This window comes from Nocardia sp. CA-136227, assembly GCF_050955695.1.
In the GTDB taxonomy this organism is placed as follows: Bacteria; Actinomycetota; Actinomycetes; order Mycobacteriales; family Mycobacteriaceae; genus Nocardia.
Map to the genome: position 1 here is coordinate 5,696,605 of NZ_CP192081.1, position 57,671 is coordinate 5,754,275.

Below are 57,671 nucleotides of genomic sequence, written 5' to 3' on the forward strand. Positions count from 1 at the left end.
GAAAGCGATACCCGGTGACGAGCGGACCCGCGACCTGGGCGTGGACTGGGGCATGGCGACTTTGTTCGCGACCAGTGCTGGCACCTTGCACGGGCGCGACTTCCTGGACCGGTTGCGCGCCTACGACGCCCGTCTGCAACCGCTGGTCGCGGCGTTGAACCGCCAGCACATCCGGTTGCGGGATTCGCGTCGTTACCGGGCTTTGGTCCAAGACATTCGCGGGTTCGTCACCAACGAGGTCAACCGGTGCTTGAACCGAATCCTGAACCCAGACAAGGGCGGCGCACCCGATGTCGCCCGAGTCATCGTGGAGAAGCTGGACTTCCGCGGTCTGGCCCAGGCCGGCAAACTGTCCAAACGCCTGCGCCGACTGCTCGCGTTCTCGGGCCGGGCCGCGGTCGACACCAAACTCGCTTCCCTGCGTGAGGATCTCGGCATCGAGATCCTCGAAGTCCCTGCCGCGTACTCCAGTCAGGAATGCGGCAGCTGCGGATACACCGCCAGAAGCAACCGTCGAACCCAAGCACGCTTCCGGTGCCGGTTCTGCGGGAGAACCGTCCACGCCGACATTGGCGGAGCCCGAACACTGCTGAGACGTTCTCACCTAGTGGGCTCCGACTCGTCTCGGAATCGTGGACAAGTCCTGAATGCCCTCGACGAACGATTTCAGTCCCGTTGGGGCTGGACGTTCGCCGAGATCGCTCAGCGACAGCGTCACGGGGCGGCACGAGTCACGCCCACTGCCGATCCTCCGGACACCACCGGAGGACGACAAAAAGACAACGGATTACCATTCGTGTCTGACCCTATGGGAGGAGCTTCTCGGGATGCTGCGGTTGATCATCGGTGTGGCGGCTGGGTATGTGTTGGGCGCCAAGGCCGGGCGGGTTCGGTATGAGCAGATCAGTAAGACGACCCGCGCGATCAGTGAGAGCCCTGTCACGCGGAAGGTCGTGTTGATGGGGCGGCAGAAGCTCGCGGACAAGCTGAACACCCAGCCGAAGCTGGAGCCGATGGTGCCGCTGGACGAGCGGACCACGATCCTGGTGCCGCAGGACCAGCTGCGGCGCTGAGGGATTGGGGCTTTGCCCCTTGCCCCCTGGTGGGGGCTGCGCCCCCACACCCCTGCCCGGAGGCGGCGAGCTTCGCCGCCTGCCGGGTGCGTGGGGTCAGACGCCTGCGAAGTCGCCTGAGTTGCCCATGGCCTGGGTGAGGAGGCTCTTGCGGTATTGCTCCAGGGCCACCAGGTCGCCGAACAGGGCCATGTAGGCGTCGGGCTGTTCGGTGGAGGAGATGCGCTGGAGTTTGGACTTCAGTTCGGCGATCTGACGGCCGACCCAGGATTCCTGGGTGCGGGCCAAGACGCCGGCGACGAAGCGGGGGATGTCGTCGGCGGACTTCACCGGGAGGGGTTCTGCGGCCAGTTCGGAGACCATGGCGCGCAGGGTGAGGTCGTCGGTGTTGTCGGCGACGGCGGTGACCCATTCGGCGCCGGTGAGGCCCGCGGCGGTGCCGCCGGCTTCGGCGATGGCGGCGCGGACGGCGAGGAAGGCGGGGTGGGTGAAGGCTTCGGGCTCGAGGGAGTCGAAGACCGCGCCCGCGAAGGCGGGGTATTGCAGGGCGGCGGCGAGGGTTTGGCGTTGGGGCAGCAGGGCCGGGTCCGTGGGGTTGGGCCGGGCGGCGGGGCCGGGCGAAACCTCGTGGTGGGGTTGGCGTTCGGGGATGCCGGGCTTGGCGCCGGTGCGGGCGCCCTTGCGGGCCTCCTCGCCGACGCGGCGGACCACCTGCTGGATGTCGTCCCAGCCGACCCAACCGGCCAGTTTGGTGGCGTAGGCCTTGCGGAGGGCGAAGTCCTTGATCTGGGAGACCACGGGGACGGCGCGGCGCAGGGACTCGACCTGGCCTTCGGGGGTGTCGAGGTTGTGTTCGGCGAGCAGGCCGCGGATGACGAACTCGTACAACGGGACTCGGCGGGCGACCAGGTCGCGGACCGCGCCGTCGCCGTTGCGCTGGCGCAGTTCGCACGGGTCGAGGCCGTCGGGGGCCACGGCGATGTAGGTCTGGCCCGCGAGCTTCTGGTCGCCGGAGAAGGCCTTGAGGGCGGCGGCCTGGCCGGCGGCGTCGCCGTCGAAGGTGTAGATGATCTCGCCGCGCCAGAAGTTGTCGTCCATGAGCAGGCGGCGCAGGATCGCGAGGTGGTCGTCGCCGAAGGCGGTGCCGCAGGAGGCGACCGCGGTCTTGACGCCGGCCAGGTGCATGGCCATGACGTCGGTGTAGCCCTCCACGACCACGGCCTGATGGCCCTTGGCGATCTCCCGCTTGGCGTGGTCGAGACCGAACAGCACCTGGGACTTCTTGTACAGCAACGTCTCCGAGGTGTTGATGTACTTGGCGGTCATGGTGTCGTCGTCGTAGAGGCGGCGCGCGCCGAAGCCGATCACCTCGCCGCCGAGATTGCGGATCGGCCACAGCAGACGGCGGTTGAAGCGGTCCATGGGGCCGCGCTGGCCCTGCTTGGACAGGCCCGCGGCCTCCAGCTCCTTGAACTCGAAACCCTTGCGCAGCAGGTGTTTCGTGAGGGTGTCCCAGCCGCCGGGGGCGTAGCCGCAGCCGAACTGGTGGGCGGCGTTGTGGTCGAAATTACGGTCGGTGAGGTACTTGCGGGCCGCCTCGGCCCCGGGCTCGCCGAGCTGTGAGATGTAGAACTCGTGGGCGGCCGCGTTGGCGGCGACCAGGCGGGCGCGGGTGCCGCGGTCGACGCGGACCGAGGTTCCGCCGCCCTCGTAGTTGATCTTGTAGTTGAGCCGGTCGGCCATCTGCTCGACGGCCTCGACGAAACCGATGTGCTCGATCTTCTGCAGGAACGCGAAGACGTCGCCGCCCTCACCGCAGCCGAAGCAGTGGAACACGCCGTGATTGGGCCGCACGTGGAACGACGGCGACTTCTCGTCGTGGAACGGGCACAGGCCCTTCATGGAGTCGGCGCCGGCCCGGCGGAGGGCGACGTACTCCCCCACGACATCCTCGATCCGGACACGTTCACGAATCGCCGCGATATCGCGGTCCGGAAGTCGGCCAGCCACGCCAGCGAGTCTAGCCCCGGGCAGCCGACACGCTCGACCGGGACGCACGGCTGGACGCCGGACCGAATGGCCTTTCCGGCACGTGCCAGGATCGATCCGTGCTCAGCCTCTATCACGACGCCCGGACGCCGGTGCACGTCGTGCCCGCGGGGGTGAAGCTGGCCGGGCTCGCGGTCGCGGGGACGGCGCTGTTCTTCGTGTCGTCAATCACCGTGCTGACCGGCGCGCTCACCGTGGTGCTGGGCCTGTACGCGCTCGCGCGGATCCCGTGGCGGACGACCGCGCGGCAGGTCCTCGCGCTGCTGCCGTTCCTGGCGTTGATCGTGATCGCGCAGGTGATCTTCACCGACGCCCGCACGGCGGTCCTGGTCGGGGAACGCCTGCTCACCCTGGTCCTGCTGGCCAATCTGGTGACCTTGACCACCCGCACCTCGGCCATGGTCGACACCATCGAGCGCGCGCTCACCCCGCTGCGCCCGCTCGGCGTCCGCCCCGAACGGGTCGGCCTGCTGGTCGCCATGACCATCCGATTCATCCCGGTCATCCGTGAGCAGGCCGAACTCGTGCGCGCCGCGCAGCGGGCTCGTGGCATCGAGCGCAGCACGGTCTTCCTGGTCCCGCTACTGATCCGCACACTGCGCATGGCCGACGGGGTCGGCGAGGCCCTGGACGCTCGCGGCCTGGACTGACCGGTCGGTCCGGCAGCCATTTAGGATGCCTCGGGTGCGTAGTAGGGATTTGGCGCAGATCGCGCTGTTCGCGGCAATCATGGTGGTCCTGGGATTCTTTCCGCTGATCCAGTTGCCGGGAGCCTTCGCACCGTTCACCTCGCAAACTCTGGGCGTCATCCTGGCGGGCTCGATTCTGGGCGCCAAGCGCGGCGCGCTGGCCATGCTGCTCTTCGACGTCATGGTCTTCGCGGGGCTGCCGGTGCTGGCGGGCGGGCGCGGCGGCCTGTCGGTGATCATGGGCCCGACGGGTGGCTTCGTGATCGCCTATCCGATCGGCGCGCTGGTGATCGGCCTGCTCACCGAACGGGTGTGGAAGCACTACATCCTGCCGCTGGCCCTGCTGATCAACTTCCTCGGCGGCGCGATCGTGCTGTACGCCATCGGGATTCCGTGGATGGCCGCGGCCGCGCACATCTCGCTGGGCAAGGCCATCACGACCTCGGTGGCGTTCCTGCCGGGCGACGTGGTCAAGACGGTGATCGGGTCGCTGGCCGCGGTGGCGGTGCGCAAGGCGTATCCGATGATTCCGGCGCGGGCATGATCGAACTCGACGGCGTCTCACACCGATTCGGCGAGCGCGAGGTCCTGCGCGACCTGGATCTGCGCTTGAGCGAACGCCGGATCGCCGTGGTCGGCGCGAACGGTTCGGGCAAGTCCACCTTCGCGCGGCTGCTCAACGGCCTGCAGGTGCCGACCTCGGGCACGGTCCGGGTGGACGGCCTCGATACCCGCAAACAGGGCCGGGCCGTGCGCAAACGGGTCGGATTCGTCTTCCAGGATCCGGACGTCCAGATCGTCATGCCGACGGTCGCCGAGGACCTCGCCTTCGGCCTCAAACACCACGGCGTCGCCAAATCCGACATCCCGCAACGGGTCACCGAGACCCTCGCGACCTACGGCCTCGCCGAGTTCCGCGACCACCCCGCGCATCTGCTCAGCGGCGGCCAGAAGCAGCTGCTCGCCATCGCCGCGGTGCTGTCGGTGCGACCCGAGTACGTGGTGTTCGACGAACCGACCACCCTGCTCGACCTGCGCAACACCCGCCGCATCACCCGGATGCTGCGCGAACTCCCGCAGCGACTGGTCGTGGTCTCCCACGACCTGGACCTGCTCGCCGATTTCGACCGCGTGCTGGTGTTCGACGAGGGCCGCGTCGTGGCCGACGGCCCGCCGGCGGAGACCATCCCGCGCTACGTGGCCATGCACTTGGACTGAGCCCGCGCCGAATGCCGCGGGACCATGGCTCGCCCCCACACGAGCGGACCGAGGCCGTCGCCGCTCGAAGTCCTCAGTCCTCGCGCCCGAACAGATGCCGCCGCACGTGCGCGTTCAACCGCTGCCCGGGCCGCGCGTTGAACGCCATGTGCACGCTCACCCGCGGAATCTCGCCCTGCACCGGCGTCACCCGGTGCCGGGACCGCCGCCCGGCGTGCAGCACCAGCGTGCCCGGCACGGTCGGCAGCATCTTCACCATGTGCCGGTGCCGCATCGGCAGCCCGCCCCCGCGCTCGATGAAAGCCCCGGGCAGCGGGATGTATTCGAGCGCCCCGCCCCGCTCCGGCGCGACGATGTGCAGCATGACCGTGTAATCGGACATGTCGTAGTGCCAGTCCTGCGCGTCCCCGTTCTCGTGGATCTGCACCGTCATCGCGCCCAGTTCGTCGGCGGACCGGTAGGCCTGCTCCCCCACCAGGTGGGAGACGAACTCCCGCAAGGGTTCCCAGTGGTAGAGCGCCTTCAACGGCGAGGAGTCCGGGATCCGGTCGCAGGCCACGGTGTATTCGAAGCGCATGGCGTCGCCGAGTCCGTCGGAGAGCACGTCGGCGGCCATCTCGGTGACCGCGGCGGGCCGCAGGAATTCGGGCAGCACGGTGACTCCGCTGACCAGGAAGTCCGCCTGCGACCGCTCGATGACCTCGCGCAGCCGCGTCACGGACCGCCGGTCGAGCGGATATCGCTCGAGGTCGACCAGGTCGTCCACCTCGCGTGTCATCGCGCGCCCCCTGCCGCCGGATTCACCGGACTCAGGGTATCGCGGCGGCGATGCGTTCCAGGCGGCTCTCGGTGTAGGAGGCGATCTGGTCGACGATCACCCGCACCCGGGCGGTGTCGTCGGCGGCTTCCTCCCACCACGGCAGCAGCAGCCGGTCCAGCCCGTGCGGGGCGGCGGCGAGCAGCCGGTCGGCGACGAGCAGGATGCGTTCGCGCTGCCCGGCCTGCCGCACCCGGTGAATCGGATCGGAGAGCACGTACCGCAACGCCATGGTCTTGAGGACCGCGACCTCGGCGGCCACGATGCGCGGCACCTCCAGATCGGCGGCGTAGCGCGACAATTGGCGGCCGCCCCACGCGGCGCGGGTGGCCTCGACGGCGGCGGTGGCGAAGCGGCCCACCAGATCGCTGGTCAGCCGTTTGAGCGCGACCGAGGCGGCCAGGGAGCCGTCGTATTCGGCGGCGGCGGTGACCACGGGCAGTTCGGAGAGCCGCTGCGCCGCGGCCACCATGTCGTCCACGCTGTGCGAGCTGTGCCGTTGCGCGCCGAGTTCGGCGAGCGCCACCTGTTCGGCCGGATCGGCCAGGGCGCGCAGGTCGATGCGCCCGGCGATGACACCGTCCTCGACGTCGTGCACCGAGTAGGCGACGTCGTCGGACCAGTCCATGATCTGCGATTCCAGGCATTGGCGGCGTTCGGGCGCGTCCTTGCGGACCCAGTCCAGCCGGTCCATGTCCACCCCGTAGGCCCCGAACTTGGAGCCGGGACCCGTTCTGCCCCACGGATATTTGATGACGGCGTCCAGGGCGGCCCGGGTCGGGTTGAGCCCGAAACTGACGCCCTGATCGTCGAACACCTTGGGTTCGAGCCGGGTGAGGATGCGCAGGTTCTGCGCATTGCCCTCGAAACCGCCGTGCGCGTCGGCGAATTGGTCGAGGGCCACTTCACCGTTGTGCCCGTAGGGCGGGTGCCCGATGTCGTGGGCGAGCCCGGCCAGGTCCACCAGGTCGGGATCGCAGCCCAGGCTGTCGGCGATGCTGCGGCCGATCTGGGCGACCTCCAGCGAATGGGTGAGCCGGGTGCGCGGGGTGTCGCCGTCGCGCGGGCCCATGACCTGGGTCTTGTCGGCGAGCCGCCGCAGCGCGGCCGAGTGCAATACCCGGGCCCGGTCGCGCGCGAATTCGCTGCGCCGGGCCGGGCATGGCGACCAGCTCAGTCCGGCCGTGTGCTCGGTCTCGGGAACCATGCGTTCCCGGTCGGCGTCGGTGTAGACCCGGTCATAGTCGATGCGTGCGTTCATTGCTCACTGATCCGCCGTGTATTTGAAGTCCGCCGAGAAATGGGTCAGCTGATACCAGAGCAATGCGAAGGTCTCCCGGAAGATCCCGTGCGCCTGCGATTCCCGCGTGTACACCGCGGGCCCGGTTCTGGTGGGCGCGGTCCAGGCCGACAGCCCGGCGTCGCGCGCCATGGTGCGGGTGCGCAGCGAATGCCAGGGGTCGCTGACCAGCACCACCGACGATTTGCCACGCGCCAGCAGCGCTTTCGACACCGCTTCCACGCTCTGCAGGGTGTCGGAACCGGTTTCGACGGCCAGGATCCGGTCCTCCGGCACGCCCTGGTCCTTCAGGTAGTTCTTGCCCGAGGCCGCCTCGGTGTAGTTGTCGCCGACCCGCTTGCCGCCCACCGTCACGATCATGGGGGCGACCTGCTTGCGGAACAGCTTGTGCGCCTGGTCCAGTCGCGCCTCGAACACCGACGACGGGGTGCCGTCGTACTGGGCCGCGCCCAGCACCACGATGGCGTCGGCGTGGGCGTAGTCGTCGATGCGGGCCACCTGCCACACGTGCAGGGCGGTGCCGCCCACCACGACCAGGCCCATCAGCACCCCGCCGACCAGCAGCCGGCGCACCCAGCGCAGCGTGCCGCCACCGCGTTCGGAGGCGGTGGATGCGGCCATGTCCGGTGCCGGCCAGTCGGGTTCGGCTCGGTGGTTGCGGAGTCTCACCAACCGCGTTGCCGCCATTCGGGCAGCTGCGGGCGCTCGGCGCCGAGGGTGGTGTCGTCGCCGTGGCCCGGATACACCGCGGCGGCGTCCGGATAGCGGTCGAACAGTTTGGTCTCGACGTCGCCGAGCAGCGAGGTGAACTGCTCCGGCGACTGGGTCCGGCCCACGCCGCCCGGGAACAGCGAGTCACCGGTGAACAGGTGGACGCCGCCTGCGCCGTCGGTCAGCGCCAGCGCGACCGAGCCGGGGGTGTGCCCGCGCAGGTGGATGGCCTCCAGGACGAGGTCGCCGACGTGGACCTTGTCGCCGTCGGCCAGCAGCCGGGCCGGGGGCACCGGCAGCGGCGCGGCGTCCAGCTCGTGCGCGGCGGTCGGAACGTCGGTGGCCGACACCACATCCGGGAGCGCGAACCAGTGGTCCCGGTGCTGGTGGGTGGTGACGATGAGCTCCACCCGGCCCGGCGCCTCCTGGCCGATGAGCTCGAGGATCCGCTCGGCCTCGTTGGCGGCGTCGATCAGCAGGGTCGCGCCGGTGGCGGCGCACTGCACGAGATAGGTGTTGTTGTCCATGCCACCGACCGACATCTTCACGATGCGCGCGCCCGGAACCTCACGCCGCTGCGGATTGGAGCCGGGCGAGACGTGGCCCGTGTAGGGCGAATCGATGGTGATCACGTCACCGATCGTAGTCATGGCTTCCGACACAGTGTGCAGAAGAAACCGACCCTCCGCGTTCCACAGTTAGATTCGACGCATGCGGCCATCGAAGCAGCTGTCCCTCCTCGTGACCGGTCTGCTCGCGGCCCTGGCCCTGCTCGGCGGGCACGCCGCGCCGGCCGCGGCCGAGACGCCCCTGCGACTGCCCGGCTATGTCACCGACAAGGCCGGGGCGCTGGACCGCGGGCAGACCGCGGAGCTGCAGCAGGCACTCGACGCGCTGTACTCGCGCGACCACGAGCGGCTGTGGGTCGTCTACGTGCGCGACTTCAGCGGGATGGACTCGCACGCCTGGGGTGAGCAGACCGCGAAACTGTCCGGGTTCGGGGATCGCGACGTGCTGCTGTCGGTGGCCGTCGACGATCGGGCGTACGCGTTCACCGGGACCGTGCCGCAGTCGGTCAGCGACAAGGAACTCGACCGGCTGCTCACCGACCGGGTGGAGCCGAAGCTGCGCGACGGGAACTGGGCCGGGGCCGGGCTGGCCACGGCGACCGGGCTCTCGGACGCCATGAGCGGCTCCGGCGGCATCGGGCTGTTCCCGATCCTGATCATCGCGCTTCTGGTGGCGCTGGCGGTGCTGGGCATCTGGTGGTGGTCGAAGCGGCGCAAGACGCGGCGGGAACGCTCGGTCATGGAGTCGGCGCGCAAGACCGATCCGACCGACACCCGGGCGCTGGAGTCCCTGCCGCTGGTCGTCCTGGACGCCCTGTCCAAGGAGACGCTGGTCGACACCGACAACGCCATTCGCACCAGCACCGAGGAATTGCGGCTGGCCACCGACGAATTCGGAGCCACCGCCACCGCACCCTTCACCGCCGCCCTGGAGGGCGCGAAACGGGCGCTGGCCAAGGCGTTCTCGATCCGCCAGCAGCTCGACGACGACATCCCCGAGACCCCGGATCAGCAGCAGCGCATGCTGATCGACCTGGTCAGCAGCTGCGGCAGCGCGAATCGGGACCTCGATGCCAAGGTCGGCGAATTCGACGCCATGCGCAATCTGCTCATCAATGCCGGGGAGCGGCTGGACGCGCTGACCCGCGACCTGATCGAGCTGACCGCGCGGGTGCCCGGTTCGCGGACCACGCTCGCGGCGCTGGTGGCCGCGCATCCCGCGTCGGTGCTCGCGCCCATCCACGACAACGTGAGCATGGCGAGCGAACGAATCGGATTCGCGGAGAAGACGATCGCCGACGGGCGGGCCGCGGCCGCCAAACCGGTCGGGCAGCAGGGCGCGGCGGTATCCGATATTCGCGCCGCCGAATCGGCCGTGGACGCGGCTCGCACGCTGCTGGACGCGGTCGATTCGGCCGCCACCGATATCGAGCAGGCGCGGGCCGGACTGTCGGCCATGATCGAGGAACTGCGCGGCGATCTGGCCACCGCCGACGGACTGTCGGAACACGGCGGCACCGATCTGCCCGCCGCGACGGCCGCCGCGCGCACCGCTCTCGATCAGGCCACCGCCGACGGGGCCACCAATCCGCTGGGGGTCTTCCGGCAGGCCGTCGCCGCCGACGCCGCGTTGGATCAGGCGATCGCCGCGGCCGGTGATCGCAAGCGGGCGGCCGATGACCTGCGTCGCCGTCTCGATCAGACGCTGACCGCGGCCCGCAGCCAGGTCAATGCCGCCGCCGACTACATCAGCACCCGGCGCGGCGGGGTCGACGCCGAACCGCGCACCCGGCTCGCGGAGGCCCAACGCAGTCTGGATCAGGCCGATCAGCTCGCCGCCTCGAATCCCGAGCAGGCTCTCCAATCCGCCCAGCGCGCCGTCGAACTCGGAGCTCGCGCGCTGCACACCGCGCAGGCCGCAGTGCAGGAATGGCAGGCTCAGCAGCAGCAACGCGTGTCTTCCGGGGGCTCCCAGACCGGGGCCATCCTGGGTGGAATCCTCATCGACGGCATGCTGCGCGGGATGGGCAATGAATACCGCCGCGGCGGTGGCGGATTCGGCGGCGGTTTCGGAGGCGGGGGCGGTGGCCGCGGCTACGGCCCAGGCTCCTTCGGTGGTTCCGACGGCTCCCGGCGGATCAGCCGGGGCGGCCGGTTCTGAGGGTTCGGCTCACCGGAGGCGAGCCGAACCCGGCGCACTCACCAGCCGGAGCCGGTCCCGCCGGAACCCGTGTTGGCCACGATGGTGCCGATGACCATCTGCGCGAGCCCCGCGATCAGGCTGAGAATTCCCATGGTGTCCTCCGACTTCCGCTTTCCTCACCGACTGTCCGGTGTAGCGGTGAACCTAACCCAGCAAACTTGAGAAAGTGGCTCATTTCAGAACATTTCCCGCTGAGTGCCACCCGTGGTCATGATTCAGCTACTGCCCCGGGACGCTAGAGCCAGCCGAGGCGCTCGGCCGCCCGGACGGCTTCGGCGCGCGTGCGGGTGCCCGTTTTGCCGATGGCGGAGGACAAATGGTTGCGGACCGTGCCCTCGGACAGGTGCAGGAGTTTGGCGATGGCGCCCGCGGTCGCTCCGTCGGCGGCCGCGGCGAGGACCTCGCGTTCCCGGGCGGTGAGGGGTGAGGTTCCGGCCGTGAGGGTTTCGGTGGCCAGAGCCGGGTCGACGACGCGCAGGCCCATGTGGACGCGGCGGACGGCGTCGGCCAGTTCCCGGGCGGGGGTGTCCTTGACGACGAAGCCGGAGGCGCCGGCGTCGATGGCGCGGCGCAGGTAGCCGGGGCGGCCGAACGTGGTGACCATCAGGATGCGCACGGCCGGGTGGGCGGCGTGCAGCTGGGCGGCGGCCGAGATGCCGTCCAGGCCGGGCATTTCCACGTCCAGCAGGGCCACGTCGGGGGTGGTGCGCTCGACGGCGGCGAGCACCTCGTCGCCGCGACCGACCTCGGCGACGACGTCGAGGTCGGGTTCCAGGCTCAGCAGTGCCGCGAGGGCGCCGCGGACCAGAGCCTGGTCGTCGGCGAGCAGTAGTTTGATCATTCCGGCTCCTTGATCGTCTCCGGGAAGCTTGCCAGCACCCGGAAGCCACCGTCCGGGCGCGCGCCCAGGGTGAGTTCGCCGCCGGTGGCCCGCACCCGCTCACGCAGTCCGGACAGGCCGGATCCGGTGCGGGCCGAGTCGCGCGGGCCCACACCGTCATCGGCGATCTCGATGCTGTTCGGGGTCACCCGCACCCAGCAGTGGGCCGCGCCGCTGTGCCGCACCACATTGGTGACGGCCTCGCGCAGTACCCAGCCGAACACGACGCTGTGCCGCGACGGCAGTTCGCCGGGATCCGGGAGCACGGCCTCGATCTCGGCGGCGTTCAGCGCGGTGCGGGCATTGGTCAGCTCGCCGGCGAGCGAAACCGCCCGCAGCCCACCGACGGTGGAGCGCACCCCGGCCAGCGCTTCCCGCGCCAGCTGTTCCACATCGGCCATCTCCGTCTTCGCGCGCTCGGGGGCGACATCGATGAGCCGTTGCGCCAGTTCGGTTTTCACGGTGATGACGGTGAGCGAGTGGCCGAGGATGTCGTGCACGTCGCGCCCGACCCGCAGCCGCTCCTCCGCCACCGCCAGTTCGGCGAGCTGCTGCCGGGCGATGTGCAGTTCGTGATTGCGTTGCAGGATCACCCGGATTCCGCCGACCGCGAAGGCCGCCAACACGATCGACTGCATCAGCGAGTACGCAGGCGGCTGCCCGGTGAGCAGTTGCGGCAGCAGCGCGAACCCCACGATCAACGCCAGTTCGAGCGGGACCGCCCGCCGCACCGGCAGCGTGAACGCGATGTAGGAGGCCATGTAGACGCCCAGCCCGAGCATCTGCGAATGCAGCGTGACCGCCGCGGCCGCGATCAGCGCCACCTGCACGGCCAGCGATCCGGCCACCACCAGCCAGGGCGGGCGCGGCGGCCAGCCCTGGTCGGACGGGCCGCGCACCAGCAGCCAATAGGACGCGACATAGGCGATGCCGAAGGCGACGATCACCGCGATCGTGTACGCGCGGGCCACCGGATCCTCGAGCTGCCAGCCCTGCCGCAGCGGGTCGAACAGGTACACCGCCCACACGGCCGCGAGCAGCGTCCCGAACCGTCGCCGCCGCCGGATACCCGCCTCTTCCGCGTCCACACCGCGGGACGCTACCCGAGCCCATGCCGATCGTCGCCGGTCAGCGCGCGGCCGTCCGGCGGATCGGGACGGCACCGCAGCGCTCAGCGACAGCATCGGGGCAGCCGGCAGCACCGACCCGGGGCAACGCGGCACCAGCCACTCGCGGTGAGGTTCATACGAATACCGTCACCCGCCGCGACCTGCCACGCATCCTCGGTTCGTCACTGTCCGCCCATGACGGATGTCATGGGCGAGGCCACGATCAGGCCGTGACGGTGACGCTGTGCAGACCGCCCGGGCCGATCGGGAACGGCGGGCGCTCCTCGGCGTCCTGGACCTCGCCGGAGCGGCTGATGGCGCGGGCCTGAATGGTGTGGGCGCCCGGCGGCACGTCGACGATGGTGCGCCAGCGCCGCCAGGCCGCGGGGGCCAGTTCGGAGCCGAGTTCCACCGGCAGCCAATCGGTTTCGCCGATCCGGATCTCCACCCCGGCCACCCCGTGCGGCGGGGCCCAGGCGACCCCCGCGATGGTGAACTTGCCGCCGCCCGGGCCGCCGCCGGAGGCGACATCGATGCGGGCCTGCGGCCGCACCCACAGTGGTTCGGCGGGCCAGCCGCGCTTCCACCAGTAGTCGACGTGGCTGTCGTCGGTGAGTTCGAGTTCGCCGACCCACTTCGCGCCCGAGTACTGGCCGTAGATGCCGGGCACGAAAACCCGTGCGGGGAAGCCGTGTTCGGGCGGCAGCGGTTCCCCGTTCATGCCGATGACCAGGTAGCCGGGCCATTCGCCGGTGCGCAGCGGTTCCAGCGGCAGCGAGATGGTGTAGCCGTCGACGGCGCGGGTGACCAGGCGGGTCGCACCGGATTCGGGGACGGCGTGGTCGAGCAGGGCGGTCAGCGGGACGCCGAGCCAGCGGGCATTGGCGCAGCGGCCGGAGCCGACGGTGTTGTGCACGCACACCATGACGGCGTCGAATTCGACGGCCTGCTCGGCCAGATCGGCCAGCGACAGCCGCAGCTGGTGGGCGACCCGGCCGCCGATGGACAGCCGCCAGTCGGCGGGATCGATGCGCGGGGCCCGCGAATTCACGTCCGCCACATAGAATTTGCTCGCCGGCGTGATGAGCGGGGTCAGGCCCGGTTCGCTGCCGATGCCGTCATCGGGGACCGGGACGTGCGCGCCCATCGGGCCGACCCGGCGGGCCCGTTCCCGGTGCCGCTGATCCTCGCGCCGCACCAGTGTCTCGGCGGCGGCGATCATGCCGGTTCCCGCTGCGGCCCACAGCAGTCCGTGTCCGGTGGGCTTGCGCAGCCCGGCTCGCAGTACGGCCGCGGCGGCCACCGCGCCGAGCGCGCCGGGCACCGAGCGGTCGGTGTTGCGCAGGGCCGCGGCTGCGGTGGCGGCCCCGAACACGGCGGCCGCGGGGGTGCGCAGTCGTGGCGGGAGCAGTGCGGTGCCGACGGCCGCGCCCACGCCCCAGAGCGCGACACCGAGCCGGGTCATCTCCTTGTCGTGGTCCCCGGCCTGCGCCACCATGGTCTCGACCACCTGCACGGGCGCGTAATCCGCGGCCAGCCGACCGATTCCGTCGAGCATGGAGCCGCCGCGCGCCGCGGCGAGCAGTTCGCCCGCGCCGAGCGCGCCCACCCCCACCGCGACCGCGTGCAGCAGCCCCTTCTTGCGCGCAGTCCCCTTCTCCGACACTTGTCCGAACCTTCCGTAGCCGACCGGGTTTCCGGGCCCATTGTTCCCCAGCCGACCCGCTCGCGGCCAGGATCAGCGGGCCAGATACGCCGCGACCAGGGGGCCGATCACGTCCCATGCGTCCGGGGTGGTGAGCCGGTTGTGCCCGAACTCGACGGGGCGGTCGTCGATCCGGCCCGCGATGTAGGGCCGCCAGGTACTGACATTCGGGATGGGCTCCGGGTTGCCCGTGGCGGCGATGAACAACAGGTCGCCGTCGAAGACCTCGTGCTCGTGCGCGGCGATCTGACGCAGCAGATGACACATGTCCCCGTAGACGTTCTCCAGTTCGGTTGCGGAGAAACTGATTCCGGCCGACTCCAGCAGTTCGGCCGCGCGGTCGGCCGTGAGGTCGTCGAGTCCGGGCGGGACGTCGATGCCACCGAATTCGGCCAGCAGCAGCGACAGCGGCGGAATGGCGGTGTCGTCCGGCACAGCGACGTCGGCGCGGGAGTCGAGCATGATCAGCGACGGCACCTCCGCGCCCCGGCGGCGTAGTTCGACGGCCGTGGCGTGCGCCAGCGGGCCGCCCGCCGAGTAGCCGAGCAGCTGGTAGGGACCCTCGGGCTGCACGCGGAGGATCTCCTCGGCATAGCGCACTGCCAGGTCGCGCACGGTCCGGTCGGCCGTCCCGCCGTCGGTCACGCCCGGGGACTGGATGCCGTAGATGGGGTTCACCCCGTCGATGTGTCGGACCAATCCGCCGTAGCACCAGGCCAATCCGATGGCCGGATGCACACAGAACAGGGCGGGACCCTCGCCCTGCGGGCGCATGGGCAGCAGGACCCGCATCGACTGTTCCACGCCCGGTTGCGCGGCGGCTTCGCCGAGTCGTCGCGCCAGCGCGGCGGGGGTGGGATCGAGGAACATCCATTGCAGCGCCATCGGGATGCCGGTCGCTTCCCGCACCTGGGTGACGACGCGGACCGCGCCCATCGAGGTGCCGCCGATATCGAAGAAGTTGTCGTCCACGCCGACTCGCGGGGACTCGAGCACGGCTTCGAAGGCGGCGACGAGGATGCGTTCCTCCTCGGTGCGCGCGGCGCGGTACCCGCGGTGGACCGGAGTCGGCGCCGGGTGGCTCGGCTCCGCGTGGGGAGTCGCCGTCAGCGCCGGCAGTCCGGCCCCGGCGACCTCGATGGTGCCGACCGCTGCCAGGGGATCGGCCGTCATGGCGTCGAGGATCGCGAGGAAGCCGTCCGCCATGGCCGCGGCGGTGGAGCGGTCGAACAAGTCGGTGGCGAAGGTGAGGGAGGCGGTCATGCCCGCGGGCTCCCCCTCGGTCCCGAACTGTTCGGCCAGCATCCATTCGAGATCGAACTTGGAACCGGGCGCGGGCGCGTCGAGCGGGCGGACCGCCAGGCCCGGCAGTTCGGTGCGCTCGGTCTGCACGTTCTGGAAGGCCAGCAGCACCTGGAACAGGGGGTGGCGGTCGGTGGAGCGGACCGGGGCCAGCGCCTCCACCAGTCGTTCGAACGGCAGGTCCAGATTGCCGTAGACGGCCAGGTCGGCGCGGCGGACCGCGTCGAGGGTGGCAGCGAATCCGGCGGCGGGATCGACCTGCGATCGCAGCACCACCGTATTGACGAACATGCCCACGAGGTCGTCGAATTCGCCGTCGCCGCGACCGGCGACCACCGAGCCGAGGGCGATGTCCGGGTGACCGGACATCCGCGCCAGCAGCACCGCGAGGGCGGCGTGCACCACCATGAACGGGGTCGCGCCGTGGGCGCGGGACAGCTGCTGCACGCGGTCTTGAACGGTTGCGGGAACGGTGAATTCGATGCGATCGCCGGTACCGGACGGCAGGGTCGGGCGGGGGCGGTCGGTGGGCAGGGCGTGGACCTCGGGCAGGCCGGCCAGGGTGGTGCGCCAGAACTCCAGCTGCCGACTCGCGAGACTGTCGGGATCGCTCTCCGCGCCCAGCAGTTCGTGCTGCCACAGGGCGTAGTCGGCGTACTGCAGCGGCAGCGGCGTCCATGCGGGCGCGACGCCCGCGGTGCGAGCGGCGAACGCGTACACGACATCTCGGGCCAAGGGAGCCATCGACCAGCCGTCGGCCGCGATGTGGTGGACCGCCAGCGCCAGCACGGTGCGTTCCGGCCCGACATGGAGAACACACACGCGCAGCGGGGTTTCGCGGGTGATGTCGAAGCCCCGCGACAGCTGGGCGATCAGCGCGGCGTGGATGCCGTCCGCGGTGACATCGAGTTCGGTGATCGGCGTGGAACCCGGTGTCGGCGGCAGAATCCGCTGGTCCGGCAGGCCGTCGGGCCCGGCCGGGTAGATCGTGCGCAGCGTCTCGTGCCGGGCCACGACATCGTCGATCGCGGCGCGCAGGGCCGAGACATCGAGCGCGCCGTCGATCTCGAAGGCGCCGGGAATGTTGTAGAGCGGTGAGCCCGGGTCGTATCGATTGAGGAACCACATGCGCTGTTGTGCCGCCGAGAGCGGGATCCGCGCCGGGCGCGGGCGCGGTCCGGGACGCGGGCGGTCGGACGCGGCGCCCGCCGCCACGAAGGCGGCCAGCTCGGCCACGGTCGGGGCGTCGAAGAGCGCCCGCACCGGCACGGCGGCGTCCAGGGCGGCGCCGACCCGGGCCACGACCCGGGTGGCGATCAGCGAATTGCCGCCGAGCGCGAAGAAATCGTCGTCGCGCCATACCCGATCGATGCCGAGCACCTCGGCGAACGCCGCCGCCACCGCGGTCTCCACCGGCCCTTCGGGCGCCTGGTGAGCGCGGGCCTCCTGCTGCGGGGCGGGCAGGGCGTCCAGGTCCAGTTTGCCGTTGGCGGTGCGCGGCAGCTCCGGTAGCACCATGACCGCGGAGGGCACCATGTAGGACGGGAGTCGTTGCGCGGCGGCCTTCTTCAGCACGGCCGGCACCGGCTCGGCACCGGGTGCGGCGACCACGTAGGCGGCCAGCAGGCCGCCGTGGCCGTCGTCGCGCACCACCGCGACCGCCCGCGCGACCGACGGGTCGGCGGTCATGGCCGCCTCGACGTCGCCGAGTTCGATGCGCAGGCCACGCAGTTTGACCTGGGTGTCGGTGCGGCCCAGGTACTCCAGCTTCCCGGCGCGGCGGCGCACCAGGTCGCCGGTGCGGTACATACGCTCCCCCGGCACGCCGTGGGGGTCGGCGACGAAGCGGGCGGCGGTCAGGTCGTAGCGGCCGAAATAGCCCCGGGCCAGCGGGATTCCGGCCAGATACAGCTCGCCGACCACGCCGTCGGGGACCGGGCGCAGCCGCTCGTCCAGGACGAGGGCCCGCACACCGGGCGCGGGGATACCGATGGTGATCGGTTCGCCGGAGCGCACCGACCCGCCGACGGCCCACACGGTCGCCTCGGTCGGGCCGTAGTCGTTGAAGTGGTTGCGGCCCTCGGCGGCCCACGCCGTCACCAGCTCGGGCGGGCAGGGCTCGCCGCCGGTGACGATCAGGCGCAGGTCGTCCAGGCCGGTGGGGTCCACGGTGGCCAGGGCCGACGGGGTGAGGGCGATGTGCGAGACGCGTTCCCGGGACAGCAGTTCCCCGAGTTCGAGTCCGGCGAAGACCGTCGGCGGTGCCACGACCAGGGTGGCGGCCGCGCCGACGGCCATGAGCAGCTCCACCACCGAGGCGTCGAAACTGGGTGAGGCGACGTGCAGGACGCGGGAGTCGGGGGTGATCTCGTCCCGCTCCCGCTGGGCGACAGCCAGATTCGCGAGACCCGCGTGGGACACCACCACGCCCTTGGGTGCGCCCGTCGACCCCGAGGTGAAGATCACGTACGCGGGATTGGCCGTGTTCCGGGGGATTTCGGCGAGTTCGGGCGGGTTGTCGTCGGCGTCGGGCTCGTCCAGGCACCACCAGTGCACGGTGTCGGGCAGGCGGTGACGCTGGTCGGTGACGGTAAGGCCGAGCCGCACGCCGGACACGTCGATGATGCGAGCGATGCGGTCGGGCGGGTAGGCGGGGTCCACGGGGACGAAGGCCGCGCCGGTGCGCGCGACGGCCCAGACCGCCACCACCGATTCGATGGAGCGCGGAATACCCACGGCCACCAGCGTTTCTGGGCGGGCGCCTGCGGCCGCGAGCCGTCGGGCCACCTGGTCGGCGCGGACATCGAGTTCGCGGTAGGTCAGGCTCCGGTCGCCGCAGACCACGGCGATGCCGTCCGGGTTGGCGGCGACGGCGTCGGCCATGATGTCGGCCAGGGTGCGCGGGGGTGTCACCGGGGCGCGACCGCTGCCGAGCCGGTCCTGCTCCGCGGGGGTGAGCAGGTCCAGATCGCCGACCGGGCGCGGGGATTCGACCGTGATATCACCCAGCAGGTGAACCAACCGGTCGGTGAAGTCGGTCATGGTGGCGGCGTCGAACAGGTCCGTGGCGTAGCAGCAGCGCAGGTCCAGGCCGTCGGCATCGCCGATTACGGTGAGGCTCAGGTCGAATCGGCTGTTGGTCTGCGGCAATTCGAGCGGGGCCACGGTCAGTTCGGGCAGGCGCAGTTCCGGCATGGGCAGGTTCTGGAACACCAGCATGACCTGGACCAACGGATGGCGGGCCTCCGAGCGGGCCGGGGACAGCACCTCGACGAGCCGCTCGAACGGCACGTCGGCGTGCTCGAAAGCCGCCAGATCGGTGTCGCGCACGCGATCCAGCAGCGCCCCGAAATCCTCGGCGGACCGCACGTCGGTGCGCAGGACCAGGGTGTTCACGAACATGCCGACCAGGTCGTCGAGTTCGCGCACGCCGCGGCCCGCGACCGGGGTGCCGACCACGACATCACCGGTCCCGCCGAGCCGGGCCAGCAGCACGGCCAGGGCCGCGTGCACCACCATGAACGGCGTCGCCCGATGCTCGCGGGCGTAGCGGTCGATCGCGTCGCTCACGGTGCGGTCCACGCGCGCGGTGCATTCGGCCGCCTGATGCGAGGCGCGAGCCGGGCGCGGGCGGTCGGTGGGCAGCTCCAGATGATCCGGCACCCCGGCCAGCGTGTCCGACCAGTAGGCGACCTGCCGGGCGGCGAGCGAGCGGGCATCCTCCTCGTCGCCCAGCCGATCCCGCTGCCACAGGGTGTAATCCGCGTACTGCACGGGCAGCGGCTCCCAGGTGGGAACCTCCCCGGCCGCGCGGGTCGCGTAGGCGGCGGCCACATCCCGGGTCAGCGGGGCCATCGAGAATCCGTCCGTCGCGATGTGGTGGGCGACGAGGACTACGACGTGGTCGTTCACTTCACCTGCGGACGTATCGATCCGGAAGACGCGAACGCGCAGGGGGACAGCGGCCGTGACGTCGAAGCCGTCGCCGATGGTTTCCGCGACCACCGTGGGCAGTGAGTCCGGGGTCACCGGAATCGGCTCGAGGTCGAGGGGGACCTCGTCGGTGTCGACGACGCGCTGCATGCCGATGCCGTCGATGTCGGGGTAGACGGTCCGCAGGGTTTCGTGGCGGTCCAGCACGTCGTGGAGGGCGGCGCGCAGGGCGGCATGGTCGAGGTGGCCCGTCAGCCGCAGGGCCACCGGCACGTTGTAGGCCGGGGACGCCGGGTCGAAGCGGTTCACGAACCACATGCGCTGCTGCGCCGGGGAGAGCGGGACCAGGGCGGGGCGCTCGGTCCGGGTCGGAGCCGGTGCGGCGGTGTCGGATTCGGTGGCGGTCAGGCGGTCGGCCAGTTCGGCGACGATCGGGGCCTCGAACAGCAGGCGGACGGGGACCGTGCGGTCGAGGTGCGCGGCCAGGCGGGCGGCGACGCGGGTCGCGATGAGGGAATCCCCGCCGAGGGCGAAGAAGTCGTCGCGAGCGCCGACACGATCCAGGCCCAGCACCTCGGCGTAGGTTTCGGCGACAGTGAGCGCCAGGCCGGTGGGCTCGATGTAGTCCGCCTGTGCCAGTGCGGGTTCCGGGAGGGCGCGCAGGTCCAGCTTGCCGGTCTGGGTGCGGGGTAGCTCCGGAAGGATCTGCATGCTCGAGGGGATCAGGTAGCGCGGCAGCCGATCCGAGGCCCAGGCCAGCAGGTCCGGCACCGGGATCGGAGCGTCGACGGTGACATACGAGCACAGCGACATCGCCCCGGCCGGGTTCCGGCGTGCCACCGTCACCGCGGCGTCGACGCGCGGATGGGTGAGCAGGACGGCGTCGACCTCTTCCGGCTCCACGCGGATGCCGCGGATCTTGACCTGGTAGTCGGTACGGCCGAGGTATTCGAAACCCGCCGCGGTGCAGCGCATCAGGTCGCCGGTGCGGTACATGCGTCGACCGGCGTTGAAGGGATCGGCGACGAACCGGCTCGCGGACAGCGCCGCACGGCTCGCGTAGCCACGGGCCAGACCCGGTCCGCTCACGTACAGCTCACCGATCGCGCCGAGCGGCACCGGTCGCAGCCAGCTGTCGAGGACCTGCATGGTCGTACCGGGGACCGGTGCGCCGATGAGCGTCCTGGTGTCGGGTGTCATCGGGTCGCCGAAGCTCGCGGCGATGGTGGTTTCGGCCGGGCCGTAGGAGTTCACCAGCGCGCAGTCGGCGCCGAAGCGGGTCACCAGGGCGGGCGGGCAGACCTCGCCGCCCATGATGACGGTGCCGACACCCATCAGGTCGGCGTGGTGGTCGAGGGTGCCGAGCATGCTCGGCGTGCTGACCAGATGGGTGGCAACTCCCGCCCTGATCGCCGCGGCCAGCTCGGCCCCGGCGCTCGCTTCCTGCGGGGCGACGAGCAGCGTCGCCCCGGCGGTGAACGTGGACATCCACACCAGCATCGCGGCGTCGAAAGCCGGATTCAGGCAATGCAGGACGCGCGCGTCACGATCGATCCCGCCGCGTCGCCGGGTCTCGGCCACCATGTCCGCGAGACCGGCGTGCGACACCACGACGCCCTTCGGCGTGCCGGTGGAACCGGAGGTGAACACGACATAGGCCGCGTGCTCCGGGAGCAATCGCGCGGTGCGATCCGCGTCGGTGACGGCCTCGGCGGACAGCGCGGCACACTCGGCGGCGAACTGTTCGTCATCGAGCCGCAGCCACGAGACCTCGCCGGGCAGATCGGTCTGCTCGACGCCGGTGACGCCCAGCACCGCACCGCATTCCGCGGCGACGACACGCGTCCGGGCGGCGGGCTGGGTGATGTCGACCGGGACGAAAGCCGCGCCGGTCTTGGCGATGGCCCACACGGCGACCATGGACTCGATCGACCGCGGCAGGGCGACCAGTACGGTCCGCTCCGGTCCCGCTCCCCCGGCGATCAGCCTGCGCGCCAACCGATTCGCCGCGGCATCCAGTTGTCCGTAGGTGAGTTCGCGAACATTCCGGCCGAGCCGAGCATCCGCGGACCGGTCCGCACCCACTGCGACGGAATCGGATGCGGTGATATCCGTTCCGGCATAGGCGGACGCGGTGTCGTCCACCACGGCGGCCGGTGAGGAGGCATCAAGGATCGCGATCGCGTCCGGGGACGCGCCGGAACCCAAGAGGTCCGGTAGCGGGCGAGGCGCGCCCGCGGGCAGGCCGTGGCGGATCGCGGCATCGGCGTCCGGGCACGCGCCGGTGAGCGTCGCGACGCGGTGGGTCGACGGTCCGGTCAGCGCGACGAGGAGGCGCGACAGGGACTCGGCGAGCGAATCGGCCTGGGCGGCGTCGAAATAGCGGGGTGAGCGGGTGAGTTCGAGACGGAGGCCGTCGTTGGCGTAGGCGGCCAGCGAGAGCGGGTAGTGGGTGCCGTCCTGGGCGCGCAGGTTGGTGACGGCGAGGTCGGCGTGGCGGGTGGCGGCGGCCAGGGTGGCCGCGTCCACCGGGTAGGACTCGAAGACCGTTGCCGTGTCGAAGAGCTGGCCGCGACCGGTGGCGGCGTGGATCTCGTCCAGGCCCAGGTGCTGGTGTTCGGCCAGGGCGGCCTGCTCGTGCTGGACGCGGGTGAGCAGGTCGGCGATGGATTCGGCCGGGTTCAGGGTGATGCGGACCGGGACGGTGTTCACCAGCATGCCGACCATGCGGTCGGAGCCGGGGAGCTCGGGGGGACGGCCGGACACCGTGGCGCCGAAGACGATGTCCGCGGCTCCCGTCCGCTCGGCCAGCAGCAGCGCCCAAGCGGCCTGGACCAGCGTGTTGACGGTGACCTGGCAGGCGGCGGCGGTGCGGCGCAGGGCGTCGGGCAGGCCCTCGGGGAGCGGAACCTCGTGGGCGACCGGCGCGGTCGCGGCGGCGGCGCGCGGGGCGGTGGGTGCGATCAGGGTGGGGCCGTCGAGACCCGCCAAGGCCTGCGTCCACGCGGTGCGGGCCTGGTCGGCGGGGCGGGCGGCCAGCCATTCGAGGTGGGTGCGGAACGGGACCGGGGTCGCGAAACCGGTGTCGTCACCGGAGGTTTCGTAGAGGCCGATGAGTTCCGCGAACAGCAGCGGCATGGACCAGCCGTCGAGGATCAGGTGGTGGTTGGTGATGACCAGCCGGAAACGGCGCTCACCCGCCGCGAGGCACAGGAAGCGGATGAGGGGCGGGCGGTCCACCGCGAACGGGACCCGCAGTTCGGCCGCGGTGAGGGCGTCGAGCTCCTCGGGGGTCGCGCCGATCGCCTCGCGATACTCGCACGGCACCGCCACCTCGGCCGGAATCACCTGTACGGCACCGGCATCCGAGGCGATGAACCCCGCGCGGAGCACGTCGTGGCGGCGGACCAGGGCTTCGGCGGCGGCCCGCAACCGGTCCGGATCGAGGTCGGCTTCGACGTCGATGATCGCCTGCACCGAATAGCCGTCCGAGCGGCCTTCGGCCAAGTGGGCCTGGAACAGGAGGCCGCGCTGCAATGGCGTCAGCGGCCAGGCGTCGGCGAGACGGCCGAGAGTCCGTTCCCAGGTGTCGATTTCGGGTTGCGAGACCTTCAGCAGGGGTAGGTCGGCGGGGGTCAGGCCACCGGCATCGGGCCGCCGGAGCAGGTCGGCGATCTCGCCGAGAGCCGAAAGCCATTCGCGGGACAGTGTTTCCACGTCCTCGGCGGGGATCGCACCGGAGGCGTACTGCCACATCGCGCGGATCCGCGGCCCGGCCGCCGACTCCAGGGTGACGGCATCCACCGACAGCACCGCCGCCAGCGGCATGGCCGGGTCGGCATGCCCGCCCAGGCGGTCGCCGACCGCGATCGGCAGCCAGTCGCCCTCGATCCCGATGTCGGGGATCTGGCCCAGGTAGTTGAAGCCGAGCTGCGGCTCCTGGATAGCGGCTAGCTCGGACGCGGTCTCGGGGTTCAGATAGCGCAGCAGTCCGTAGCCGAGGCCACTGCGCGGCACGGCACGCAGCTGCTCCTTGACGTTCTTCAGCACCGATTCCACCGAGCTGAGGTCCGAATCACCGTTCATCGCAACGGGTCCCAGCCGGACGGGCACCTGGGCGGTGAACCAGCCGACCGTCCGCGACAGGTCCGCTCCCGCGACCGCCGTCTCGTCACGACCGTGCCGCTCCACCGTGACCACGGTGCCCGCGGCCTCGGTCTCACCGCGCCCGGCGCGCCAGCGGGCGATCGCCATGGTCAAGGCGGCCAGCAGGGCGTCCTCGACGCCACAGCGATAGGTTCCGGCGAGCCGTGTGACCAGAATCGACGAGACGTCCTCCGGCACTTCGAGATCGATGTGGGCGGCGGTGCGGTGCGTGTCCACCGCCGGGTCCAGCGCACGCAGCCCGATCGGAGCGCCCTCGGCCAGTACGTCGCGCCAGTATCCGAGTTCTCGCCTCGGCCACGGCAGGTCCACCACCGCGTCGTCCGGGTGGTCCGTGCCGTGAGCACCGGCGTTCGCCACGGACGCCAGCGCGTACGACCAGGTGCGCATCGACGTCCCCGTCTCGCGCAATTCCGGCCGGGTACCGGAGACGGCCTGCGCCCAGGCGGACATCAAGTCGGGCAGCAGGATTCGCCACGACACCGCGTCGCAGGCCAGGTGGTGGACGGCGATCGCCAACCGTCCCGAGCGGCCCGCGCCCGCGTCCAGCCAGGTCAGGGCGAGCATCGACCCCGAGCGCGGATCCAGCCGGTTGACGGCCGCCGCCAAGGCGCGGTCGATCGCGGCGGCGGTGATCACGACCTCGGCCTCCGGCTCGCCGTGCCCGTCGCTGGCGATGCGTTGCACCGCGGCACAGTCGATTCGGGTCAGCAGGGTCGCCGCGTCGACGGTCTCCGGTGGGGTGACGTCCAATCGCGGCCCGTCATCGGTGTGGACGACGCGGGCCCGCAGCATGTCGTGGCGGTCGAGCACCGCTTGCACGGCGGCGAGCACCATCGCGGGCTGGGCCCCGACCGGGACCTGGACCACCATCGACTGGGCGAAGTGCCGCCAGCCGGGACGGCTCAGCAGCCAGGACGCGACCGGCGTCAGTGGCAGCCGGCCGACACCACCGCCGGGGAGTTCGGCAAGCCGCTCGTGGCGATCCTCCAGATGCGTGACCACGGCCGCCAGACCCGCCGGGGTGCGATGCTCGAACACCTCGCGGGCGGAGAAGACCAGGCCCGCCGCGCGGGCGCGCGAGACCAGCGTGATGGCCATGATCGAGTCGCCGCCCAGCGCGAAGAACGAGGTGCCCGGGCCGACCTCGGGGATGCCGAGGACCTCGGCGAACAGCGTGCACAGCGCCCGTTCGGTCTCGGTGGCCGCCGCTGCGGCGTCGACCGGTTGCGCCACAACGGGTTCCGGCAGCGCGCGCCGATCCACCTTGCCGTTCGCGGTGAGCGGCAGCGCGCCCAGCACGGTGACGGTCGCGGGCACCATGTACGGCGGCAGCCGGTGCGTGGCGTGATCCAGCAGCTCGGCCTCGGTGATCGCGTGCCCGGCATGCGGCACCACGTACGCGGCCAGCACGGTGCCGCCGCCGGGGCCCGGACGCGCCACGGTCACCGCGATCTCCACCCCGGCGTGCGCGTTCAGCGCGGCGTCGATCTCGCCCAGCTCCACCCGCATACCGCGCAACTTGACCTGGAAATCACCGCGCCCCACATACTCGAGCACGCCGCGCTCGGTCCAGCGCACCAGATCCCCGGTGCGGTACATGCGCGCCCCGGCCGCACCGTCCGGCGCGGGCAGGAACCGTTCGGCGGTCAGACCGGGACGGCCCGCGTACCCGCGCGCCACCCCCGGCCCGCTCACGTACAGCTCCCCCGCCACACCGATCGGCACCGGACGCAGCCAGCGGTCCAGCACCAGCATCCCCGCGCCCGGAATCGGATCGCCGAGACCGGACTCGACGCCCGCGACCAGACCGCCCGTGTAGGTGACGGCCACCGTGGTCTCGCTGGGTCCGTACGAATTCAGCAGGTCCCGCCCGGTCCCGAAGCGCGCCACGATATCCGGCGGTGTCGGCTCACCACCCGAGGACACCGCGCGCACGCCGTCGAGCGCGTGCGACTCCAGCGTGGACAGCACCGCCGGGGTGGAACACACCTGCGTGATGCCGTAATCGCGGACCAGCCCGGCCAATTCGGCGCCGAGCACCGGATCCGGTTCGGCCACCACCAGCGTTGCGCCCGCCGCGAACGCCATCAGCCACTCCAGCACCGCCGCGTCGAAACTCGGGTTGAGGCATTGCAGGACACGGGAACCCGGATCCACCCGGTACGCGGACACGATGGCCGCGGCCAGACCGGCCAGACCGGAGTGGGTCACCACCACGCCCTTCGGCACGCCCGTCGACCCGGAGGTGAAGACCACGTAGGCCGGATTCTCGACCCGGGGGCGGCCTCGGAGCTCATCGGCGGTCAACGGCAGATCCGACACCACGGCGTCGTCGGACGCCGCGCCGCCGCCTCGCAGGAGATCGTCCAGGATGATCCAGGGCATCGAATCCGGTAGTTTCGCAGACGATTCCGAGAAGGCGAGACCGACCGTCGCGCCCGCTTCCGCGGCGATGCCGGCCAGCCGGGCCGCGGGCAGAGCCGTGCCCACGGGCACGAACGCGGCGCCGGTCTTGGCCACCGCCCACAATGCCACCACCGCCTCGATCGAGCGCGGCAGGGCCAGCAGGACCGTCGACTCCGGGCCCAGGACGGGCACATCAGGGCCGGACTCCGCGGCGCGCAATATCCGGCGCGCCAGCCGATTCGACAGGGCGTCCAACTCGCCGTAGGTCAGTCGCCGGTCGGCGGCCATGACCGCGATCGCGTCGGGACCCGCCCGGTGCAGACCGGCGGCCAGGATCTCCGGCAGCAGCCGCTGTTCGGGCGCGGTCATCCCGTGCGCGCCCGCCAGCAGCGACTTCTCGTCCGGCACCGTGTAATCCAGCTCGGCCACGGGAGTCCCGGCCTCCGCCGACAGCAGCGAATCCAGCAGCGCGAGGAACCGGCGATGATGCCGGGCCAGCGAATCCTCGTCGTACAACCGCGGATTCGCCGCGAAGTCGACATGGATCGGCGCGCCCGCCCCGTGCTGATAGAAGTTGACGAACAGGTCCTCGATCGGCCCCGACGTCACCACGTGCAGGCTCGATTCGACGCCCTCGAAATCGATCCCGGCCGGGAACAGCATGATGTTGATGACCGGCCCGGTCATCCCGCGCCCGAACTCGGCCCGCCGGCCCCCGTCATCCCCGGCCCGGCCGACGTCATCGCCTCGCGAGTCGTCCGGGCGCATGTCCTCGTGGCGGAAGCGTTGGTGGCGTAGGGCTCCCGACGCCGCGACCCGGACCGCGTCCAGGACCTCGCCGACCCGCCCGGTGCGCGGCACCGGCACGCGCAGCGGCACCACATTGGCGATCATGCCGCCCGAACGCCGCAGCACCGCGGTGGTGCGGCCGGAGACCGGCAGGCTCAGGACCACGTCCTCCGTCGCGGTCAGGCGGGCGTAGTAGAGCGCGACCGCCGCCATGACCACGGTCGCCGAACTGGTGTCGAAACGGCGGGCGGCGGCTTCCAGCCGGGCGGCGGTGCCGTCACCCAGCTGGGCGCGGGCCTCGCGCCCCAGCGCGCACGCCGGGGCGGTGGCCGCGACCAGGCTGCAACGGCCGGGCATGCCCGCGGTGGCCTCGCGCCAGTAGTGCTCGTCGGTGACGTACCGGGAGGACTCCCGGTACGCCATCTCCGCCTCGTGCACTTCCAACAGCGAGGCCGCGGTGCCGGGAGGCGCCGATTGCCCGCGCACCGCGGCGTTGTACAGCTCGGCGACCCGATACAGCATGGTCACCGAACCGAATCCATCGATGAGAAGGTGGTGAGCTCTGGTGTACCACAGGTGATGGGACTCCCCGACCCGGATCACCACTGATACCCCGGCGTTCACGCCGAACAGGTCGATCGGCCGCGCCACGTCGGCGCGCATCCACTCCAGCGCCTCGGCGACCGGATCGGTGCGATCGGTGAGATCCAGGAACCCGATCTCGCGCTCCATCCCGGCGTCGACCACCTGCCCCGGCTGATCCCCGGCCTCGACGAACCGCAGGACGCCCGAACCGAACTCACGCCCCGCCCGCACCCCCACCCGCCGCAGCGTCTCGATCTCCAGCGGCCCGCGCATCTCGATGTACTGGGCCTCCGACAACGGCACGGCCGGATCCAGCTGCTGGGCGTAGAACATCCCCAGCTGTGCGGGGGACAGCGGGAAGGTATGGCCGGAAACGCGCGTCATCGATTAGTACCTAACTGCTGGTGGAGCAGGATTCGTCGGCCGGCGCCACCTGGTAGGCGGGCACGCGGGACGCGGGCCGGGAGGTCAAGCGCCGCACCATGACCGAGCGCACGTGCGCGGGCAGGGTCGGCGCGAACTTGCGCACGTAGGCGTCCGCCCATTCGGGGTCGTCGAGCAGGAACGGGAAGTCGGTGGTCATCATGGTGCGCACCACCAGCATCGGCATCGGCGCGTCCAGCGGCCGATACTCCTTGTTCCACAGGCCCGGTTGATCACAGCCCGGATAGAATTGCCCGAGCATCGATCCGCACTCCACGAATTTGGTCTTGAATTCCTCGTGGATCTCGTCGATCAAGGAATAGTCGGTCAAATTCGGGAATACCGTGATCAATCCGCGCAGCACCGACGCGGAACTACCGTTCCCCGTGGGCAGTTCCGGATACAGCTCCAGCGCGTCGCGGACGATCGCACGCAACCACATCGGCCGCGGTTCCGCCGCCGGCACCTGCGCCAGCCACAGCAGATCCCGCCGCATCGACGGCCGGACGTACGGGCAAACCGGCCCGTCACGGCCCAGTTCGTCACTGGGTTGGGTCAGAATGGAATCCGCCCAGGACCGGAACGCCGCCACCGTCGGCCGCGCGGCCGGGCAGGTTGATCCGATGTCCCCCAAAGGGACCCACTGCAGCCCCGAGCGGGGGCCTATAACACGCTCGCTCATGACTCACCTCGGCTGATCGAGCTTCGGCAGGAGAAGGCGCCGTTGCCCACATACTCAAATAGTGACCCGGTCATGGACCGTTAACACGAGTAGTGGGTTACCCAATTTATCTATGACACTCCGAATTTCAACCGTGGGGAAATAAAGAAAAGACCGGTCAGGTATTGACCGGTCTTTTCAGGGAACTGGGATCAGGCGCCGATGAGGCGCGCGGCCAGGTAGCCCTCCACCTGATCCAGGGCCACCCGCTCCTGGGCCATCGAGTCGCGTTCACGCACGGTGACGGCGTGATCCTCGAGTGTGTCGAAGTCGACAGTGATGCAGAACGGGGTGCCGATCTCGTCCTGACGACGGTAGCGGCGGCCGATGGCGCCGGCGTCGTCGAAGTCCACGTTCCAGTTCCGGCGCAGCTGCGCGGCCAGGTCCTTGGCCTTCGGCGACAGATCCGCGTTGCGCGACAACGGCAGTACGGCCGCCTTGACAGGAGCGAGCCGCGGATCCAGGCGCAGCGTGGTGCGATCCTCCACGCCACCCTTGGCGGTCGGCACCTGCTCCACGTGGTACGCGTCGACCAGGAACGCCATCAGCGAACGGGTCAGACCGGCCGCGGGCTCGATGACGAACGGGGTGTAGCGCTCACCGGTCTGCTGGTCGAAGTAGACCAGCTCCTTGCCCGAGTGCTCCGAGTGCGTCTTCAGGTCGAAGTCGGTGCGGTTGGCGACACCCTCGAGCTCGCCCCACTCGCTGCCCGCGAAGCGGAAGCGGTACTCGATGTCCACCGTGCGGGTGGAGTAGTGGGACAGCTTCTCCTTCGGGTGCTCGAACAGCCGCAGGTTCTCCGGGTCGATACCGAGGTCCGTGTACCAGGCCCTGCGGGTGTCGATCCAGTACTGGTGCCACTGCTCGTCCTCGCCCGGCTTGACGAAGAACTCCATCTCCATCTGCTCGAACTCGCGGGTGCGGAAGATGAAGTTGCCCGGGGTGATCTCGTTGCGGAACGACTTGCCGATCTGCGCGATGCCGAACGGCGGCTTCTTGCGCGCGGTGGTGGCGACATTGTCGTAGTTGACGAAGATGCCCTGCGCGGTCTCCGGGCGCAGGTAGTGCATGCCCTCTTCGGACTCGACCGGGCCCAGGTAGGTCTTCAGCATCATGTTGAAGTCCTTGGGCTCGGTCCACTGGCCGACCGTGCCGCAGTCCGGGCACACGATCTTGTCCATCGGGACCGCGTCCGGATCGTCGAGCTTGTTCTTCTCGGCGTACGCCTCCTGCAGGTGGTCCTGCCGGTGCCGCTTGTGGCAGTTGAGGCATTCGACCAGCGGGTCGTTGAACACCGCGACGTGACCCGAGGCCACCCACACCTGACGCGGCAGGATGATCGAGGAGTCCAGACCGACCACATCGTCGCGGCTGGTCACCATGGACCGCCACCACTGCCGCTTGATGTTCTCCTTGAGCTCCACGCCCAGCGGACCGTAATCCCAGGCCGACCTCGTTCCGCCGTAGATCTCACCGCTCGGGTACACGAGACCCCGACGCTTGGCGAGATTGGCGACGGTGTCCACCTTCGACTTGGGTGCCACTGAACAGTTCTCCATCCGTGTCCGGAAGATTGCAAAGGATTAGGTCCAGACTATCTGCCGCGAGCAACCGACTTTGCACCCACTGCCCCTACAAGCAGGGGATGCAGCCCTGATCACAACCGGCCATATTGGAACGAGGACACCGGTCGGCACGCGGATGTGCGCGATCCACAACAGCACAGGGGTGGGGCCATGCGAACGTACGGGAGCAAGTACACGGTGGCGCTCGCGATCGTGGCGGTGACACTGCTCGGCGGCGCCGTTCTGCTCAATCGTCTCCAGGCCCGCCCGGCGGACGATGCGAGTTCGACGATCGCCACGACCGCGCCCGTGGACCTGGGCCACCCGTTCGCCAACACCCCGACCGCCGCCTGGTCCGAAGGCGCGGCCGGAATCCAGCCGCCCGCCGCCGCGCCGGTCGGTCGCTACTCGGCCGCGACCGTGACCGCGGCCACCGATCGCGTCAAACAGCTGATCGTCACCGCCCGGCTGGATCAGCACGTGCTCGAAACCCAGGACGCCGAACCGGTGCTGGCCCTGCTGGCCACCCACCAGGTCGAGGACATCCGGCCGAAGCTGAAGTCCGGGAACGCGGCGGACACCTGGTGGCTGACCGAGAAGCTGGCGCCCGGGTATCGACTGCTGCCGGTCTCGCCGCGGGTCGAAGGGTCCATGACGGTGGGGCTGAACAGCAAGGGCGAGTTGGCGATTCGCACCGATTACTCGGTGGCGTACGCGTTCACGCCGCCGGACCGCACCGGGTACGGGGCATACGACATCGTCGCGATGGTGCGGCGGGTGGTCGAGTACGACTGGGTCGAGGACCCGACCTACGACGGCGGATCGCAGGGCATGTGGATCGGCGACGTCCAGGGCTTCGCGTATCCGGTCAACTGCTTCCTGGGAAAGAAGGGGTATCTGGCCCCCAACTACGGCAATCCGCCGTCGTTCGGCGGCGCACCCGACAAGCATCGGCCCGAGTACTACTTCGATCGGTCCACGCCGATGCCACAAGATGGCAACTGCTGAGGCGACGCGCCGACTTCATGTTTGACATGCGTACCCGTGCATATAAGAATGGCATCGGTTTCCAATAAGGAGTTGGTTCGATGACCACGGACAGCGGTGCGCCTCTGCGGCGCTCGCACGTCGCGACCGAGGCTCCGGCCGCGATCCCCCACGACGAGTATCCGTACCGGTCACCGCAGCCGCCGGTGGTGCCGTCGCGCACCATTCTCGACTCCGCCGGGGAACTGTTGCGCGCCCTCGCGGCGCCGGTGCGCATCGCCATCGTGCTGCAGCTGCGGGAGTCGCCGCGCTGTGTGCACGAGCTCGTCGATACCCTCGGAGTGACCCAGCCGCTGATCAGTCAGCACCTGCGGATCCTGAAATCCGCGGGGGTGGTGCGCGGTGAGCGCACCGGGCGCGAGGTCATCTACGAACTGGTCGACGAGCATCTCGCGCACATCGTCATCGACGCGGTCGCGCACGCAGAGGAAGGGTGACCCGTGGGAACAACCGAGAAGACGGTCGGGGTTCGCAGCACCCGCCAGCGCAGCGCCATCGCCGCTCTGCTGGCCGACATCGACGAATTCCGTTCCGCGCAGGAACTGCACGACGAACTCCGCAAACGCGGTGAGGGCATCGGCCTGACCACGGTCTACCGGACCCTGCAATCGCTGGCCGACGCCGGAATGGTCGACGTGCTGCGCACCGACACCGGCGAATCGGTGTACCGGCAGTGCTCGAGCGGACACCACCATCACCTGGTCTGCCGCCGCTGCGGCAGCACCGTCGAGGTGGAGGGCCCCACCGTGGAAGCGTGGGCCGACTCGATCGCCGCCGAGCACGGATTCACCGATATCAGCCACACCATGGAAATCTTCGGCACCTGCCGCGAATGCTGCGCCGCGAAGGGCTGACCAGCCGGAATCCCGCCTGGCCCACACAAATTCGCAACGGATGGGACAGGGCTGACATGGCATTGTCAGCTTGTTGAGAACGAATATTCGTTTTAATTTGGGCGCATGCCCAGAGTCAGCGATGCACACCTGGAACGCCGCAGACAACAGATTCTCGACGCCGCACAGACCTGCTTCGCCCGCAAAGGCCTGCACGCCACCACCATGCAGGACGTCTTCGCCGAATCCGGGCTCTCCGCCGGAGCGGTCTACCGCTACTTCAAATCCAAGAACGACATCATCGAGGCCCTCGCCACCGAAGCCACCGTCGACCTGCGCGCCGCTCTCTCCGAAGCCGTCTACAGCGACCCGCTACCCACGCCGCCCGCCCTGGTCCGGCTGATGAGCGAGGACATCGTCAGGCTCAGCGCCCCCGGCGGGCCCGTGCGCGTCATCCCCCAGGCCTGGGCGCTGGCGCTCACCGACGCCAATATCGCCGAATACGTGCGCACCAATATCCTCGGCTTCCGCCGCCTGTGGTTCGACTACGCCAATCGCATGCGCGACGCGGGCTGGTTCCCGCCGGACGCCGACACCGACGCCATCGCCAAGATCTTCCTGGGGCTGCTGCCCGGGATCATCCTGCAGCATCTCATTCTCGGCGACGCCGATCCCGACACCTTCGCACGCGGCATCACCGAGATCCTGCCCGGCTATCGCGACGCCGCCGGGGAACCCGAAACCGCCCGGGCCTGAACCGATCCCGGGCGGCGACCCCCGTCAGGGCAGCAGACCCTGGCGGGCGCGGCCCGCACCGGAGAGCGTCAACAGCAGCAGGGTGGCCAGCGGCTCGTCCTCCAGCCCGGCGGCCGGGAAGGTGTAGCGCAGGATCACATCCGCCAGCTTGTCGCGCGACACCACGGTCAGCGTGCCGAACTGGAGCGCGGCATTGCGCTCGGCGACCCGCTTGTGCAGCTGCGGCTTCACCGGACGGTCCCAGGCCAGAATGCACATGAGCGCCAGCACATCCAGGCCCGGCGACAGGTTCACCCCGCGCAGCGAGCACAGCGCGCCCTCGTATTCGAAACCGAGGGCGCCCTCCTCCTCGCGCACCTCCACGCCGTAGCGCAGCAGCAGCGCACGGGCGCGGTCCTGCAATACCTCCGAGGGAGTGAGCTGATCGGTCACTTCACACCTCCGAAACGGCGGTCACGCTTGGCGTACTCCAGGCAGGCCTCCCAGAGATTGCGGCGATCGAAATCGGGGAAAAGCGTTTCCTGGAACACGAATTCGGCGTACGCGGCCTGCCAGATCAGGAAGTTGGAGCTGCGCAGCTCACCCGACGGGCGCAGGAACAGGTCCACGTCTGGCATATCGGGCTCGTCCAGGTATTGGGCGACGGTGGCCTCGGTGACCTTCTCCGGATCCAGCTCCCCCGCGGCCACCCGGCGCGCGATTTCCCGTGCGGCGTCGGCGATCTCGGCGCGGCCGCCGTAGTTGACGCACATGGTCAGGGTCATCACCGTATTGTCCTTGGTGAGCTCCTGCGCGACTTCCAATTCCTTGATCACGCTGCGCCACAGGCGCGGCCGCCGCCCGGCCCACCGCACCCGCACACCCATCTCGTGCATCTCGTCGCGGCGGCGGCGGATCACATCGCGGTTGAAGCCCATCAGGAAGCGGACCTCGTCCGGGCTGCGCCGCCAGTTCTCGGTGGAGAACGCGTACGCCGACAGCCACTTCACGCCCATCTCGATGCAGCCCTCGACGGTGTCCATGAGCACCGCCTCGCCGCGCTCGTGTCCCGCGGTGCGCGGCAGCCCGCGCTCCTGCGCCCACCGCCCGTTCCCGTCCATCACCAGCGCCACATGCCTGGGCACGAACTCCGCGGGAATCGCCGGCGGCTTCGCCCCCGACGGATGCGGCGACGGCGGCCGCACAACACGCTGCTCAGTCGATGACTTCCGGTTCCCGATCACGCCCCCATCCTGCCCGACGCGCCACAGCGCCGGACGCCGCCCACTGGATTCACACCGGACCTCCACACCGCCGACACTCGTTGTCCGAATTCCGGCGCCGGACCAGCGGGTGTTCGACCGGTCAGCCGATGGCGGCTTCGGTGCGGTCGACGGCCTCGTGGGGGCGGGTGCGCTCGATGAGCGGGAGCGTGCGGAGCTGGCGTTCCAGATGCCATTGCAGGTGGGCGGCGATGAGGCCGCTGGCCTGGCGGCGCATGGCGTCGGAGACGGCGTCGACGCCGGACCAGTCGCCGCGATTGAGGGCGCTCATGTGGTCGAGGACGCCGAGCATCGGGGTGGCCGCGCCGGGCGGGCGGCAGTGCACGCAGACCGCGCCGCCGGCCGCCACGTGGAAGGCGCGGTGCGGGCCTGGGGTGGCGCAGCGGGCGCAGTCGTCGAGGGCGGGGGCCCAGCCCGCGAAACCCATGGCGCGCAACAGGAACGCGTCGAGGATCAGTTCGTGCGGGCGGTGGCCCAGGGCGATGGCGCGCAGGGCGCCCGCGGTGAGGGTGTGCAGACGGGCGGCGGGCGCGCCCTCCTCGCCCGCGAGGCGTTCGGCGGTTTCGAGGACCGCGCAGGCGGTGGTGTAGCGGCCGTAGTCGGCGACGATGTCGGCGGCGAAGGTCTCGACCGTGTGCACCTGGGTGACGGTGTCGAGATTGCGGCCGGGATGGAGCTGGATGTCGACGTAGGCGAATGGTTCCAGGCGGGCGCCGAACTTGGAGCGCGTGCGCCGCACACCCCGGGCTACCGCGCGCACCAGACCGTGCTGGCGGGTCAGGAGCGTGACGATACGGTCCGCCTCGCCCAGCTTGTGCTGGCGCAACACCACCGCATGATCCCGATACAACCGCACCGCAACAGTCTCGCACGCGGGACCGACCGGGCGGTGACGAGTCGCGGCGTGTATCGCGGCGGGGGGCGGTTAGAAGTTCGTTGGCCCGCGATTGGCGACTGAAACCAGGCTGAAACCCGCAAGGCAGAGCATTCGGACGCACCCATCGGAGGACTCCATGACGCGCCAGACTCCCGCCGCCGGATCCCGCTGGGCGGCCGTGCCGTCCGCGCCCCGATCGCTGCGCATCCCCGGGCGGGCGACCCGCATCTGTACCGCTGTCCGGCCCCGGAGGGGTGGGCCGGACAGCGGTACCCCCTCGGACGAGCAGCGTGGAGATCGGTAAGGCCGGGGACGGTCTTTCACAACGCCACCTGTTGGACGTGTGACCAAAGTCGCGCTATGTTACTCCCCGGTACAACGAGACGGGATTCACATGACATTGGCGGCGGTCGGCGAATTCGGGCTGGCGGAACTCGCGGCGGCTCTGGCGGCGGGCACGATCACATCGGTCGAGGCGACCACGGCCGTCCTGGATCGCATCGAGGCGAGCCAAGGGGCATTGAACGCCTTCCGGATCGTGCGCCGGGCCGAGGCCCTCGCCGAAGCCGCCGAGGCGGACCGCAAACTCGCCGCCGGACAACGGGACCCGCTGCTCGGGGTGCCGCTCGCCATCAAGGACGACACCGACCTGACCGGCACGCCAACGGCTTTCGGCTGCGGCGGCGACTTCCCGGCCGCGACCGAGGACGCCGAAGCGGTGCGCCGATTGCGGGCGGCGGGCGCGGTGATCGTCGGCAAGACCAATACCTGTGAGCTCGGCCAGCTGCCGTTCACCAGCGGAGACGCCTTCGGGCACACCACGAATCCGTGGAGCGCGGGCCACACCCCCGGCGGTTCGTCGGGTGGTTCCGCGGCGGCCGTCGCGGCCGGATTGGTGCCCGCCGCACTGGGTTCCGACGGCGCGGGCTCGGTCCGCATTCCCGCCGCCTGGAACAACCTGGTCGGCATCAAGCCCCAGCGCGGCCGCATCTCGACCTGGCCGCTGCCCGAAGCCTTCTACGGGCTCACCGTGAACGGCCCGCTCGCCCGCACCGTCGCCGACGCCGCGCTACTGCTCGACGCCGCCGCCGGACCGCATGCCGGCGACCTGCACACCCCGCCCGCGCTGCGCGCCTCCGACGCGGTCGGCCGGGATCCGGGCCGCCTGCGCATCGCGCTGTCGCTGCGCATTCCGTTCACCGCCACCAAGACCGCGCTCGATCGCGAGGTCGAGGCGCGGGTGCACGCCACCGCCGCGACCCTGCGCCGCCTCGGCCACCAGGTCACCGTCGCCGATGTGCACTACGGCGTGCTGATGGGCGCGACCTTCCTGCCGCGGTCCATGGTCGGCATCCGCGAGGCCCTCGACCGGCTGCCCGGCGCCCAGGTCGACCCGCGCACCCACCACAACGCCACCGTCGGCCGTCTGCTGTCCCCGCTGCTGTTCGCCGCCCGCGCGGCGGAACCGTTGCTGCGCAAGCAGACCGGCCGCATCTTCGACGACTTCGACCTGGTGCTGGCCCCCACCACCGCCACCCCGCCCCCGGGCGTCCGCGAGATCGACGGCATCGGCTCCTGGGCCACCGACGAACTCATCACCGCCGCCTGCCCCTACACCTGGCCGTGGAACGTGCTGGGCTGGCCGGCGGTGAACATCCCCTCCGGTTTCACCGCCGACGGGCTCCCGGTCGGCTCCCAGCTGATGGGTCCCGCCAACTCCGAGGAGCTGCTGGTTTCGGTTGCGGCCCAGCTGGAATCGGAACTCCAGTGGTACAAGGCCCGCCCGACGCCGTGGTGGCCGCAGTCCTAGAAACGCCGAATGGCACACCGGCGAGGGAAGATTCCCTCATCGGTGTGCCATTCGCAGGACGCGGGTCAGAAGCCGAGCTTGCCCAGCTGCTTCGGGTCGCGCTGCCAGTCCTTGGCCACCTTCACGTGCAGGTGCAGGTAGATGCGGGTGCCGAGGATGTGCTCGATCTGCTTGCGGGCGTTGGTGCCGACCTCCTTGAGGCGGGCGCCGCCCTTGCCGATGATGATGGCCTTCTGGCTCGGGCGCTCCACGTACAGCAGGGCGTGCACGTCGAGCATGCCCTCGGCGGAACGGCGGCCGTCGGTCTCGGTGTCGTCGTTCTCCTCGCGTTCGAGGACCTCCTCGATGACCACCGCGAGCGAGTGCGGGAGCTCGTCGCGCACGCCCTCCAGAGCGGCCTCGCGAATGAGCTCGGCCATCAGGACTTCCTCGGGCTCGTCGGTGAGCTCGCCGTCCGGGTAGAAGGCCGGACCCTCGGGCATCTGCGAGGCGATGACGTCGATGAGCACCTCGACCTGCTCGCCCTTGACCGCGGACACCGGAACCACCTCGGCCTCGGGACCCAGCAGCTGGGAGACCGCCATCAACTGGTGCGCGACCTGGTCGCGGCTCACCTTGTCGATCTTGGTGACCACGCCCAGCAGGGTGGTCTTGGGCGCCATGGTCTTGATCTGCTCGACGATCCAGCGGTCACCGGGACCGATCTTCTCGTCGGCCGGAATGCAGACCGCGATCACGTCGACTTCCGAATACGTATCGCGCACCAGGTCGTTGAGCCGCTGCCCGAGCAGGGTGCGCGGCCGGTGCAGACCGGGGGTGTCGACCAGGATCAGCTGCGCGTGGTCGCGGTGCACGATGCCGCGGATGGTGTGCCGGGTGGTCTGCGGCCGCGAGGAGGTGATGGCGATCTTCTGCCCCACCATGGCATTGGTCAGCGTGGACTTGCCGGTGTTCGGCCGTCCCACGAAACACACGAAGCCGGAACGGAATTCGCCCTTGCCGTCGCCCTTGCCGCTCATTCGAAGACCTCCGATTCGGTGTCCAGGTCGAAACCCGCCGGGACCTGGCGCGCGCCCGCGACATTGTCCTCGGGGCGTTGCGCCGCGATGGGGTTCTCCACCCCGTAGTGGTCGTCGGCGTCCAGCACATCGAACACCGCGCCCTTGACGTCGCTGAAAATGATTCGCGCCGTGGGCGATACCTCGCGCACCGCCGCGACACCGGGATCGGACAGCTTGCCCGCCACCACCACGGCCGCCTCGAAACCGGTCGCGCCACTGGAGATCGCGGCCGCGACGGCCGCCTGCAACGCGGTCAACGGGAGCGCGGTCAGCTCCACCGTCCCGGCCGCGTAGGTCCGGCCGTCGGTGTCGCGCACGGCCGCGCCGCCGCGGCCGCCGGTGCGGCCCATCGCACCGCGGGCGAGCACCCGCAGCTTGCCGTCCTCGGCGTCGAGCTCAATCATCGGCGTTCATCTCGGTCATCGGCCTCTCCATCGTCGTGTGCGCCGCCCGGTTCCTGTTCCGCCGGTTCGGTTCTCGTCTTCTCCTGGGCCCTGCGCACCACCACCGTGTGGATCCGCATGCGGCCGCGCGCGTCGGCCCCGCCCTCCCCCTTCAATTGCAGGCCCTGGACGACGGCTTTGGAGCCGGGCAGCGGGACGCGGCCCAGGGCGTGCGCGAGCAGGCCGCCGACGGTGTCGACGTCCTCCTCCTCGATCTCGATGTCGAACAGTTCGCCCAGGTCGTCGACGGGCAGCCGGGCCGAGACCCGGAACTTGCCGGCGCCGATCTGCTCGATCGGCGCGATCTCGTCCTTGTCGTACTCGTCGGCGATCTCGCCCACGATCTCCTCGAGAATGTCCTCGATGGTGACCAGGCCCGCGATGCCGCCGTACTCGTCGACCAGCACCGCCATATGGTTGCGGTGGCGCTGCATCTCGTCGAGCAGCGCGTCGAGGGGCTTGGAGTCGGGGATGAAGACGGCGTGCCGCATGACCTGGCGCACCTTCACCTTCCGGCTCCGATCCGCGTACGGGACAAGGTCTTTCAGGTAGACGACGCCGAGAACATCGTCGACGTTCTCCCCGATCACCGGAATCCGCGAATGGCCCGACCGCACCGCCAGCGACATGGCCTGCGCCGCGGTCTTGTCCGCCTCGATCCATACCATCTCGGTGCGCGGCACCATGACCTCGCGCGCCGGGGTGGAGTCGAGTTCGAACACCGACTGGATCATGCGCGCCTCGTCGGCGTCCACGACGCCGCGCTCGCCCGCCAGATCCACCACTTCGCGCAGTTCGATCTCGGAGGCGAAGGGGCCGTTGCGGAATCCCTTACCGGGGGTGATCGCATTACCGATCAGGATGAGCAGGCGGCTGATCGGGCCCAGCAGCGAGCCGATGGCCTGCAACGGCAGCGACGCGCCCAGTGCCAGCGAATAGGCGTGCTGACGGCCCAGCGTGCGCGGGCCGACACCGATCACCACATAGTCGACGAGCACCATGACCGCCGCGGTGATCAGCAGCGCGGGCGCCTCGCCCAGCCAGTCCAGCAGCACCGCCGCCAGCAACACCGTTGCCGTGATCTCGCACGTAAGGCGCAGCAGCACCATGAGATTCACATACCGCGGCCGATCCGCGATGATGCGCGCCAGCCGCGCCGCCCCGGTCCGCTCCGCGCGCACCAGATCCTCGACGCGCGCGGGCGAAATGGTGTTCAGCGCCGAATCCAGCGCCGCGAACACCCCGCCGGCCGGGACCAGGACGATCGCCAGCAGCAGCAGAACGAATGAATTCACGCCGGGCCCAGCGGATCACCGGTGGTGTCGGTGAATCCGGTCTTGCCCAGCAGCCGCTGGTCGCGCTCGGCCAGCTCGGCGCGGCGCATCTCCTGGCGCACGTTCTCGTACCAGCCCTCCAGCAGGGAGGCCTGCAACGCGAACATCTCCTTCTCCTCCTCCGGCTCGGCGTGGTCGTAGCCGAGGAGGTGCAGGACGCCGTGCACGGTCAGCAGCGCCAGCTCGTGATCCATGGAGTGCCCGGCCTTCTCGGCCTGCTGGGCCGCGAACTCCGGGCAGAGCACGATGTCACCGAGCATGGAGGGGCCGGGCTCGGCGGCATCGGGCCGCCCGCCCGGCTCCAGCTCGTCCATGGGGAACGACATGACGTCGGTCGGACCCGGTAGGTCCATCCAGCGCATGTGCAGATCCGCCATGGTGTCGAGATCGACCAGCACCATCGACAGCTCGGCCGCCGGATGGACGTCCATCTGAGCGATGACGAACCGCGCGACGCTGACCAGTTCTTCTTCGGATACCTCGATACCCGATTCGTTGGCGATCTCGATACTCACCCGATCAGCGTAGTGGTCGAGTTCAGTGCCGGTCTCCCCGGCTCGCGGCACGTCGCTGCGCCCGATTGCCCGGATAGTGCACCGCCGCCGGCGGTCGCGTGTCCGACTCGTAGCGGTCGTAGGCGTCCACGATCGCTCCGACCAGGCGGTGCCGGACCACATCGGCGCTGGTGAGCTCGGCGATGTGGATGTCGTCGATGCCGTGCAGGATCTCCGTGGCCGCGCGCAGACCCGACCGCGCGTTGTTCGGCAGGTCGACCTGGGTGATGTCACCGGTCACCACGATCTTGGAACCGAAGCCCAGCCGGGTGAGGAACATCTTCATCTGCTCGGCCGTCGTGTTCTGCGCCTCGTCCAGAATGATGAACGAGTCGTTGAGCGTGCGACCGCGCATGTAGGCCAGCGGCGCGACCTCGATGACCCCGGCCTGCATGAGCTTCGGGATCGCCTCGGGATCCATCATGTCGTGCAGGGCGTCGTAGAGCGGCCGTAGGTACGGGTCGATCTTCTCGTTGAGCGTGCCCGGCAGGAAGCCCAGCCGCTCGCCCGCCTCGACCGCAGGCCGGGTCAGGATGATGCGGTTGACCTGCTTGGTCTGCAACGCCTGCACGGCCTTGGCCATGGCGAGGTAGGTCTTGCCGGTACCGGCCGGGCCGACGCCGAAGACGATGGTGTGCGCGTCGATGGCGTCGACGTAGCGCTTCTGGTTCAGCGTCTTGGGCCGGATGGTCCTGCCACGCCGGGACAGGATGTCCAGGCTGAGCACCTCGGCCGGGGAGTCCGAGGAACCCTCGGTGAGCATGGAGTAGGTGTGCCGCACCGCTTCGGGCGTGACCACCCGATTGCGTGCGGTCAACGCGACCAGCTGGGCCACCACGCGCTCGGCCAGTGCCACATCGGCCGGTTTGCCGGTCAGGGTGACGGAGTTGCCGCGGACGTGGATGTCGGCATCGAGGAGGCGCTCGAGTTCACGCAGGTTCTCATCAGCCGAACCCAGGAATCCGAACACCGATTCCGGTGCCAATTCGATGCTCGAACGAACGGTCCGCCCCGCCGGTCCGGAACCGTCGACACCGCCGATGCGGGCAGTGGAAGTGCTCTGATCGCCGATTTCGCCTGGTGTTCTCAAAAGTGGCTATGGCCTGCTTTCCGGTCTCGAAGCCGTCGTCGTTGACAGAAGTTTACCGCCGCCCACCGACACCGCCCAGTGAATAAGCGGCTACCAGCAGGCATAACGCACCGCTGACACGCAACTGCCGCTGCGCCGAATCCATTCCGTGGCGAACCCGCCGGGATCGATGCGCCGGCACGCGGGGCGAGCGCTACCAGCGCGAGGTGAGAGCGCCCAGTGCGCCCAGGGCGACGGCCGCGGCGGTGGAGGTGCGCAGCACCGTGGGGCCGAGGAGCACGATGTCGGCTCCGGCCTCGGCGAGGGCCTTCAGCTCGGAGTCGTCCAGGCCGCCCTCGGGGCCGACGATGAGGATGATCTCGGGCACCCCGCCGAAAGACATTTCGGTCAAACGGGATTCACCGGACTCGTGCAGGGCGGCCACCAGCGCGCCCCGCGCCTTGGCCGAACGCACCAGTTCGAGCAGATCCTTGGTGCCGTGCAGCTCCGCCACATCCGGGATGTAGGCGCGCCGCGACTGGCGGGCGGCCTGCTTGGCGGCGGCGCGCCACTTCTCGACGCCCTTGCGGGCCTTGGACTCCCAGTTGGAGACACAGCGCAACGCCTGCCACGGGACGATGGCGTCGGCGCCCGCCTCGGTCATCAGCTCGACCGCCAGTTCCGAACGGTCGGACTTGGGCAGTGCCTGGACCACCGTCACCTGCGGGGTCCAGGGCGCGGCCGCGCGCTTGGACAGGACCTTCAGCTCGAGGCGATCCTTCTGGGCCGCAACCACTTCCGAATCGGCGAGGACCCCGTGCCCGTCGGACAGCGTGATCGGCTCCCCCACCCGGATGCGGCGCACCGTGGCGGCGTGGCGGCCCTCGGGGCCGTCCAGCACCGCGGTCGCACCCGGTTCGGGGATCTCGTCGAGGTAGAAGACGGTGGCGGCCAAGGGATCAGCGTCCGCTGAAGGAGGCGCGCAGCCGGGCGAACAGGCCCGAGTTGTGCTCGGACTGCGCCGACAGCACCTCGGTGTGCTCGTTGGCCCGCATGCCCTTGTACTTGCGCAGCAGGTCCGACTGCTTGGCGTCGAGCTTGGTCGGCACCACGATGTCGAGATGCGCGATCAGGTCGCCGCGAGAGTTGGCGCGCAGCTTGGGCATTCCGTGGCCGCGCAGCACCGACGCCTCGCCGGGCTGGGTGCCCGCCGGGATGGTCAGCTCGACCGGGCCGTCGAGGATGGTGTCGATGACGACCGTGGTGCCCAGCGCCGCGTCCACCATGGGAACCCGGATGGTGCAGTGCAGGTCGTCGCCGTCGCGCACGAAGGTGTCGTGCGGCTGCTCCACGATCTCCACGTACAGATCGCCGGCGGGACCGCCGCCCGGGCCGACCTCGCCCTGGGCCGCGAGACGCACCCGCATGCCGTTGGCCACACCGGCCGGGATCGGCGCGGCGATCTCGCGGCGCGAACGCACGCGGCCGTCGCCACCACACTTGCGGCAGGGGTCCGGAATCGTCTCGCCCGCGCCCCGGCAGGTGGGGCAGGGACGCGAGGTCATGACCTGGCCGAGGAAGGACCGCTGCACGGTCTGCACCTCGCCCGCGCCGCCACAGGTCTCACAGCGCACCGGCTTGGAGTTGCCGTTGGTGCCCGAACCCTGGCACAGGTCGCAGAGGATGGCGGTGTCGACGGTCAGGTGCTTGGTGACGCCGACCGCGCACTCCTGCAGCGAAAGCCGGGTCCGCAGCAGCGAATCCGCGCCCGGCTGGACGCGGCCGCGCGGCTTGCGGGTGCCGCCGGAGGCGTTCATGCCGCCGAAGAACGCCTCGAAGACGTCGCCGAGGCCGCCGAAGCCCGCGCCCGAGAAGCCGCCGCCCATGCCGCCGCCGGATTCCATCGGGTCGCCGCCGAGGTCGACGATGCGCCGCTTCTCCGGGTCCGACAGCACCTCGTAGGCCGTGGAGACCTCGCGGAACTTCTCCTGGGCCTCCGGCTCCGGATTCACGTCGGGATGCAGTTCGCGGGCCAGCTTCCGGTAGGCGCGCTTGATCTCCTGGTCGGTCGCACCCCGTGCGACTCCGAGCAGTGCGTAATAGTCCCGTGCCACGTGCGTCTCTAGTCCTGTTTCGTCTCGTGCTTGCTCACCGTTCGGCGAGCACCTCACCGATGTACCGGGCGACGGCCGCCACCGAGGCAATGGTCCCCGGATAGTCCATGCGGGTCGGCCCCAGCACCCCCATACCTCCGAGCACCGTACCGGTCAGCCCGTAACCGGTGGACACCACGGCCGTCCCGCGCATCTGCTCGACCTTGGTCTCCTCACCGATCTGCACCGTCACGGTACCCGGCTGCTGCGCCGCGGCCAGCAGCTTCAACACGATCACCTGCTCCTCGAGCGCCTCCAGAACGGTGCGCAGGGAACCGGGGAAACCGTTGCCGGGGAAGTCGGAGGCATTGCGGGTGAGGTTGGCGGTACCGCCCAGCACGAGGCGTTCCTCCGCGTGCTCGACGAGGGTCTCGACCAGCACGGTGGACACCCGGACCAGCACGTCGCGCAGCTTGCCCGGGGAGTGCTCGGGCAGTTCGGCCACCGCCGCGGAGGCCGCGGCCAGGCGCTTGCCCTCCATCGCCATGCCGAGCATGCCGCGCAGCGCGGCCAGATCCTCGTCGCTGATCAGGTTGCCCAGATCGACCAGGCGCTGATCGACCCGGCCGGTGTCGGTGATCACCACGAGCAGCAGTCGCGCCGGATTGAGCGCGACCACCTCGATGTGCCGCACGGTCGACGCCGACACCGTCGGGTACTGGACCATGGCGACCTGCCGGGTCAGCTGCGCGAGCAGCCGGACCCCGCGGCGCAGCACGTCGTCGAGATCGACGCCGCTCTCCAGGAATTCCATGATGGCCCGGCGTTCCGGGCCGGACAGCGGCTTCACCTCGGAGATGTGATCGACGAACTGCCGGTAGCCCTTGTCGGTCGGGATGCGGCCGGACGAGGTGTGCGGCTGGGCGATGTAGCCCTCGGCCTCGAGCACCGCCATGTCGTTGCGGACCGTCGCGCTGGACACGCCGAGATTGTGGCGCTCCACCAGGGTCTTGGACCCGATCGGCTCCTTGGTCGCGATGTAGTCCGCGACGATGGCCCGCAGGACCTCGAGCCGTCGCTGTTCAGTGCTCGACATGATGGCCCCACCTCCTCGCTCGCCTCGGGCACGCCTGGCGCGTCCCCGAGCCTTCCGCGGCGGGACACTCGGCGCCGGCCATACGGAATTCCCGGATTATCCACTCCAGGATAGTGGGCGTCGCGCAGCTCGCCGTATGACCGCCCGCACGCTCACCGCCCGGCGGCGGCCTCCACCATGGCCGCCACGTCGGCCGGGTGCGAGACCAGCCCGGCGTGCGAGGCGTCGATCGAGGAGACATGGGCGTTCATGCGCTTGGCCATATCCCATTGGGAGGCGGGCGGAATCACCCGGTCGGCGGTGGACACCAGGTACCAGCTCGGCGTCGAGGCCCACGACGGAGCGCCCGAGGCCTCGAGGTTGGCGGACAGGGCGAGCGAATGCTGGCGGGCGGCCATGTCGGCGGCGATCGCCGGATCGACGTCCTGGGCGAAGACCTCAGGGAAGCGGGCCGGGTCGATGTAGGCGTCCAGGTTCCTGCCCGCGATACCCTGCGCGTCGTCGACGGCCTTCAGCCGCAGCGCGAGGGTGAGCTGCGAGCCCGGGTACTGGATCGGATTCAGTTCCAGCAGTGCGGCTTCGCCCTGCACGGGCGCGAAAGCGGAGATGTAGATCAGGGATTCGACGTCGGGGTCGTGCACATTGCTGATCACGGTGCCGCCGTAGGAGTGCCCGACCAGCACGATCGGACCGGCGATGCCGTCGAGGGTGCGCTGGATCGCGGCCGCGTCGTACGCGGGACCACGCAGCGGGTTGTCCGGCGTCACGACGGGGTAGCCGTCCGCGCGCAGCCGCGCGGCGACGCCGTCCCAGCTGGAGGAGTCGGCGAAGGCGCCGTGCACCAGTACGACCGTCGGCAGGTCCGCGGCGGCGGCCGATCCGGCGGTGAGCGGGCTGGCGGCGAGCGCCAGGGCCGCGGCCGTGCCGAAGGCCGCACGCGCGACGCGTCGGGGACGGGCGCTGTTCGGGAGCTCGACGGGTCGCATCAGTGGCTTCACCATGAGATGTCCTCGGGCCGAAGGTGTCGATCCTGACCGGTGCTGCGCAATCTCCGGTGAACAATTTAGTCCCGACCAGGCGGTTTCACTCGCGGTTGGCCGAATCCGTCCGGCTCAGGTCAGCAGGGCGCGGACGACGCCGTCGGCGAGCAGGCGGCCGCGGTCGGTGAGGATCAGATGGTCGCCGGCCCGCTCGGCCAGACCGTCGGCGATCACGCGCTCGGCGGCGGCCCGGCCGTCCGCGTCGAGATCGGCCAGCGGCAGACCGGTGCGCAGCCGCACGGTCAGCATGACGCGCTCGGTGTAGCGCTCCTCGTCGGTGAGGGACTCCCAGCCCGCCGCGGGCAGCGCACCCGTGGTGACCCGATCCGCGTAGCGCGCAGGGTGTTTCACGTTCCACCAGCGGGTGCCGCCGACGTGGCTGTGCGCGCCCGGGCCCGCGCCGAGCCAGTCGCCGCCGTCCCAGTAGCCGAGGTTGTGGCGGCAGCGGCCCGCGTCGGAGGCGGCCCAGTTGGAGACCTCGTACCAGTGCAGGCCCGCCGCGGCCAGGCGGGTGTCGATGCGTTCGTAGCGGGCGGCCAGCACGTCGTCGTCGGGGGCGGGCAGTTCGCCGCGGCGGACGCGGCGGGCCAGCGCGGTGCCGTCCTCCACGATCAGCGAGTAGGCCGAGACGTGGTCGACGCCAGCGGACAGCACGGCGTCGAGGCTGGCGTCCAGATCGGCGTCGGATTCGCCGGGGGTGCCGTAGATGAGGTCCAGATTGACGTGGTCGAAGCCCGCCGCGCGGGCCTCCCGCGCGGCCGCCACCGCCCGGCCCGGCGTGTGGGTGCGGTCCAGGATCTTCAGCACGTGCTGGGCGGCCGACTGCATGCCCAGCGAGATCCGGGTGTACCCGGCCGCGCGCAGCCGCTCGAAGAACTCCGGCGAGGTGGATTCCGGATTGGACTCGGTGGTCACCTCCGCGCCGGGCGCGAGGGTGAAGTTGTCGCGGATCGCGTCGAGCACCCCGGCCAGGCCGTCACCGCCGAGCAGCGACGGCGTGCCGCCGCCCACGAACACCGTCTCGACCGCCGGCGTCGCGGAGGGCAGCGCGTCGAATTCCCGTGCCGCCGTGGCCAGCTCGCCGCGCAGCGCCTCGAACCAGGACTGCGGCGAGGACGAGGAGCCCAGCTCCCCCGCCGTGTAGGTGTTGAAGTCGCAGTATCCGCAGCGGGTGGCGCAGAACGGCACGTGGATGTAGATCCCGAACGGCCCGCCCCCGAAGTCGCGCAGCACGGGCGCGGCGGAGTCGTCCGCGGCGGCCGGGCCGGTGGTCTGTTCGGGAGCAGTCGAGGTCACCCGTTCAGTGTGACCGGTTGCCCGCATCACAGCGCACCCGGTGGCGGCCGGTCCGGCGGCGCTCCCGGGTCCGGGCGGGGCGGCCGCGTTCCCGCCGGGCGGCGCCGGGTGAATCCGGGTACATTCCAAGGGATTTCGGCGGGCCGGGTGCGAGCTGGTCCGGGTGCGGACGGGAACGAGCCGATGATCGAGGTGCCGCGGCACGAGATCGACGCCAAGTCGATCAGGGAAGTGGACGAGGGGTCGGTGGCCCCGGTGGTCTACCGGGCGCGGCGGCCGGTGCGGCCGGACGGGCCGAACTTCTCGCGGTCCATGGACGGCGTGCTGCTGGCCACCATGCTGCTGCCGGATCCGGCGGCGCTGCGGTCGCGGACCTGGTATTTCGCCCATTCGACCGAGCAGACGGTGACCCGCCGGTTCCGCGCGGACGGCATCGAATCCGGCTTCGACCGGCACGACAAGGTGGCGGGCTGGCGGGCGGCGTTCTGGTGGACGCTCATCGCCCGCGACGCCGAGGCCATGGCCGAGCTGGTCGACTATCCGATCGACCGGCTGCGCGAGTTCGGCGACGACGCCTTCGACGACTTCCAGTACGAGTGGGTGCGCCTGCTGCAGACCGCGTGGCGGTACGGGCCGAAGAGCGTCTACGAGGCGGCCTGGGCGCTGGACACCACCAGCCGCGTGGGCGCGCAGGGCGTCACCGACCTGCTGTTCCGCCCGGCCGTGGAGGTGTTCATCCGGCTGGCCGACGGCGATTCGGAGGGCTTCGACCGCGAGCTGACCCACGCGCTGCGGCGGCATCGGGCGTTCTTCGACAACGACGTGTGGCGCAACGATCCCGAAGGCGTGTTCTCGCTGCCGCTGCTGGGCCTGGCCTGCTGGGCCCGGGACCTGGGCTATCGGACGGCCGTCCGCTCGGAGTACCTACCGGCCGGATTCATCGATCGGCCGGATTGGATGTTCTCCCCGGAACTGGGTGACGAGCTGGCCCGCCTCGCCGCCGCGAAGGCCCGCCTGACCGAGGCCGACGCCGATCGCGCGTCCTAGACTCGTCCCGAATTACCGAGGCATTCACACCGAATCGTTCAGGTCAACCGTCCAAGTGGTTTGGCCGGTGTTGATCTATGATGCCCGTCACAAATCGGACAATGTATCCAGGGGATTTCCCGGAAAACTGCGGAAAATTCGATCCGGCAGTCGGAACGACCCTTCTGACGTGGCACAATAAGCCACATGACTGGACTCGGAGTACGACTCGTGGCGCGTCGCCATGTCGACTTCAAGCGTGTCTGCAGCGCGAGCTGTCTGTCCGGAAGCCTCCGGTAGATCGGCTCCCATTCTCCCGGAATCCGGCGTCTCCCTGACGCCGTATAGAGCCGGTTCTCTGATATCGGAGGCGTGAGCCAGCCCCTCCCGCCTGCCCGCAAGACCTTCAGGAGCGACCCCCATGACGTCGAGCACCGACGCCACCAGTTCCGATACGCCGCAGACTGTGCCCGATTCGGCGCAGCCCGTCCGGCGTGAGCGCACGGCCCGTCCGGTGAAGCGCAAGTCGGAGGGCCAGTGGGCGCTCGGCTACCGCGAGCCGCTCAACGCCAACGAGCAGTCCAAGAAGGACGACAACCCGCTCAATGTGCGCGCCCGCATCGAGAACATCTACTCGAAGCAGGGTTTCGACTCGATCGACAAGAGCGACCTGCGCGGCCGCATGCGCTGGTGGGGTCTCTACACCCAGCGTGAGCAGGGCTACGACGGCACCTACACCGGCGACGAGAACATCGACCTGCTCGAGGCCCGCTACTTCATGATGCGGGTGCGGTGCGACGCGGGCGCGCTGAACCTCGCCCAGTTGCGCACCCTCGCGGGCATCTCCACCGAGTTCGGCCGCGACACCGCCGACCTGTCGGACCGTGAGAACGTCCAGTACCACTGGATCGAGATCGAGAACGTGCCGGAGATCTGGCGTCGCCTCGAAGCGGTCGGCCTGCAGACCACCGAGGCGTGCGGCGACTGCCCGCGTGTCGTGCTGGGTTCGCCGCTGGCCGGTGAGTCGCTCACCGAGATCCTCGACCCGACCCCGGCCATCGACGAGATCGTCAAGCGCTACATCGGCAAGAAGGAATACTCCAACCTGCCGCGCAAGTTCAAGACCGCCATCTCCGGCCAGCAGGACGTGGTCCACGAGATCAACGACGTCGCCTTCGTGGGCGTCGAGCATCCGGAGCACGGGCCCGGCCTGGACCTGTGGGTCGGCGGCGGCCTGTCCACCAACCCGATGCTGGCCCAGCGCCTCGGCGCGTGGGTGCCGCTCGACGAGGTTCCGGACGTGTGGGAAGCGGTCGTCTCGCTGTTCCGCGACTACGGCTACCGCCGCCTGCGAACCAAGGCCCGCCTCAAGTTCCTGGTCAAGGACTGGGGTGTGGAGAAGTTCCGTCAGGTGCTCGAGGACGAGTACCTGAAGCGCAAGCTGATCGACGGCCCCGCGCCGGTGCAGCCGGAGCGCCCGATCGACCACATCGGTGTGCAGAAGCTGCGCAACGGCCTCAACGCCATCGGCTTCTCCCCCATCGCCGGTCGCGTGTCGGGCACCATCCTGACCCAGGTCGCCGACGCCGTCGAGGCGGTCGGTTCGGACCGGGTGCGTTTCACCCCCTACCAGAAGCTCATCGTCCTCGACGTCCCCGACGACAAGGTCGAGCAGCTGATCGACGCGCTGGAACCGCTGGGCCTGCACGGCCGTCCGTCCATCTGGCGGCGGAACCTGCTGGCGTGCAGCGGCATCGAGTTCTGCAAGCTGTCGTTCACCGAGACCCGCAAGCGCTCGCAGGTGCTGGCGCCGGAGCTGGAGCAGCGGCTCGCGGACATCAACGCGCAGCTCGACGTCCCGATCACGATCAACATCAACGGCTGCCCCAACTCCTGCGGCCGGTCCCAGATCGCCGACATCGGCTTCAAGGGCCAGCTGGTCGACGACGGTGACGGGAATCAGATCGAGGGCTTCCAGGTTCACCTCGGAGGCAGCCTGGGACTCGACTCCGGCTTCGGCCGGAAGTTGCGCCAGCACAAGGTCACCAGCGAAGAACTGGGCGACTACATCGAGCGCGTGGTGCGCAACTTCGTCAAGAACCGTGACGAGGGTGAGCGTTTCGCCGTCTGGGCTGTCCGTGCCGATGAAGCAGACCTGCGGTAGTTGGGAGAAACATCCATGACCACAACGAAACTCGCCGAGTCCGAGCTGCGCGCCCTGGTCGACAAGGGCAATGCCGAGCTGGGCCCGAACGCGACCGCGCAGGAACTGCTGCAGTGGACCGAGGACACCTTCGGCACCAACTACATCGTGGCCTCGAACATGCAGGACGCGGTCCTGGTGCAGCTGGCCTCGCAGGTCCGCTCCGGCGTGGACGTGCTGTTCCTCGACACCGGCTACCACTTCGCCGAGACCATCGGCACCCGGGACGCGGTCGAGCTGGTCTACGGCGTGAACATCGTGAACGTGCAGCCGGAAAACAGTGTGGCCGAACAGGATCAGCTGCTGGGCAAGGATCTGTTCGCACGTGACGCCGCCGAATGCTGCCGCCTGCGCAAGGTGGTCCCCCTGAAGAAGTCCCTCGTCGGATACAACGCCTGGGTGACCGGCATCCGTCGAGTGGAGGCGCCGACTCGCGCCAACGCACCCCTCATCTCCTACGACGAGGGCTTCGGCCTGGTGAAGATCAATCCGATCGCCGCCTGGTCCGATGACGAGATGGCCTCCTACATCGAGGCCAACGGCATTCTCGTCAATCCCCTTGTGGAAGAGGGCTATCCCTCCATCGGTTGCGCTCCGTGCACGCGGAAGCCGGAACCGGGATCCGACGCGCGATCCGGCCGCTGGGCCGGGCTCGCCAAGACCGAATGCGGGTTGCACGCCTCATGACCTCACTCGAGACTGAATTCGACACCCTGGCCGCGCTCGAATCCGAGTCCATCCACATCTTCCGTGAGGTGGCAGGCGAATTCGAGCGGCCGGTGATCCTCTTCTCCGGCGGCAAGGACTCCACCGTCCTGCTGCACCTGGCGATCAAGGCCTTCTGGCCGGCGCCGCTGCCGTTCGCGCTGCTGCACGTGGACACCGGGCACAACCTGCCCGAGGTCCTCGCGTTCCGCGACAAGGTGGTCGAGAAGTACGGCCTGCGACTGCATGTCGCCTCGGTCGAGGACTACCTCGCCGACGGCCGCCTGACCGAGCGCCCCGACGGCATCCGCAACCCGTTGCAGACGGTGCCGCTGCTGGACGCCATCAACGAGAACCGCTTTGACGCGGTCTTCGGCGGCGGCCGCCGCGACGAGGAGCGTTCGCGCGCCAAGGAGCGCATCTTCTCGCTGCGCGACGCCTTCGGCCGCTGGGACCCCAAGCGTCAGCGTCCCGAGCTGTGGAACCTGTACAACGGCCGCCACGCTCCGGGCGAGCACGTGCGCGTGTTCCCCATCTCCAACTGGACCGAGCTCGACATCTGGCGCTACATCGCCCGCGAGGACGTGGAGCTGGCCAGCATCTACTACGCCCACGAGCGCCCGGTGTACCAGCGCGACGGCATGTGGATGACCCCCGGCGTGTGGGGCGGTCCGGCCGAGGGTGAGGAGCTGCTGGTCAAGTCGGTGCGCTACCGCACCGTCGGCGACGGATCCACCACCGGCGCCATCATTTCCGACGCCGCCGACAATGACGCGATCCTCGCCGAGGTCGCCGCGTCCCGGCTCACCGAACGTGGCGCTACCCGCGGCGACGACCGTGTCTCCGAGGCCGCCATGGAAGACCGCAAGCGAGAGGGTTACTTCTGATGTCCGACCTGTTGAGACTGGCCACCGCCGGATCGGTCGACGACGGCAAGTCCACCCTGGTCGGACGGCTGCTGTACGACACGAAGTCCGTGCTCGCGGACCAGATCGACGCCGTCACCCGCGCGTCGGTCGACAAGGGTCTGTCGACTCCGGACCTGTCGCTGCTGGTGGACGGCCTGCGCGCCGAGCGCGAGCAGGGCATCACCATCGACGTGGCGTACCGCTACTTCGCCACGCCCGAGCGGTCTTTCGTGCTCGCCGACACCCCGGGCCACGTCCAGTACACCCGCAACACGGTGTCGGGCGCGTCGACGGCGCAGCTGGTGATCCTGCTGGTCGACGCCCGCAAGGGCGTCATCGAGCAGACCCGCCGCCACGCCGCCGTCATGGCGCTGCTGGGCGTGCCGAAGCTGGTGCTGGCCGTGAACAAGATCGACCTGGTCGATGATCCGGCGGGCGTCTTCGACAAGATCAAGACCGAATTCAACGAGCTGGCCGCCAAACTCGGCTGGGCCGCCGAGGACGTGCAGGAGATCCCGGTCTCCGCTCTGCACGGCGACAATGTCGCCTCGCGCTCGGAGAACACCCCCTACTACGACGGGCCCTCGCTCATCGAGCACCTGGAGTCGGTGCCGGTGGACGCGGATGTGCACGGCCGCCACGAGATCGGGCTGCGCTTCCCGGTGCAGTACGTGATCCGGCCTCGCACCGCCGAATACCCCGACTACCGCGGCTACGCGGGTCAGGTCGCGGCGGGCCTGGTGTCCAAGGGCGACGAGGTCGTGGTGCTCCCCTCCGGCACCCGCACCACGGTCGAGCGCATCGACACCCCCAACGGTGAACTCGCCTCGGCGCAGCCGGGCCGCAGCGTCACCCTGGTGCTGGCCGACGACGTGGACGTCTCGCGCGGTGACGTGATCGCCGCCGCCGAGGGCGCTCCCGAGCCGATCGACGCCTTCGACGCCACCGTCTGCTGGCTCGGCGACAAGCCGCTGCGCCCGGGCGCGCGCCTGCTGCTCAAGCACGGCACCCGCACCACGCAGGCCATCGTCGGCGCGCTGATCGAGCGGTTCGACGAGCAGCACCTGGCCGCCGACCCGAACCCGGAGTCGCTGTCGCTCAACGACATCGGCCGCATCTCGGTGCGCGTGGCCGACCCGATCGTGGCCGACGACTACAGCGTCAACCGCCACACCGGCTCGTTCCTGCTGATCGACCCCGCGGGCGGCAACACCCTGGCCGCGGGCCTGGTCGGCGACGCGCTGACCGCGGTCGAAGTCGGAGCCTGAGATGAATCCGCCCGGCAACGGCGCAGTTCCGGCCGTCTGGCCGGGCGGTTCGACCTTCCCCGCCACGCTCGGCAGCGTGGCGACCGTGCGGGCCGGGGCGGCCACCCTGTTCCGCATCGAGCACGCGCCCGCGCTCATCGCCGTCGCGCACGGCAGCCGCGACCCACGGTCGGCGGCGACCATGCGCGAGGTGGTCGCGCGGATCGCGGAGCAGCGGCCGGATCTCGATGTGCGACTGGCGTTCCTGGATCTGAGCACGCCGTCGGTGGATCAGGTCATCGATGCCGTTGCCGCGGACGGGCATTCGCACGCCGTGGTGGTGCCGTTGCTGCTGGGCAACGCGTTCCACGCGCGAGTGGATCTGCCCGGGATGCTGGACGCCGCACGCGACCGGCATCCGCAGCTGCGGCTGACCCAGGCCGAGGTGCTCGGTCCCGATCCGCATCTGATCATCGCGCTGCGCGATCGCATCGCGGCGGCCATGGCCGCGGGCACCGACTTCCGGCCCGCCGCCGTCAGCGAGGCCTCGACCGGACGGCTGCGCCGGACCGCCGGTCCACGCTGGGGCATCGCCGTCGCCGCCGTGGGCTCGACGTCCGCGGTCGCCAACACTCGCACCGGCGACGTGGCGCGGCTGCTCACCGCCATGACCGGCTGGGACACCGAAATCTGTTTCGCCACCACGCAACCCACGGTCGACAAGGCCTTCGCCCGGCTCCGGTCGCGCGGGGCCGAACGCATCCTGGTCGCGCCCTGGTTCCTGGCCCCGGGCCTGCTGACCGACCGCCTGCGCGACGCACTGCCGCTGGTCCGGCACGCCGAGACGATCGGCGCACACCCGCTGCTGGCCGAAGTAGCGCTGGACCGCTACGCCACCGCCGCGCTGCCGCTCGAACTCACCGCCTGACCGGATTCGGCGCCGTGGACCCTCAGTCGACGGTCACTCGTTCCCACGTGTCTCCGCCGTCGAAGGTCAGGTACAGGATGTCCTCGCCATCCGGGGCTTCTCCGACATAGCTCAGTCGGGCGTAACCGGTGGTGGGCGTGAAGAACTCGCTCAACGGGACTGGTTTCCGGGTTCGGGGAACGGCAGGTACGGGATGAGGGAGTGGGCGAGGTTGGTGATGGTCAGTGATTGCAGCCAGACCCGTCCGGGCCCGGTGAGTGCGGCGAGGAACAGCCCGTCGCCGCCGAAGAGTACGTTGCGGACACCCTTCATCATGGTGATGTCGAAATCGACCGAGGCGTCGAACAATCCGACGTGGCCGGGGTGGACGCGCAGGGTCTCGCCGGGGGCCAGGTCGTAGGTGATGACCTCGCCGGAGAGTTCCACCCAGGCATAGCCCTCGCCGCTGAGCCGCTGCAGGGTGAAGCCGCTGCCGCCGAAGATGCCCGCGCCCAGGCGCCGCTGGAAGCTCAGGGCCACCCGGACATCGCCTGCGGCGCAGAGGAATCCGTGCCGGTGGACCAGGTATTCGCGGTCCTTGGCGATCTGGACGGGCAGGATCTGGCCGGGGAGTTTCGCCGCGAAGGACACGCTGCCGGACTGGCGGTGGGCGGTGTATTCGGTCATGAACAGGCCCGCCCCGGCCATGGCCCGGCGGACCGCGCCGAAGACGCCGCCGGCCGCGGCCCGGGTGGAGGTGTTGAGGCGGATGCTCTCGGTCATCCACGACAGCTGGCCCGCTTCGGCGACGAGGCTGTCCCCGGGGTCGAGGGCGACCTCGAGCACCGGCATGACCGTCCCCCGGATTCTGGTGTCCATCAGGCTTCCCCTCCCGCGTGCACAACTCACCCCAGTGTGCCCGACGCCGATCGTGGCGTGATCGTTGTCGACTTGCCATCACGCCGGCGGAGTCAGTAAATTAGGCTTTCCTTACCTAATAGAAGGCTCGACATGCTCCAGATCAGCAGCGCCCGGCAGCACACCGGGACAGCGGGCATCCCGCAGGATTCCTGGGGCATCACGGCCGCGTACGCGCTGCTGGCCACCGGCGCGCTGACCGCCGCCCTCTGGATCGCCGCCCATGTCACCGCGAGCCCCACCGTCCACCACGGCGGCGTGTTCGTCCACCTCGCCTCGCTGGTGGTCGGATTCGGCGGCGTCCTCACCGCCGACTCGTTCGTACTGCGTTGGGCCGCAGGCCGTCTCGACCTCGCGTCGGCACTGCGCGCGGTGAGCCGTCTGCACGTCCCCATCTGGCTGGGCCTGGCCGGACTGGTGGCCAGCGGCTGCGTGCTGGAGCCCGACCTCTCCTCCACCATGACCCGCACCAAGCTGGCGCTGGTCCTGGTGCTGACTCTCAATGGAATTCAGGCCTACTCGCTCAATCGCCGACTCGCCGCGCGCGGCGACGCTCCCCTGACCCCGCGGCTGCTGGCGTGGGGCGCGGCCACCGGGATGGCGTCGCAGGTCTGCTGGTGGGGCGCGACCGCCATCGGCTTCCTCAACGCCCAGCGCTGAACGCCCGCCCGATACGCTGGACGAATGATCAAGGCTGCGGTATTCGATGTGGGCGAGACGCTGATCGACGAGACACGCATCTGGTGCCGCTGGGCCGACTGGCTCGGCGTGCCCCGCTTCGCGTTCCTCGGCGTCATCGGCGGGATGGCGGCCACCGGACGTCCCCTCACCGACGCCTTCGCCCTGTTCCGGCCCGACCTCGACCTGGAGGCCGAGCAAGTGGCCTGGGCCGCCGCGGAACCCGCGAGCCTGCGCAACAACTTCGACGCCGACGACCTCTACCCGGATGTGGTCCGCGCGCTGCGCGAACTGCAGCGGCGCGGGATCACCGTGATCATCGCGGGAAACCAGCCGCCGCAGGCGAAGTCGGCGCTCGAGCGCATGGACCTGCCGGTGGACGCGGTCTACACCTCGGCCGAATGGGAGCTGGAGAAGCCGGATCCCAAGTTCTTCACCAAGGTCGCGGAGGTGGCGGGCGTCGAGCCCGACGAGATCTGCTACGTCGGCGACCGCGTCGACAACGATGTGCTGCCGGTGCTGGCGGCGGGCATGCGGCCGGTGCTGATCCGCCGCGGGCCGTGGGGGTATCTGACCGCCGAGCTGCCGGATGCGGCCCTGGCGACGGTCATCGACAGCCTCGACGAACTGCCCGATCTACTCGCCCCCGCCCGATCCCCCAATACATGACACATCAAGTGTGACGGCCGTTTTCCGCCAGCGGCCGGTCTCCGCGCGGCGTTGACTATGACACGTCAACGAAATCCGCTCTACCGCAAGGAGACGCAGTCATGACCCGGTTCGAATCCAAGGTCGTCCTGATCACCGGTGCCACCTCGGGAGTCGGCGCGGCCGTGGCCCGGCGGATCGCCGCCGAGGGCGGGGCCGTCGTGCTCGGCGCGCGCGGCAAGGAAGCCGGCGACCGCATGGCCGGGGAGATCCGCGCCGCGGGCGGACGGGCGCTGTTCGTCCCCACCGACGTCACCGTCGAAGCCGACGTGGAACGGCTGACCGCCGCGGCGATCACCGAATTCGGCCGCCTGGACGGGGCTTTCAACAACGCGGGCGCGGTCAACGCCTTCGGCCCGGTCCAGGACATCGACGAGGCGGGCTGGCGCGCCGACCTCGAACTGAACCTGACCGCCGTCTATTACGGCCTGCGCCACCAGGTTCCGGCGCTCGCGGCCACCGGCGGGGGCGCGATCCTCAACAACGCCTCCAACCTGGGCGTGGTCGGCATGGCGCAGGTCGCGCCGTACGTGGCCGCCAAACACGGTGTGGTGGGCCTGACCCGCGCCGTCGCCCTGGAAGGGGCGGAGCAGTCCATCCGGGTGAATGCCCTGGTCTCGGGCGCGGTCGACACCCCCGCCTTCCGGAACTCCATGGGCGCCACCCCCGAAGGCGAGGCCGCCATCGCCGCCCTGCACCCGCTGGGCCGCATCGCCCGCCCCGACGAGATCGCCGCCTTCTGCGCCTATCTCCTCAGCGACGAGGCGTCGTTCATCACCGGCGCGGCGCTGGCCGTCGACGGCGGCTTCACCGCCCGCTGACCCGTCGCACACGCGACAGGCCCACCACCGCGCTCCGGGCACTGGAATGCGGGGTGGGCCGGTCACTCTGGCGTCAGGGCCGCGGAGCCCGCAGCGCCCCGCACCCCTGACACCGGTCCACGAGAGGGATTCCCCCTCACTCGACGGGACGAGGCGGGGCGGGCTGGTCGGTCCCGCCACCGCCTGCGTCACCGTGGGAAGCCGGCGGATGGTGGGACGCCACCGCCCGATCTCCCCCGCCACCCTCACCGGCGCGCGGGACAACGCGCCTGGTGAGAGCCAGACCGAAAGCCAACGCCGCCAACGACTGCGATCCCGCGGGCCGCGCCGGACCTCCCGGGCCCGAGGCCCGCGACCGATCCGAGGCCCGCGCCGAGCCCTGCCTGAGCGGGCGGGAAGCGCACTGCCGCAAGGGGTCAGTGTTTGCCACCGCCACCACCACCCTTGCCGCCGCCGCCCATCCCGCCACCGGCTCCACCGCCCATGCCGCCGCCGTGGCTGCCGCCGGTGGAAGAACCGCCCGCGCCGCCCTTGGATGCGCCGCCCTGGGAACCGCCACCGGTCGCGCCGCCCTGAGAACCGCCACCGGTCGCGCCGCTTTGGGAGCCGCCGAGCTTCGAGCCGCCGGGAGATGCTGCGCCGCCGCCGGTTCCAGCGCCGCCAGTGGCCCCGCCGGGCTTCGAACCGCCCTGGTTGGAACCGCCGGGGTTGGAACCGCCCGCATTGGAACCGCCAGGGTTGGAGCCACCCGGATTCGACCCACCA

General features: G+C 70.2%; 46 protein-coding genes and 1 pseudogene (2 of these 47 only partly in view). 20 read left to right on the forward strand and 27 right to left on the reverse strand.

The features are described 5' to 3' along the window. Together ACQP06_RS26385 and ACQP06_RS26390 are read left to right on the forward strand one after the other, a co-directional pair. Positions 1–898 carry the 3' portion of a zinc ribbon domain-containing protein gene (locus ACQP06_RS26385; protein WP_433667109.1) on the forward strand. It extends 761 nt beyond the left edge of the window, so only the last 898 of its 1,659 coding nucleotides appear in the window; the start codon falls outside the window, past its left edge; its stop codon occupies positions 896–898. Continuing rightward, positions 828–1,073, forward strand: coding sequence for a hypothetical protein (locus ACQP06_RS26390; protein WP_213560124.1), 246 nt, complete (start codon positions 828–830; stop codon positions 1,071–1,073). Before ACQP06_RS26385 ends, ACQP06_RS26390 begins: the two co-directional genes overlap by 71 nt. A 96-nt stretch (positions 1,074–1,169) precedes the next feature. Here the strand turns inward: ACQP06_RS26390 and dnaG are convergent, their stop codons facing one another. Next, complete coding sequence (dnaG, locus tag ACQP06_RS26395; RefSeq protein WP_433667110.1) at positions 1,170–3,083, reverse strand: DNA primase; 1,914 nt, start codon at positions 3,081–3,083, stop codon at positions 1,170–1,172. Positions 3,084–3,181: 98 nt separating this feature from the next. Here dnaG and ACQP06_RS26400 point away from each other — a divergent pair, with 98 nt between their 5' ends. The 3 genes from ACQP06_RS26400 to ACQP06_RS26410 are packed head-to-tail and all read left to right on the forward strand — an operon-like array spanning position 3,182 to position 5,029. Next, positions 3,182–3,772 (forward strand): energy-coupling factor transporter transmembrane component T family protein, encoded by a 591-nt coding sequence (locus ACQP06_RS26400; RefSeq protein WP_433667111.1) that lies wholly within the window; start codon positions 3,182–3,184, stop codon positions 3,770–3,772. Positions 3,773–3,806: 34 nt separating this feature from the next. After that, entirely contained in the window at positions 3,807–4,355 is a 549-nt protein-coding gene (locus tag ACQP06_RS26405) for a biotin transporter BioY (protein ID WP_433667112.1), read from the forward strand. Continuing rightward, complete coding sequence (locus tag ACQP06_RS26410; RefSeq protein WP_433667113.1) at positions 4,352–5,029, forward strand: energy-coupling factor ABC transporter ATP-binding protein; 678 nt, start codon at positions 4,352–4,354, stop codon at positions 5,027–5,029. The genes ACQP06_RS26405 and ACQP06_RS26410 overlap by 4 nt, the downstream gene beginning before the upstream one ends. A gap of 73 nt (positions 5,030–5,102) precedes the next feature. On the opposite strand, the gene ACQP06_RS26415 is transcribed toward ACQP06_RS26410, so the two are convergent. Genes ACQP06_RS26415 through ACQP06_RS26430 form a run of 4 tightly spaced genes read right to left on the reverse strand, consistent with a single transcriptional unit; the run spans position 5,103 to position 8,507 of the window. Next, on the reverse strand, positions 5,103–5,807 hold the full coding sequence (locus tag ACQP06_RS26415; RefSeq protein ID WP_357086195.1) for a HalD/BesD family halogenase: 705 nt from the start codon (positions 5,805–5,807) through the stop codon (positions 5,103–5,105). A 31-nt stretch (positions 5,808–5,838) separates the two neighbouring features. Beyond that, positions 5,839–7,107: a deoxyguanosinetriphosphate triphosphohydrolase gene (locus ACQP06_RS26420; RefSeq protein ID WP_433667114.1), complete on the reverse strand. Its 1,269-nt coding sequence runs from the start codon at positions 7,105–7,107 to the stop codon at positions 5,839–5,841. A 3-nt stretch (positions 7,108–7,110) separates the two neighbouring features. Then, complete coding sequence (locus tag ACQP06_RS26425) at positions 7,111–7,767, reverse strand: YdcF family protein (protein WP_433667115.1); 657 nt, start codon at positions 7,765–7,767, stop codon at positions 7,111–7,113. Positions 7,768–7,811: 44 nt separating this feature from the next. Next, positions 7,812–8,507, reverse strand: a complete 696-nt coding sequence (locus ACQP06_RS26430) for an MBL fold metallo-hydrolase (protein WP_433667116.1) — start codon at positions 8,505–8,507, stop codon at positions 7,812–7,814. A 61-nt stretch (positions 8,508–8,568) separates the two neighbouring features. On the opposite strand from ACQP06_RS26430, the gene ACQP06_RS26435 reads away from it, so the two are divergent. Then, positions 8,569–10,587 carry a TPM domain-containing protein gene (locus tag ACQP06_RS26435; protein ID WP_433667117.1) on the forward strand — a complete coding sequence of 673 codons (2,019 nt, stop codon included), beginning with the start codon at positions 8,569–8,571 and terminating at the stop codon, positions 10,585–10,587. Between the two features lie 277 nt (positions 10,588–10,864). On the opposite strand, the gene ACQP06_RS26440 is transcribed toward ACQP06_RS26435, so the two are convergent. The 6 genes from ACQP06_RS26440 to ACQP06_RS26465 form a co-directional block, all read right to left on the reverse strand. Then, positions 10,865–11,470: a response regulator gene (locus tag ACQP06_RS26440; RefSeq protein WP_387306796.1), complete on the reverse strand. Its 606-nt coding sequence runs from the start codon at positions 11,468–11,470 to the stop codon at positions 10,865–10,867. Then, on the reverse strand, positions 11,467–12,597 hold the full coding sequence (locus tag ACQP06_RS26445; RefSeq protein ID WP_433667118.1) for a histidine kinase: 1,131 nt from the start codon (positions 12,595–12,597) through the stop codon (positions 11,467–11,469). The genes ACQP06_RS26440 and ACQP06_RS26445 overlap by 4 nt, the downstream gene beginning before the upstream one ends. A gap of 244 nt (positions 12,598–12,841) precedes the next feature. Continuing rightward, a complete protein-coding gene (locus ACQP06_RS26450) occupies positions 12,842–14,284 on the reverse strand; it encodes a molybdopterin-dependent oxidoreductase (protein ID WP_433667119.1) in 1,443 nt (480 codons plus the stop codon). 72 nt (positions 14,285–14,356) lie between these two features. Then, the gene (locus tag ACQP06_RS26455; protein ID WP_433667120.1) at positions 14,357–27,889 is read right to left on the reverse strand and encodes an amino acid adenylation domain-containing protein; all 13,533 of its coding nucleotides are present in this window, start codon (positions 27,887–27,889) and stop codon (positions 14,357–14,359) included. Positions 27,890–27,899: 10 nt separating this feature from the next. Further along, the gene (locus ACQP06_RS26460; RefSeq protein ID WP_433667121.1) at positions 27,900–28,610 is read right to left on the reverse strand and encodes a DUF6875 domain-containing protein; all 711 of its coding nucleotides are present in this window, start codon (positions 28,608–28,610) and stop codon (positions 27,900–27,902) included. 191 nt (positions 28,611–28,801) lie between these two features. Then, positions 28,802–30,193: a glycine--tRNA ligase gene (locus ACQP06_RS26465; protein WP_433667122.1), complete on the reverse strand. Its 1,392-nt coding sequence runs from the start codon at positions 30,191–30,193 to the stop codon at positions 28,802–28,804. Positions 30,194–30,385: 192 nt separating this feature from the next. On the opposite strand from ACQP06_RS26465, the gene ACQP06_RS26470 reads away from it, so the two are divergent. The 4 genes from ACQP06_RS26470 (at position 30,386) to ACQP06_RS26485 (ending at position 32,850) form a co-directional block, all read left to right on the forward strand. Beyond that, positions 30,386–31,222: a hypothetical protein gene (locus ACQP06_RS26470; protein ID WP_433667123.1), complete on the forward strand. Its 837-nt coding sequence runs from the start codon at positions 30,386–30,388 to the stop codon at positions 31,220–31,222. Between the two features lie 80 nt (positions 31,223–31,302). Continuing rightward, entirely contained in the window at positions 31,303–31,698 is a 396-nt protein-coding gene (locus ACQP06_RS26475; protein WP_213560109.1) for an ArsR/SmtB family transcription factor, read from the forward strand. 3 nt (positions 31,699–31,701) lie between these two features. Beyond that, the gene (locus ACQP06_RS26480; protein ID WP_379094962.1) at positions 31,702–32,115 is read left to right on the forward strand and encodes a Fur family transcriptional regulator; all 414 of its coding nucleotides are present in this window, start codon (positions 31,702–31,704) and stop codon (positions 32,113–32,115) included. A gap of 105 nt (positions 32,116–32,220) precedes the next feature. Continuing rightward, a complete protein-coding gene (locus tag ACQP06_RS26485) occupies positions 32,221–32,850 on the forward strand; it encodes a TetR/AcrR family transcriptional regulator (RefSeq protein ID WP_433667124.1) in 630 nt (209 codons plus the stop codon). A 24-nt stretch (positions 32,851–32,874) separates the two neighbouring features. Here the strand turns inward: ACQP06_RS26485 and ACQP06_RS26490 are convergent, their stop codons facing one another. The 3 genes from ACQP06_RS26490 to recO all read right to left on the reverse strand — a co-directional run bounded on the left by ACQP06_RS26490 (position 32,875) and on the right by recO (position 34,968). Next, positions 32,875–33,282, reverse strand: coding sequence for a hypothetical protein (locus tag ACQP06_RS26490; RefSeq protein ID WP_433667125.1), 408 nt, complete (start codon positions 33,280–33,282; stop codon positions 32,875–32,877). After that, a complete protein-coding gene (locus tag ACQP06_RS26495) occupies positions 33,279–34,073 on the reverse strand; it encodes an isoprenyl transferase (protein ID WP_357278592.1) in 795 nt (264 codons plus the stop codon). Before ACQP06_RS26495 ends, ACQP06_RS26490 begins: the two co-directional genes overlap by 4 nt. Before the next feature lie 121 nt (positions 34,074–34,194). Continuing rightward, positions 34,195–34,968, reverse strand: coding sequence for a DNA repair protein RecO (recO, locus tag ACQP06_RS26500; protein WP_433667126.1), 774 nt, complete (start codon positions 34,966–34,968; stop codon positions 34,195–34,197). A 415-nt stretch (positions 34,969–35,383) separates the two neighbouring features. Here recO and ACQP06_RS26505 point away from each other — a divergent pair, with 415 nt between their 5' ends. Further along, positions 35,384–36,799, forward strand: coding sequence for an amidase (locus ACQP06_RS26505; RefSeq protein WP_433667127.1), 1,416 nt, complete (start codon positions 35,384–35,386; stop codon positions 36,797–36,799). Positions 36,800–36,864: 65 nt separating this feature from the next. On the opposite strand, the gene era is transcribed toward ACQP06_RS26505, so the two are convergent. The 10 genes and pseudogenes from era to hemW form a co-directional block, all read right to left on the reverse strand. Beyond that, positions 36,865–37,818 (reverse strand): GTPase Era, encoded by a 954-nt coding sequence (era, locus tag ACQP06_RS26510; protein ID WP_357086231.1) that lies wholly within the window; start codon positions 37,816–37,818, stop codon positions 36,865–36,867. Between the two features lie 128 nt (positions 37,819–37,946). Then, a pseudogene (locus tag ACQP06_RS26515) lies at positions 37,947–38,264 on the reverse strand (cytidine deaminase); the annotation flags it as partial. Next, entirely contained in the window at positions 38,261–39,598 is a 1,338-nt protein-coding gene (locus ACQP06_RS26520; protein WP_433667128.1) for a hemolysin family protein, read from the reverse strand. The gene ACQP06_RS26520 and the pseudogene ACQP06_RS26515, both read right to left, overlap by 4 nt. Further along, complete coding sequence (ybeY, locus tag ACQP06_RS26525; RefSeq protein ID WP_354835462.1) at positions 39,595–40,152, reverse strand: rRNA maturation RNase YbeY; 558 nt, start codon at positions 40,150–40,152, stop codon at positions 39,595–39,597. The genes ACQP06_RS26520 and ybeY overlap by 4 nt, the downstream gene beginning before the upstream one ends. Before the next feature lie 22 nt (positions 40,153–40,174). Further along, positions 40,175–41,233 (reverse strand): PhoH family protein, encoded by a 1,059-nt coding sequence (locus tag ACQP06_RS26530; RefSeq protein ID WP_357087308.1) that lies wholly within the window; start codon positions 41,231–41,233, stop codon positions 40,175–40,177. Positions 41,234–41,474: 241 nt separating this feature from the next. Continuing rightward, entirely contained in the window at positions 41,475–42,215 is a 741-nt protein-coding gene (locus ACQP06_RS26535) for a 16S rRNA (uracil(1498)-N(3))-methyltransferase (RefSeq protein ID WP_433667129.1), read from the reverse strand. Positions 42,216–42,219: 4 nt separating this feature from the next. Next, positions 42,220–43,374, reverse strand: a complete 1,155-nt coding sequence (dnaJ, locus tag ACQP06_RS26540) for a molecular chaperone DnaJ (RefSeq protein ID WP_357086237.1) — start codon at positions 43,372–43,374, stop codon at positions 42,220–42,222. Positions 43,375–43,408: 34 nt separating this feature from the next. Further along, complete coding sequence (hrcA, locus tag ACQP06_RS26545) at positions 43,409–44,449, reverse strand: heat-inducible transcriptional repressor HrcA (protein ID WP_433667130.1); 1,041 nt, start codon at positions 44,447–44,449, stop codon at positions 43,409–43,411. A 152-nt stretch (positions 44,450–44,601) separates the two neighbouring features. Next, positions 44,602–45,450, reverse strand: a complete 849-nt coding sequence (locus ACQP06_RS26550; RefSeq protein WP_433667131.1) for an alpha/beta fold hydrolase — start codon at positions 45,448–45,450, stop codon at positions 44,602–44,604. 111 nt (positions 45,451–45,561) lie between these two features. Then, positions 45,562–46,812, reverse strand: a complete 1,251-nt coding sequence (hemW, locus tag ACQP06_RS26555; RefSeq protein ID WP_433667132.1) for a radical SAM family heme chaperone HemW — start codon at positions 46,810–46,812, stop codon at positions 45,562–45,564. A gap of 156 nt (positions 46,813–46,968) precedes the next feature. Here hemW and ACQP06_RS26560 point away from each other — a divergent pair, with 156 nt between their 5' ends. The 6 genes from ACQP06_RS26560 to ACQP06_RS26585 all read left to right on the forward strand — a co-directional run bounded on the left by ACQP06_RS26560 (position 46,969) and on the right by ACQP06_RS26585 (position 53,802). Further along, positions 46,969–47,832 (forward strand): immunity 49 family protein, encoded by an 864-nt coding sequence (locus tag ACQP06_RS26560; RefSeq protein ID WP_387306821.1) that lies wholly within the window; start codon positions 46,969–46,971, stop codon positions 47,830–47,832. Between the two features lie 400 nt (positions 47,833–48,232). Then, positions 48,233–49,975 (forward strand): nitrite/sulfite reductase, encoded by a 1,743-nt coding sequence (locus ACQP06_RS26565; protein ID WP_433667133.1) that lies wholly within the window; start codon positions 48,233–48,235, stop codon positions 49,973–49,975. Between the two features lie 15 nt (positions 49,976–49,990). Next, positions 49,991–50,701 carry a phosphoadenylyl-sulfate reductase gene (locus tag ACQP06_RS26570; RefSeq protein WP_433667134.1) on the forward strand — a complete coding sequence of 237 codons (711 nt, stop codon included), beginning with the start codon at positions 49,991–49,993 and terminating at the stop codon, positions 50,699–50,701. Further along, a complete protein-coding gene (gene cysD, locus ACQP06_RS26575; protein ID WP_357086249.1) occupies positions 50,680–51,606 on the forward strand; it encodes a sulfate adenylyltransferase subunit CysD in 927 nt (308 codons plus the stop codon). Before ACQP06_RS26570 ends, cysD begins: the two co-directional genes overlap by 22 nt. After that, positions 51,606–52,895 carry a sulfate adenylyltransferase subunit 1 gene (locus ACQP06_RS26580; RefSeq protein WP_433667135.1) on the forward strand — a complete coding sequence of 430 codons (1,290 nt, stop codon included), beginning with the start codon at positions 51,606–51,608 and terminating at the stop codon, positions 52,893–52,895. The genes cysD and ACQP06_RS26580 overlap by 1 nt, the downstream gene beginning before the upstream one ends. Position 52,896: 1 nt before the next feature. After that, positions 52,897–53,802, forward strand: coding sequence for a sirohydrochlorin chelatase (locus tag ACQP06_RS26585; protein WP_433667136.1), 906 nt, complete (start codon positions 52,897–52,899; stop codon positions 53,800–53,802). A 22-nt stretch (positions 53,803–53,824) separates the two neighbouring features. On the opposite strand, the gene ACQP06_RS26590 is transcribed toward ACQP06_RS26585, so the two are convergent. Both ACQP06_RS26590 and ACQP06_RS26595 read right to left on the reverse strand, forming a co-directional pair. Next, entirely contained in the window at positions 53,825–53,956 is a 132-nt protein-coding gene (locus ACQP06_RS26590; RefSeq protein WP_433667137.1) for a hypothetical protein, read from the reverse strand. Then, a complete protein-coding gene (locus ACQP06_RS26595) occupies positions 53,953–54,660 on the reverse strand; it encodes a TIGR00266 family protein (protein WP_433667138.1) in 708 nt (235 codons plus the stop codon). Before ACQP06_RS26595 ends, ACQP06_RS26590 begins: the two co-directional genes overlap by 4 nt. Positions 54,661–54,792: 132 nt before the next feature. On the opposite strand from ACQP06_RS26595, the gene ACQP06_RS26600 reads away from it, so the two are divergent. The 3 genes from ACQP06_RS26600 (at position 54,793) to ACQP06_RS26610 (ending at position 56,906) form a co-directional block, all read left to right on the forward strand. Next, the gene (locus tag ACQP06_RS26600) at positions 54,793–55,359 is read left to right on the forward strand and encodes a hypothetical protein (RefSeq protein WP_433667139.1); all 567 of its coding nucleotides are present in this window, start codon (positions 54,793–54,795) and stop codon (positions 55,357–55,359) included. A gap of 24 nt (positions 55,360–55,383) precedes the next feature. Further along, on the forward strand, positions 55,384–56,046 hold the full coding sequence (locus ACQP06_RS26605; protein ID WP_433667140.1) for an HAD family hydrolase: 663 nt from the start codon (positions 55,384–55,386) through the stop codon (positions 56,044–56,046). A 101-nt stretch (positions 56,047–56,147) separates the two neighbouring features. Continuing rightward, positions 56,148–56,906: an SDR family NAD(P)-dependent oxidoreductase gene (locus ACQP06_RS26610; protein ID WP_433667141.1), complete on the forward strand. Its 759-nt coding sequence runs from the start codon at positions 56,148–56,150 to the stop codon at positions 56,904–56,906. 416 nt (positions 56,907–57,322) lie between these two features. Here ACQP06_RS26610 and ACQP06_RS26615 read toward each other — a convergent pair whose 3' ends face one another. Continuing rightward, on the reverse strand, positions 57,323–57,671 hold the final stretch of the coding sequence (locus ACQP06_RS26615) for an Hsp70 family protein (RefSeq protein ID WP_433667142.1). Its footprint extends 1,934 nt past the window's final position; 349 of the gene's 2,283 nt are visible here — the last part of the coding sequence; the start codon falls outside the window, past its right edge — the gene reads right to left on this strand; its stop codon occupies positions 57,323–57,325.

Excerpts from the sequence above, each read along its gene's own strand:
- ACQP06_RS26390 (WP_213560124.1), top strand. The coding sequence starts at position 828 with ATGCTGCGGTTGATCATCGGTGTGGCGGCTGGGTATGTGTTGGGCGCC.
- ACQP06_RS26410 (WP_433667113.1), top strand. The coding sequence starts at position 4,352 with ATGATCGAACTCGACGGCGTCTCACACCGATTCGGCGAGCGCGAGGTC.
- ACQP06_RS26415 (WP_357086195.1), bottom strand. The coding sequence starts at position 5,807 with ATGACACGCGAGGTGGACGACCTGGTCGACCTCGAGCGATATCCGCTC.
- ACQP06_RS26420 (WP_433667114.1), bottom strand. The coding sequence starts at position 7,107 with ATGAACGCACGCATCGACTATGACCGGGTCTACACCGACGCCGACCGG.
- ACQP06_RS26425 (WP_433667115.1), bottom strand. The coding sequence starts at position 7,767 with ATGGCCGCATCCACCGCCTCCGAACGCGGTGGCGGCACGCTGCGCTGG.
- ACQP06_RS26430 (WP_433667116.1), bottom strand. The coding sequence starts at position 8,507 with ATGACTACGATCGGTGACGTGATCACCATCGATTCGCCCTACACGGGC.
- ACQP06_RS26435 (WP_433667117.1), top strand. The coding sequence starts at position 8,569 with ATGCGGCCATCGAAGCAGCTGTCCCTCCTCGTGACCGGTCTGCTCGCG.
- ACQP06_RS26440 (WP_387306796.1), bottom strand. The coding sequence starts at position 11,470 with ATGATCAAACTACTGCTCGCCGACGACCAGGCTCTGGTCCGCGGCGCC.
- ACQP06_RS26455 (WP_433667120.1), bottom strand. The coding sequence starts at position 27,889 with ATGACGCGCGTTTCCGGCCATACCTTCCCGCTGTCCCCCGCACAGCTG.
- ACQP06_RS26460 (WP_433667121.1), bottom strand. The coding sequence starts at position 28,610 with ATGAGCGAGCGTGTTATAGGCCCCCGCTCGGGGCTGCAGTGGGTCCCT.
- ACQP06_RS26470 (WP_433667123.1), top strand. The coding sequence starts at position 30,386 with ATGCGAACGTACGGGAGCAAGTACACGGTGGCGCTCGCGATCGTGGCG.
- ACQP06_RS26475 (WP_213560109.1), top strand. The coding sequence starts at position 31,303 with ATGACCACGGACAGCGGTGCGCCTCTGCGGCGCTCGCACGTCGCGACC.
- ACQP06_RS26485 (WP_433667124.1), top strand. The coding sequence starts at position 32,221 with ATGCCCAGAGTCAGCGATGCACACCTGGAACGCCGCAGACAACAGATT.
- ACQP06_RS26505 (WP_433667127.1), top strand. The coding sequence starts at position 35,384 with ATGACATTGGCGGCGGTCGGCGAATTCGGGCTGGCGGAACTCGCGGCG.
- era (WP_357086231.1), bottom strand. The coding sequence starts at position 37,818 with ATGAGCGGCAAGGGCGACGGCAAGGGCGAATTCCGTTCCGGCTTCGTG.
- hrcA (WP_433667130.1), bottom strand. The coding sequence starts at position 44,449 with ATGTCGAGCACTGAACAGCGACGGCTCGAGGTCCTGCGGGCCATCGTC.
- ACQP06_RS26550 (WP_433667131.1), bottom strand. The coding sequence starts at position 45,450 with ATGGTGAAGCCACTGATGCGACCCGTCGAGCTCCCGAACAGCGCCCGT.
- hemW (WP_433667132.1), bottom strand. The coding sequence starts at position 46,812 with ATGCGGGCAACCGGTCACACTGAACGGGTGACCTCGACTGCTCCCGAA.
- ACQP06_RS26560 (WP_387306821.1), top strand. The coding sequence starts at position 46,969 with ATGATCGAGGTGCCGCGGCACGAGATCGACGCCAAGTCGATCAGGGAA.
- ACQP06_RS26565 (WP_433667133.1), top strand. The coding sequence starts at position 48,233 with ATGACGTCGAGCACCGACGCCACCAGTTCCGATACGCCGCAGACTGTG.
- ACQP06_RS26570 (WP_433667134.1), top strand. The coding sequence starts at position 49,991 with ATGACCACAACGAAACTCGCCGAGTCCGAGCTGCGCGCCCTGGTCGAC.
- cysD (WP_357086249.1), top strand. The coding sequence starts at position 50,680 with ATGCGGGTTGCACGCCTCATGACCTCACTCGAGACTGAATTCGACACC.
- ACQP06_RS26580 (WP_433667135.1), top strand. The coding sequence starts at position 51,606 with ATGTCCGACCTGTTGAGACTGGCCACCGCCGGATCGGTCGACGACGGC.
- ACQP06_RS26585 (WP_433667136.1), top strand. The coding sequence starts at position 52,897 with ATGAATCCGCCCGGCAACGGCGCAGTTCCGGCCGTCTGGCCGGGCGGT.
- ACQP06_RS26595 (WP_433667138.1), bottom strand. The coding sequence starts at position 54,660 with ATGGACACCAGAATCCGGGGGACGGTCATGCCGGTGCTCGAGGTCGCC.
- ACQP06_RS26600 (WP_433667139.1), top strand. The coding sequence starts at position 54,793 with ATGCTCCAGATCAGCAGCGCCCGGCAGCACACCGGGACAGCGGGCATC.
- ACQP06_RS26605 (WP_433667140.1), top strand. The coding sequence starts at position 55,384 with ATGATCAAGGCTGCGGTATTCGATGTGGGCGAGACGCTGATCGACGAG.
- ACQP06_RS26610 (WP_433667141.1), top strand. The coding sequence starts at position 56,148 with ATGACCCGGTTCGAATCCAAGGTCGTCCTGATCACCGGTGCCACCTCG.